This window comes from Selenomonas sp. AB3002 (genome assembly GCF_000702545.1).
GTDB lineage: Bacteria > Bacillota > Negativicutes > Selenomonadales > Selenomonadaceae > Selenomonas_B > Selenomonas_B ruminantium_A.
In genome coordinates this window covers 115,344-173,014 of the sequence record NZ_JNIO01000007.1, presented here as the reverse complement: position 1 = coordinate 173,014, position 57,671 = coordinate 115,344, and the positions used below count along the sequence as shown (strand labels likewise).

The window sequence follows — 57,671 nt, the reverse complement described above, 5'->3', positions numbered from 1 at the left end:
TTCGTAGCGGATGGAGATTTCCACCTGCTGGTACTCCTCTTTTCTGAGTTCCGGCAGCTCTGGCAGCAGGCTGCGCATGTCCTCATAGCTGACCTCAGGCCGCCGCATGTATTCGTGGGCCGTTAGAGTAGCGTTGATTTCCGGCAGGCTGAGTTCGCTGAGCTTGGTGTTGGTCTCCACGCTGGGAGTGAGGATGGCTTTATCCAGGATAGCCATGGCTTCCTCGATATGCTTGTACTTATTCTCATACCGCTGCCAACGCTCATCAGTCACCAGGCCGATGGCCCGCCCCTTGGGAGTGAGCCTGTGGTCGGCGTTGTCCTGGCGGAGCAGGAGGCGGTACTCTGCCCGGCTGGTCATCATGCGGTATGGCTCGGTGGTCCCCTTCGTCACCAAATCGTCAATCAGCACGCCAATATAGGCCTCCGAACGCTTCAGCACCAGGGGCTTTTCTCCCTTTACCTGCAAGGCGGCATTGATGCCTGCCATCAGGCCCTGGGCAGCGGCCTCCTCGTAGCCGGAGGTTCCGTTGGACTGACCGGCGGAGAAAAGTGCCTTCACGGGCTTGGTCTCAAGGGTGGGCTTCAGCTGCAGGGGATCAAGGCAGTCATACTCAATGGCGTAGCCTGCCCGCATGACCTTAGCATGCTCCAGGCCTGGAATGGTTTTGAGGAAGGCCAGCTGCACATCCATGGGCATGGAAGTGCTCATGCCCTGCACGTAGTATTCCTGGGTGTGGCGTCCCTCCGGCTCCAAAAAGAGCTGATGCCTGTCCTTGTCCGGGAAGCGCAGGAGCTTCGTCTCGATGGCAGGGCAGTAGCGGGGGCCCACCCCTTCGATAATGCCGTTGGCCATAGGAGCCCGGTGCATATTGTCACGCAGGATTTTGTGTGTTTCTTCATTAGTATAGGTGAGATAGCAGGGCAGCTGGTCCCGGGTCTCAATGTCGGACATGAAAGAGAAGTTCCGCGCCTCCTCGTCCCCGGGCTGCAGCTGCATCTTCTCAAAATCCAAAGTGCGCCCGTCCACCCGGGCAGGGGTGCCGGTCTTGAAGCGCATGAGGGAAAGGCCTGCTTCTTCCAAAGAGGCAGACAGCTCCATGGCAGCCCGCTGGCCGGAGGGGCCGCCATCGTAAGTATGCTCTCCCACGATGATGCGGCCTTTCAGATAGGTGCCGGAGGCCAGCACGATGGCTTTGGCCTCGTAGACCTCTCCCGTTTCCGAGCGCACCGCCACGGCACGGCGACGCTTACTACCGTCTGCTTTCGTTTCCTCCTCCGTCAGCAGCTCCGTGATGAGCAGCTGTTTGACTTCCAGATTTTCCGTATTCTCACAGGTTTCCTTCATGTGGAACTGGTAATACTTCTTGTCCGCCTGGGCGCGCAGGGCATGGACGGCAGGGCCCTTGCCCGTGTTCAGCATGCGTATCTGAATGGCAGTAATATCGGCATTGAGGCCCATCTCGCCCCCCAGGGCATCCAACTCCCGTACCAGATGTCCCTTGGCAGGGCCGCCTATTGAGGGGTTGCAGGGCATCAGGGCGATATTGTCCATGGACAGGGTGGCCATGAGGGTATGACAGCCCAGACGGGCAGCGGCCAGAGCCGCCTCCACTCCTGCATGTCCCGCTCCGATGACAATCACATCATATTTTCCGGCTACAAACATAAGGTACTCCTTTGTTGCTCTATGGTTGACTTTTTTGAAAAATTTGCTATACTTGTAGACATAAAGGGTGCCACCCGACAACGGTTGGCCCTCGCTTAGTTGGTTATATCATGAAAAATAACCGCCAGTTTCGAGCCTGGGCGGTTATTTTTTTGCTTCAATGCGAATCAGCCAGAGTAATATTAAAACTATGATAAGCTGCTCCATCTCCGCTCACCCCGCTTCCCAGCTGACCAATCGACCACGCACTTTGTGCCGGCCAGATTCAGTATTTCGCCTTTCCGCAAGGACGCCGCCTGTCATCGGATAACACCTAAAAGAGATTATAACGCAAGCGCCTTCCCATAGCAAATGATATTTGCGGGTGGCGCTTTTCTTGTGGAAAATGCCCTCCTGCCCTTTTCCCAAAAGTCCATCCGTGATATATTATTAAGCGTAAATATGTAAACTATGTACCTTGGAAAGGGGAATACATCTATGAGCATACGTATCGGTATCCTGGGCTATGGCAACCTGGGCCGCGGCGTGGAGTGCGCGGTGGAGGCAAACATCGATTTGGAACTGGTGGCTGTCTTTACCCGTCGTGACCCTGAGAGCGTGAAAATCGCCACCGCCGGCGTGCCTGTAGTGAACGTGAAGGACGCCCAGGACTGGCAGGACAAGATTGACGTCCTCATCATCTGCGGCGGCAGCGCCACGGACCTGCCCAAGCAGACCCCGGAGTTCATCAAATACTTCAACGTCATCGACAGCTTCGACACCCATGCCCGCATTCCCGAGCATTTTGAGAACGTGGACAAGGCAGGCAAGGAGAGCGGCCATCTGGGCATCATCTCCGTGGGCTGGGATCCGGGCCTCTTCTCCCTGGCACGTGTCTACGGCAACGCCATCCTGCCTCAGGGCAAGGATTACACCTTCTGGGGACGCGGCGTTTCCCAGGGACACAGCGATGCCATCCGCCGGGTAGAGGGCGTAGCCGATGCCCGCCAGTACACCGTGCCTGTGGAGAGCGCCCTGGAGGCTGTCCGCAGCGGCAAGAACCCCGAGCTCACCACCCGTGAGAAGCACACCCGCGAGTGCTATGTGGTAGTGAAGCCCGAGTTCGATAACGACACGGAGAAGGCAAGGATTGAGAAAGAAATCAAGACCATGCCCAACTACTTCGACGAGTACGACACCACCGTGCACTTCATCAGCCAGGAGGAACTGAGCGCCAACCACAAGGGCCTCCCCCACGGCGGCTTCGTCATCCGCACTGGTGCCACGGGCCATGAGAAGGAGAACAACCACATCATGGAACTGCGCCTGCAGCTGGACTCCAACCCCGAGTTCACCACCTCAGTCCTCATAGCCTACGCCCGCGCCTGCTACCGCCTGGCTCAAAAAGGCGAAACCGGCTGCCGCACAGTGCTTGACATCGCCCCTGCCCTCCTCTGCCAGCAGAGTGGCGAGGAACTGAGAGCGCACCTGCTGTAAATAAAATAAACGCAATTGCCTATGGAAAAATTTAGGCAATTGCGTTATAATGAACATAGAGAAGGTGCCGCCCAGCGGTCGCCCTCACAGGTAATTAATTCTTCATTAATAAACCGCTCGGTCGGCAAACTGGGAGCGGTTTATTTTTTTATCTCTACGATGATGAGCAGGATGAGAATCAAGACTAGGATAAGCTCATTCATAGGCGAGCACCTCGGTTCCGAGGGCAAATATTGACCGCTAAACAGCACCTTCCTTAGTATAGCATAAAGCATATTCCTGTCAACAATTACAAAGAGGAGGTCTTTTATGTTCACTCTGAAAGACAATGTATTCAAGGGCAAGCGCCCTCAGCTTCACGAAGAATGTTTCGTCGCACCCCAGGTCTTCCTCTCCGGTGATGTCCGTGTAGGCAAATACTCCTCCCTCTGGCCCGGGGTGGTGGCCCGGGGAGATGTCTGTTATATAGAAATCGGTGAGTGCAGCAATGTGCAGGACCTCACCTGCCTGCACGTGGCTGATGACAAGCCCTGCATCATCGGGGATTATGTGACGGTGGGCCACGGGGCCAACATTCACGGCTGCGTCATCGAGGACCATGTGCTCATCGGCATGAGCGCCACGGTGCTTACGGGAGCACATATCGGCCGCGGCTCAATTATCGCTGCAGGGGCGGTAGTCAAGGAAAACGACATCATCCCCCCCAACTCCCTGGTGGTGGGCGTGCCGGGCAAGGTAGTCCGCACCCAGGACAGGATCGAAACCATCCACGCCCAGGCCATCAAGTACAAGTGCGAATGGGCCATAGAGTACGGTGTCTACCCGGAAATCGGGGGGGAAAAGTACCACGGGGAAAAGATTATCTGAAAATCACCTGAAAAAATCATTTAGGGTTTTCGACATGTTTTCCACAAATCCTTCCACTTTTCCACAATTTTATCCACATACTCCACAGCTTATACACAGGTTATACACACTATGCACAGGGTTATCCACAGTTTTGTGGATAACCCTGTGTTTTTTTTCAAGATTTTATCCACAGGCAGGATTATCCACCCCGAGGCTAGAAGAATAAGGCAAATAATTCGGTTTTTACTGGCAATTTTTCGCTTGCAAATAAATCCTTGCAGGGAGGGATTCAGATGGGAAGAAACTTGCGGGCTGTCTTTGCCCTGCTGCTGGCCTTTTTTCTCTGCCTTATCCCCAAGGCTGAGGCCACAGAGAACCTGAGGGTAGGCTATGTGCCGGGGACGGGCTTCCTGGAGGAGGACAGCCCCGGCCACCTGATTGGCTCAGGCTTCGAGTACATGGAGTTCCTAGCTGGCTTCGGCAACTGGAATATGGTCTACATTCCTTGTGTGAACTGGTGGGAAGCGGTGGACAAGCTGTCGAAAAACGAAATAGATATTCTCCCGGGCATGCCCGGTGATTACTCCACCGTGCCCTTTGCCAAAAGAACAGACCATGTGGTGGCCCGCTTCCCCATGGAACTTGTGCTCCATGAGAACCTGGCCTCCCGCCATCTGAGAATCGGCGTATTGGACTACGGCTATCCCATCCCCAACCTGCCCGCCGTGGCTCTGGAGAATGCCTTCACTTATGAGCTGGTGACCTTCCATGATTATGCAGACCTGAAGATACATTACACCGCCCGCCAGCTGGACGGTTATGTGGCGCCCATGCTGAGGACCCCCGATGAGGGCCGGGTAGTAGCCCTCTTTGACAGAGTGAGCTACCGCCTGCTGATCCGCACAGACCGTCCTGATCTCTACAACAAAGTGAACGATGCCATGGATCAGCTGCTGATGAACCAGCCCAATATCCGCAACCGGCTCCGTGACAAGTACGACCGCAGCCAGGGCCTGCCCCTGGTGCTGGAGCCAGACGAAAGGGCCTTCCTGCAGCAGAAAAAGCATTTCCGGGCAGCAGTCTATATGCCCCACAAGCCCTTCCTCTACAAGGACGAGGAAAGCGGGGAATGGCAGGGCGTCACAGCCGTCCTGCTGGAGCAGCTGGAAAAAGACCTGGATATCGAGATTGAGATCGTGGAAGGGGACTCCCTGGAAAACCTCAAGCGGCTCGTTGCCAGAGGTACTGTGGATTTCGTAGCCGACGTGCCCTGCGATTTTTCCTGGCTGAAGGAGCTGGGTCTTTCACCCACCCAGTCTTTCCGCACCATTGACTACACCCCCATCATCCGCAAGGGCTTCCCCCTGCCCCAGAATCCCAAGGTGGCAGTCATTGAGGAGATTTTCCCCACCCAGATTTCCGTCAAGGAAAACTACAGTCCCAACCAGATCATCTACTGCCACTCCATGGAAGAATGTTTCCGGGCTGTCAGCAACGGCCGGGCCGATGTGACTTATGCCCCCCGGTCGGTAGTCCCCTATCTTATGGAGGGTTCTTTCACCTACAATCTGGAAGCTCTCACCGAAAGCTTCTATCGTGAAAATATCAGCCTGGGTGTCAGCACTCAGGCTGACCCCCGGCTCTGGCGCATCCTGGACAAGGAAATCACCCACCTGCCCCCCAATTTCACCCAGAATGTGGTCCTGCAGGAGGGCACGGAGATAGCCTACAGCTTCTCTCCCCGCTGGATGATTTACCACTATCCCCTGCTGACCACCGTGGGCCTCTTCGTCATCATGGGCCTCATCATCGGCGTCATGTACTACCGCTACTACATGAGGCGGCGCCATATGATGGCTATCCAGCAGATGGCCTATATGGACAACCGCTACCAGCTGCCCAATATGCTCTGGCTGGAGCAGGAAATCAAGGGCATCTGGGAGGAAGCCACCAGACAGGAGCCGGACAGCCACATTTATGTGGCCGTCTTTGACCTGAGCAGCCGTGACTCCATGCTGGAGCTCTACAGCCGCCATTCCCTGGACAAACGCCTGCGTGAAACCGCCATGCACCTGCAGGAGGAGGACTGGGTGCTGCAGACAGCAGCCGGCATCAACACCCTGCAGCTGGTGGCTGTCTGCCAGGCCGCTACCATGGAAGAAATGGTCAGCAACGCCGCTGAGGCCGTGAACCACTACGGCTACATAGAGCACGATTCTGCCCGGATTTCACTGCACATCAAGGTGGGTCTCTGCGAGATGAAGTCCGATACCATGCTGCTCATGTCCGAGGAAAAGGCCGACATGGCCTGCCGGAAAATCATGGGCACCATGGACATCGTGAAACTCTACGACGAGAAGATGGACAAGTACCTCCATCTGGAACAGCACATCGAAAGCAGCATGGGCCAGGCCCTTGCCGACGGAGAGTTCGCCGTCTGGTATCAGGCCCAGTATGACATCATGACCCGCCGCATTGTGGGCGCCGAAAGCCTTATCCGCTGGCAGAGCAAGGAAATGGGGTTCCTGTCCCCGGAGAAATTCATGCCCTCCCTGGAGATGAACGGCTTCATCATCCCCCTGGACCACTTCGTCCTGAAGCAGGTGATGATGGTGCAGAAACACAGGCTCACCAACGGACAGGAGCTCCTGCCCATCAGCGTGAACCAGTCACGGCTCCACATCACTGAAGATGGCTATCTCAGGCGCATGAAAGACCTGATTGAAAAGTACCAGCTGCCCCCGGGCACCATCCAGCTGGAAATACCCGAGAGCATGTTTGCCAATTTCAACCAGAAATCCTACCGGGACCACGCCGTGTTCCTCATGGATTCTTTGCACAAAGCCGGTTACGGGATAATCCTGGACAACTTCGGAGGAGGCGCAGCCTCCCTCACTCTCCTTGACTATCTTCCCCTGGACGGCATCAAGATTTCCGCCTCCATCCTCTACGCAGCCCAGAACTCTGACGGCATGAAGGAGGTACTGTCCAGCATGATAGTCCTGGGACAAAAGCTGGGCCTCAATGTGATGGTGGGCGGCATAGAAACGGTGGAGCAGGAGCAGATGCTTCTCTCCATGGGCTGCCATACGGGCCAGGGTTTCCTGAATTCCCGTCCGGTACCCAAAGCCAAGTTCATCGAGCTTTTGAAGGAGCGCAACGGCGAATAAGATTTCGCCTTTCATCTTACCAAGGGGGTATTTCACATGGCTTACAAACCAGTCATCCTGATTGTAGATGATGATTTCATGAATCTCACCATGGCCCAGACCATATTGGAAATGAAGATACAGGCAGAATACCTCACCGCGGATTCCGGTCAAGCCTGTCTGAAGATATTGCAGGAGCGTCAGGGGAAAGTCGACCTTATCCTTCTGGACATCGCCATGCCGGGCATGGACGGCATCCAGACCCTCAGCCTGATCCGCCAGCGCCCCAACTGGAAAAACATCAGTGTCATCTTCCTCACGGCGGCGGCTGACAAGAACACCATCGTCCGGGCGGCCCAACTTAAAGTGAAGGACTATGTGAAGAAGCCCTTCACCCCTGAGGAACTGATTTCAAGGGTAGAAAAACACATCGCTCCGGACATTGACGACCCTGAGATACAGGACATCTTCAAAGCACTTGATAATTTGGGACTGTAGGATAAGCAGGCCGGAAAGGAGGCCCCATGGACAAGTCAAAAAAACTACAAAAGGGCATCTTTGCGGCCTATCTCTTTCCCCTGACCCGCCGCCTCCTGGCCATTCCCTATCTCCAGGCCCTGCGGGAAGCCTTCTGCATCATGATGCCCTTCATCATGATCCTGGCCCTCATCAACATGGTGGGCAACCTGGTACTGAATCCCCTGGGGCCGGTCATGGATGAGAACGGGCTGGGACTGGGCACCTTCCTTTCCGGAGGTCTCCGGGACCAGACCTACCGTGATTCTGAATTCTTCCACATCATGCTTACCTGCACGGCTTATCTCAACATCACCAATTTCCTCTACTACATGATCTTCTCCCTGATCTTCACGGACAGGCTGGCCAAGCTCTGGGAAGTGGACAGGATACTAGCCTGTCTCTGCACCATCTCGGGCTATGTCTTCATGCTGGCAGTGTTCAATGAGGGCATGGAGAACATCTCCATGTACTTCCAGGGCAGGGGCTTCCTGCTGTCCCTGATCATCTCCACTGCCACGGTGCAGGCTTTCAAGAAGTTTTCCAAGGTGTCCCTGATGCGCACGCCGCTGGCTATGGGGCTTTCTCCCCAGCTTTCTTACTCCATGCGGCATCTCATTTCCCTGACCTTCACCTTCCTGGTCTCCATTTCCGTAGTGCTGTGCTGGGTGCTGTTCGAGGAGGTCATAGGCACTATGCCCGGCCTCTTCGCCGCCCTCTTTTCCCAGAGTATAGCCCAGCATCCCTTCTCCGCCATGGTCTACGAATTCTTCCGGCGGATATTCTGGTGGCTGGGGCTCAACGGCAACAGCCTGACCTTTGCCTGGACAGAGGCCTTCTATGTGCCTGCCCAGATTTCCAACGAGCTGGAAGGGACGAAGTTCATCTTCACCAGCGAGTTCTTCGATGCGGTGTCCGTGTCCCTTTTGGGGCTGGCCATCTCCATCTGGGTATTTTCCTCCAAGGACAGGCTCCGCAGCATCTCTGCCTACAGTATGCCCAGCCTGGTGCTCTCCATCAATGAGCCCTTCCTCTTCGCCCTGCCCATCGTCCTCAATCCCCTCTTCCTGATACCCTACGTGCTGGCGCCCATGGTCAACGTGCTCATCGGGTATCTGGCCATCAGCTCAGGCATCGTGCCGGTGTTCAAACATTCCATCGGCTCCCTTGCCCCGGTGCTTTTGGACGGCGTCATTGCCACAGGAGATATCATGGGAGCGGTGCTGCAGCTGGTGTGGCTCAGTGTGGATATCGTCATCTACACCCCCTTTGTCATCATCTTCAACCTGATGGAGCATGAGGAAGACATAAATGGTGAAGATACAGAAACCAGAGATCTCACACCCAAGGAGGTGCGGGAGATATGAAAAACAGCAGCCATAATCTTCTTTCCCGCCGCTTCCGCATCCTGAGCATCCTGCAGGCTGTGGCCGTCTGTATCTGTATTTTCCTGTCCGTCCAGTATTTCGGCCACGAAACCAGGGATGACAAGGAGAGTGCCGCGCTTATACTGGCCTCCACCAAGGAAACTCCGGGCTGGCCGGCAGACATTGCCCAGGGCCTTCAGTCCGCCTGCGACAAGCTGGACTACGATGTCTACATCGAGGACAACATCAGTCCTGAAAACCTTTCTCAGGTAGTTGACAAGCTGGTGCACCGGGGAGTGAAGTACATCTTCCTGGCCAACCCCACCTACCAGAACAATCTGGAACCCCTGGCCACCGCTTACCCCAAGGTGACCTTCTATGCCAACTCTGTAGGCGAAGCGGTTTCCTACAATATGATCAGCTACTCAGTACGCTACTATGAAGTGCGCTATATGGCAGGAGTGCTGGCAGGCCTGCATACAAAAAGCGGCATCGTGGGCTATGTGGCCCCCTTCCCGGCTCCCGAGACGCGCCGGGATATCAATGCCTTTGCCCTGGGGGTGCAGAGCGTGCGCCCCGATGCCCGGGTGATGGTGCGCTGGACCCAGCAATGGATGAACCCCCAGCGGGAAAAAGAAGCCGTCTACCAGCTGAAGCTCTCGGGAGCAGATGTCATGACCTACTTCCAGGCCACCCACGTCGCAGGCGATGAAGCCCAGGCCCAGGGCCTTGACTACATCGACTTCCACCCCAATGAAAGCCATCTGACCGAACACTGCCTGGCCGCCGTCGAGACGGACTGGCAGCAGGTCTTCACCCGGCTGCTGCAGGAAAACCTCCAGAAAGAGGGCAGCCATATCTATTGGCAGGGCATGCTGGACGGAGTGGTGAAACTGCGGCTGGCCAGGAATCTCACCCCCAAGGAAGAAGCCATGACCATCAGGACAAGGCAGAGAATCTACGACGGCTATCCGGTTTTCTCAGGCAATATCATAGATCAATACGGCAATGCAAAATGCAGGGAAGGAGAAGCTATCAACAGCTATCTCCTGAGGCAGATGGACTGGCTGGTGAAGGGAGTTGAGATCATTGAATCAAGATAACAACAAGATCATCGAAACTTCGCAGCAGAAGACCGCCTCCTTCGTCCTGCGCATCGTGGCCCAGTTCCTGGCCTTCCTGTTGGTGCTCATCGCAATCTGCACCCTGCTGCACACCAAGATCAACGATTCCCTGAACCACGAAGTAGCCAGGTTCGGCGAGCATCAGGGCCACCTCATTTCCACCGTCTACGACAGCCTTTTCAAGGGCGACATCAAGCAGATGGAAGATGAAGCCCGCCTGATCACACTGGGCCAGATGCCCCCCCAGGACGTAGCCAAAGTACTGGGCGGCAACATGGGCACAGCAGGACTGGTGGATATCAACGGCAACACCATCAGCGGCAATCCCCTGCCCGAAGGCTCCCAGTTCCAGCGAGTGAAGGCCGTGCAGGGCTACGGCTCCCTGGAGTATTACGACCATATCGGCCTCATCACCATGGTCCCCGTCTACGAAGGGGCCAATATCCGCTACGTACTCTACCGGCTTCACACGGAAAAGGAACTGAGCAATCCCTCCTCCTTCTTCCAGTTCTCCGACAAGCAACAGTCCATGGATATCCTGCTGTACGACCTGGACAAGCAGAAGGTGGTAGTGCGCTTCCAGGACTACGGCCCTGGCAACCGCTTCTACGTGGAAAGCACAGGCAGCCCCCTGGGCATAGAGGAACTTCTGAAAAATCTGGACAATACTGACAGCACCGCCATCTACACCCCCACCATAGACGGCGAATATGTGCTCTTTGCCTCCCGGGTACCGGATACCAACTTCATCGCCATCGGCTACATGGAGTGGGAATCCGTAGTGGGCGGCATCAGGAACATCCACCTGATCATCCTCTGGGTCTTCGGACTCATGGTGGTGCTGTTCTGCGTCTTCACCCTTTACTCCTTCGCCAACCAGGCCTATGCCGAGGAAAGCAAGGAGTTGCGCGAAGCCCGTGACGATGCCCTCAGAGCCAATCAGGCCAAGAGCGACTTCCTGGCCAATATGAGCCACGAGATCAGGACGCCCCTCAATGCCATCCTGGGCATGAACGAGATGATCATGCGCGAGGCCAAGGGCACCATGAAGGAGTACGCCTACAACGTGAAGAGTGCAGGCGAAACCCTGCTGGCCATCATCAACGACATCCTTGACTTCTCCAAGATCGAGTCCGGCAAGATGGAAATCATCCCCGTGAGCTACAGCCTGAGCTCAGTCCTCAACGACATCTACAACATGGTGAGCTACAAGGCGGGGCAGAAGGGATTGGAGTTCAACATCAACGTGAGCCCCACCATCCCCGACTCCCTCCACGGAGACGAAGTGCGCCTCCGCCAGATACTGGTGAACATCCTCAACAACGCCGTGAAGTATACGCCGAAAGGCTCCGTCACCTTCACCGTGCAGGTGGGTGACAACGGCATTTCCGACGAATCCCTGGAGCTTGAATTCATCTGCCAGGACACTGGCCTGGGCATCAAGGAAGAGGACAAGAAAAAGCTCTTCTCCAAATTCCAGCGCCTGGACATGAAGAAGAACCGCAATATCGAAGGCACAGGCCTGGGCCTTGCCATCACCACCTCCCTGGTGCAGATGATGAAGGGCACCATTTCCGTAGAGAGCACCTACGGGCAAGGCTCCACCTTCACCGTGCGCCTGCCCCAGCGGGTAGAGCACTACGAGCCCATGGGTGACTTCAAGAAGCGCATCGAGGACTTCCTGGAACAGCAGGAAGCCTATCAGGAGAGCTTCACCGCCCCCGAAGCCAGGATTCTCGTGGTAGACGATACGGAAATGAACCTTATCGTGGTGCAGAGCCTCCTGGAAAAGACCCAGATGCAGATCGACACCTGCTTCAGCGGCATGGAATGTCTGGAAGCCATCAAGGACACCCACTACGACATCGTCTTCCTGGACCACATGATGCCGGAAATGGACGGCATCGAAACTCTGAAGCGGGCCAAAGAGCTCAAGGGCAGCAAGTGCAAGAAGACCCCCTTCGTAGCCCTCACCGCCAACGCCGTCTCCGGCGTCAGGGAAATGTTCCTGGCTAACGGCTTCGATGACTACATCTCCAAGCCCGTAGACGGCAAGACCCTGGAATCTGTGGTGCAGAAATTCCTGCCGGCAGACAAGGTACTGCCCGTCACCAAGGAAGAACTGGACTTCTCCGAGGAAGAAAGCTACGCTGAGTACAGCGACTACTACGAACCCCACGGAGAAAGCCATCTGGCAGATGACACTGCCGCTCCCTCCGTCACGCCCCCGGCAGAAAGCCCCGGCAGTGCGGAAAGCACAGTCAGCAGTGCAGTAAGCAGCACAGTCAGCAGCGCAAATACAGACCACGCTGCTGCCGTCGCCCCTGCCCCTGACAGCACAGCAGCTCCGGCTGAAACCAGTGCCGAAACAGGCCCAGCCCCTGCTGCCGAAGTACCTGCCGAAACACCTGGCGAAAGCCCTGCCGGCTACGACCCGGAAGACGAGCAGATAGACCTGCCCACCGCCATGAAATACTGCGGCGGCATGGAGGCCATGCAACTCAAATTCCTGCAGGTCTACGTGTCCCGCTACCAGCTGGTGCGGGATCAGCTGCAAAAGGACTTCGACGAAGAAAACATCCCCGACTACACCACCCACGTCCACGCCCTGAAATCCACCTCCCTGTCCATCGGCGGCGTCAAACTCTCCGAATCCGCCAAAGCCCTGGAAATGGCCGGCCATGCCATCCAGGACGGCCCGGAGGAGGAAAAGCAGGCCTTCCTGGACTACATCAAAGAAAACCATGGCCCCACCATGGAACTTTACGCCAAACTCATCGAAGAAGCCAAGGCAAGATTCGGCGTGGAACCAGAGTGACTTTCTACAAAAAAATGCAGGCTCAAGGCAGCCTGCATTTTTATGTGCTTAAATATTATCCACCAGCATATCCCCCACGCCACCGTAGACGGCACGGGCTTTTTCCTTGATGGCCTCACGGGCGGTGTCCACGGTGAAGCCGTCGAAGGCTTCCAGCATGGGCAGGTCGTTGGTCTCGTCGCCGATGGCGAAGACCTCTGCCTGCTGCCAGCCCATGAGTTCCAGCAGGGTATCTATGCCCTGGCTCTTGCTGACCCCGGCAGGGGTGATGTCCACGCTGCAGCCATTTGGATAGGCATGGACAAACTCGCCGTATTTGGCATTGATGATGGCAGCGGTTTCGTCTGCCATGCCTGCCTCAGGGTAGCCCAGGCAGAACTGATGGATGCGGGGAAGGTTCAGGATATCCTCCTCGGTAATCTTCTCAATGGGGAAGTCCCATTCCAGCGCCTCCCGCATAATCCATGACCCCTCACCCTCATGGTAGAGGAAAGTCCTGTCCACGGCGGAGAAGGCGTAGTGAAAGGACTTGTCCACGCTGGGCTCCTTGACAATCTGGGCCAGCACGGAAAGAGGAATGCTGCCCTGCCAGAGGGGAGTGCCATCGGCCTTGAAGATGATGCCACCGTTGTTGCAGACAGCATAATCAGACTCGATGCCATAATGCTCCAGCTGAGGCATCAGCATGCCATAATCACGCCCGCTGACCACCCCAAACTTATGCCCCGCCCTCCGCCAGGCCCGGACACCTTCCACATCCTCAGAGGATATGGTCCTCTGACGGAACAAAGTACCGTCATAATCACTTGCGCCTATCTTCATTGTGTATCACCTGTTTCATACAGTAACAAAATTTCTACTCAACCTTCACTCCGTCACCCCGATGTTGCCGCAAGGCAACGAGGCCGCTCCCCCCGAACCCCAGGGCCCATGGATGGGCCCCGCGGACGCGGAAATCATAGGATGTGATTTCAGTCCGCTGTTTCTTTGGTTACTTTCTTTGCGCCAAAGAAAGTAACTGGGCAACTTAACAAGTCTCCCGAATGTAAATCTGAGCCTCAAATGGCCTCAAGAGACCTTTGGAACTTTCCTCCAAAGAAGCCACTTCCAACGAAGCCGTTTCCAATTCCGGCAACTCGTATTTCTGCTCCTCACCAGTGAAATTAACCACCGTATAAACCTCCCGGCACCCAAAGCTGCGCTTGAACGCCATCAAGGAGGAATTATCCTTCAGCAGTTCCTCATAATCCCCCTGAATAAGTACTCCAGCCGCCTCCCCATGCTGCCTCATATCTGCCAGCCTGCGGTAATAGCTCAGCACAGAGTCTTCCTCTTTGGCCTCCGTCTCCACGCACTCAGAAGCAAACTCCTCATGCACAGGCAGCCAGGGCGTGCCCACGGAAAAACCTGCGTTCTTCCCCTTCGTCCACTGCATAGGCGTGCGGGCATTATCCCTGCTGTAGCGGTGCACAATCTCCAGGGCCTCCTCAGGGGTCTTCCCCTCCTCCAAAGCCAGCGCATACTGGCCTTTGGAAGAAATGTCATTGTAATCCTCAATGCTGTCCCAGGCCACATTGGAAAGGCCCAGTTCCTGCCCTTCGTAGATGAAGGGGGTGCCCCGGAGGGTCAGCAGTATGGAAGCCATAGCCTTGGCGGTGAGGTCCTTGGGGGCACTATCGGGGAAATAGTGCCTCGTGCACCTCATCTGGTCGTGGTTTTCAAAGAAAATGGGGTACCAGCCATTTTCCGCCGTGGCTTGCTGGCTTGCCGTCAAAACTTTCTTCAGGCCGGGAATCACCGCCGGGGTGTAGCCCGTGGCCTGTCCCCAAAGCTCCCCCTTGGGGAACTCCAGGTTCATGTGGGAGAACTCAAAGAGCATATCAAAGGCGCCCTTCTCCCCCACCCAATGGGGCAGGTCATTCGGCTCTACGCCGTTGGCCTCTGCCACCGTGAAGATATCGTGGCCCTTGAAGACCTTCTCCTTGAACTCATGGAGAAAATCAAGGATTCCCGGGGTATTTGCAATCATGGAGTGGATGTTCACCAGGCCGTCCTCGCTGTCCGGCTCACCATCCACAAATTCTTTCGGCTTCTTGATGTAGACAATGGCATCAATGCGGAAGCCTCCCACTCCCTTGTCCAGCCAGAAGTTGGCCGCATCATAGAGGGCCTGACGGACTTTCGGATTTTCCCAGTTCAGATCCGGCTGGGCCTCGGCAAAGGTGTGCAGATAATACTGCTGCCTTGCCTCGCACCACTTCCAGGCACTGCCGCCGAAGATGGAGCGCCAGTTGGTGGGAGCGCTGCCATCAGGCCTGGCATCCCGCCAGATATACCAGTCGCTATGCTCGCTGTCACAAGAAGAAGCGGAATCAATAAACCAGGGGTGCTGGTCGGAGGAATGGTTGTAAACAAGATCCATGACGATTTTGATGCCCCGGCGGTCAGCTTCCTCAATCAGTCTTTCCATATCCGCCATGGTGCCGTAGCTGGAATCAATGCCCGTGAAGTCGGCTATGTCATAGCCATTGTCCACCATGGGGGAAGGGTAAACGGGGGTGAGCCAGATAGCCCCCGTACCCAAAGTCTTCAGATAGTCCAGTTTTTCGGTGACGCCATTGAGGTCCCCGGTGCCGCTGCCTGTGGTGTCCAGGAAGCTCTTGGGGTAGACCTGATAGACATTGGTCTTCTGCCACCATTTTATCTTATCCATTGATTTTCTCCGTTTTTAAAAAACAAGTACCGGTGTCTCGCTGACCACTACCTCTGCATCTTCATGCTTCTGCATCTGGGGGTAGTCGGCGCTGTTGGTCACGGCCATGATAACCGTGGTGCCGTAGCCTGCGGCCTTGATGACCTCTTTATCGAACTTGATGAGCGGGGTGCCTTCGGCTACCTTGTCACCAGCCTTGACCAGAGCCTGGAAGCCTTCGCCGTTCAGCTTCACGGTGTCGATGCCGATGTGAATGAGAATCTCGGCGCCGTTCTTCATGCGCAGGCCGATGGCGTGGAGGCTTTCCTCCATGATCATGGTGACCTCGGCGTCAGCGGGAGCCACTACCGTATCCCCAATGGGCTCGATGGCAATGCCGTCACCCATCATCTTCTGGGAGAACATATCGTCAGGAACTTCCGTCATATCCATGAGGCGTCCGGTGACGCAGGCATGGAGCTTCATGGCCAGGCTGCTGTCCATATTTTCTTCGGACTTGGCAGCAACGGGAGCTGCCCCCTCAATCGTTTCACCCTTCAGCAGGGCATCGAAGTAGCTGCGTACCTGGGGCACGGACAGGCCCACGATTACCTGCAGGGCGCGGCCGTTCTTCACCAGGCCGAAAGCGCCAGCCTTGGTGAACTTGCCCACGGGAGCAACCTTGTCAGGATCTGCTACCGTCACACGCAGGCGGGTAGCGCAGTTGGTGACTTCCTTGATGTTCTCTGGGCCGCCCAGGCAGTCCAGGAAGACCTTGGCCTTGATGGCCAGAGCATTGTCAGCCAGACCCATTTCTTCCATTTCCTTCTTGGCCTGATACTCAGCCTTGGAGAAGAGCTTGTCCTCCACATCGTCAGCCGTGCGGCCAGGAGTAGCATAGTCGAATTTCAAAATCAGAGTGCGGAAAACCACGAAGTAGATGGCCGTGAAAGCAAGGCCGATGAGAATCTGAAGAATGTAGGTGCCGGAATGATACTGGAAGAGAGGAATCCAGTTCTGCACGAAAGCATCGATAAGGCCGCCGCCGAAGTTGCCAGCCAGTCCTGCTGCATAAAGGGCAGAAGCAAGGCAGGCAGCCAGTACAGCATGTACGGCATAGAGGAGAGGTGCTACAAACAGGAAGGTGAACTCAAGAGGTTCCGTGATACCGCAGAGCATGGCGGTGAGAGTTGCAGGAATGAGGAGCGCTGCCGTCTTTTTCTTTTTCTCAGGCTTGGCGCACATATAGATAGCCAGTGCCGCACCGGGCAGGCCGAAAATCTTGGAATTGCCGTGGAGGGCAAAACCGCCCTCGGGGAACATTTCAGCCAGACTCTGGCCGCTTACCGCAAAGTCATTGAGGTGCTGCAGCCAGTAAGCCTGAATGCCGCCATCGCAGACAGCAGGACCAAAGATGAAAGGCAGATAGATGAAATGATGGAGACCAGCCGGGAGAAGGATTCTCTCGGAGAAGGTGTAAGCCCAGACGCCTACCAGACCGCTGGTCTTGAGGAAATCCTGGAACTGCATGATAGCGTGCTGGATAGCCGGCCAGACCATGCAGAAGAGGAAAGCCACGGGAATCATCAGGGCAAAGCCCACAGCCACTACGAAAGCAGGGCCCTTGAAAATCCCCATCCAGTCGGGGATATTGGTGTCATAGAAGCGATTGTGGAGCCAGGCCGTGGTGCAGGCGATGAAGATGGCCCCCAGCATGCCCATGTCCAAGGTCTTGATGCCGGCAATCATAGCCAGGCCCGTACCTGCCCCAGCGTCCACACTGTAATCAACGCCGAAATAAGCGCCGTGCAGGGTGAGGAACCCGGAAATGAAGTAGTTGAAGATCATATAGATGACGAAGGACTCCATGGCGCAGCGGGCCTGTTCCTTCTTGGCAAAGCCGATAGGCACGGCGATGGCAAAGAGAATGGGCATCTGGCTGAACACCGTCCAGGCCCCCTGCTCCACCACATACCAGAAGTCATACCACATAGTGCCCTTGGCAGCCAGGCTGCCCAGGAGCCCTTCGTTCTTGCAGACGATGGAGATAGCCACCGCAAGGCCGAAGAAAGCAAACAAGATAACCGGCGTATACATAGCGCCGCCAAACCGCTGCATGCCCTGCATGAGGCGGTCTTTGCTGATGGTCATGAAAATTACCCCCTAAATAAGACCCTAATCCATTTCTTTTGATGGTTCAAGGATACAACAAAAAAGCCCGCGAAGGCAATAGTTTCGCGGGCTTTCGGCATTTCTGCCAACGGTTGTATTTTGTTACATTGGGCGTAACTTGTTACATGCCCTTATTACTCAATTCTCTCCCGGAGCCAATTTACAATATCCTCACAGGTCATTTTGCTCATAGCAACGGCCATGCCCATATTGTATAAATCTTCCTGTTGATAGTTTATCGTCACATCGTTCAACATCAAGTATGCTAACATCGTATGAACAGCCGCCCGTTTATTCCCATCTACAAAAGGATGATTATTGGCAATGCCATAACATAAATGTGCCGCCTTGGTCAGCATATCAGGAAATAAATCTTCTCCCATAAAAGTCTGAAAAGGAGCATTCACGGCAGATGCCAACAGACCATAGTCGCGCAAGCCTCTTTCCGTAGGTATGTCACTATTTTCCATATCTTCATGGAAAGCCAGCACATCATCTATGATAATTTGGGCAATTTCGTGCATCATTGGTTGGCCAGCTTTCTATAGGCAACTTCGTTCTTTTCTATAAGCATCTTGGAGATTTTCTGCAATTTCTCTTTGATTTGCGGATTGTTCTTGCTGGTAGTCACTGTGGTCTTATTTTCCTTATTGCTTTGCTCACTGTTTTTTTCCATGATTATTCACCCTTCCCCTGCAAATACATACGATACTTCACATACCAAACTTCCACCAGCATGAAATAAGGCAGCATGGACTGAAATGCCGTCCTCTCATCATCCTCATCGTAGAGCTGGAACCTGGCCGGTGACACATACAGGTTCACTGTGGACAAACTGGCCAGGGTATTGTCGTGGAGCTTGGTGATGGAGATAAAGGGCACATCAAGGAGCCTTAATCTTCGGGCAAAGTCCACCACCGTAGGCGTCTCCCCGGACAGGGACACGAAAATGAAGAGGTCATCTGCCGTCAGGCTCTGGGAAATGGAGGCGAACTCCTCAGTGCCGCTGATCTCATAAATCAACACATTGTCATAGAAGAACAGCCTTTTCAGCTCCTGGGCCACATTGCTCTGGACATAACCCGAAGCAAAGATAAAGACCCGGTCAGCCTCATGCACCAGCCGGCTGGCACTGTCAAAATTCCTCTTCAGCACCCGCTCCGTAGTCTGGGCATAGAAGGACCGCAAATCCTCCAGCACATCTTCGCTATAATAGGACTTGGCCCCTTCCTCCATCTTCAGCACGGCCTTCAGGTCACCAAACCCATCAAAGCCCAGCTTCTGAGCAAAGCGGACAATAGTGGTAGAAGAAACAGCACAATGCTTCGCCAGCTCATGTATGGAGATATGACGAACATCAGCCCGGTGCTGGACTATGTACTTGTAGATAAGCATATCGGTGTCATTCAGCGCTTCACGATGTTGGTTGATGATTTCTTCCAAACGCATCGGTGTTCCCCCCTTCCGTCAGCCTTCGGCTGCCACCTCCCCCGCAAGCGGTGGAGGCAAGTCCTCTCCCAGCAGTAAACACATCAACAAAAGCCTCAAACCTAAAACTACGCTACATCCCGAACCCCCAGGGCCCATGGATGGGCCCCGCGGACGCGGAAATCACACGATGTGATTTCAGTCCGCGTTTTCTTTTGGTTCGTTTTCTTTGCGCCAAAGAAAATGAACAGCCGAAACTTTACTTAAAGAAAAGCGCGTAATAGCCATTAATAAATATAATCAGCACTAATGCCGGCAGCACATAATTCAGATAAGCCCTGGTCCACGCCGGAAACTTCATCCCGTGGCCCGTATCGGCCTCCTTAATGAAATTATCCCAGCCCCAGCCATACCTGCTGACGCAGAACAGCAGGTAAACCAGCGACCCCAAAGGCAGCACATTGTTGCTGACCAAAAAATCCTCCAAATCCAGCACGCAGGTCCCCGGACCCAGGGGCTGGAAATCCGACAGCACATTGAAGCCAAGAGCGCAGGGCAGGGACAGCAGGAATACCACCAGCATGCCCCAGCGGATGATGATCTTGCGGTCCTTCCGCAAGAGTTCCAGGAAGCAGCAGATGAGATTCTCAAACACCGCAATAACCGTAGACAGAGCCGCAAAGCTCATGAACAGGAAGAACAAAGTCCCCCAGAGCTGCCCCAAAGGCATATTATTGAACACCTGAGGAAGCGTAATGAACAGCAGGTTAGGCCCTGCTGCCGGGCTCACCCCGTAGGCAGCGCAGGCAGGAAAGATGATGAGACCAGCCATGAGAGCCACAGCCGTATCCAGCCCGATAACCCAGGCCGCCTCCCCAGTCAGGCGCTTTTTCTTGCCTATATAGCTGCCGAAGATGGCCAGGGCGCCGATGCCGATAGACAGGGTGAAGAAAGCCTGCCCCATGGCGGCAAAGATCACCTCAGAGAGTCCATGCTCCAGCAGGCGGTTGAAATCAGGATAGAGGTAATAGCGCAGGCCTTCTCCGCCCCCGGGCAGCAGCATGGAATTCACCGCCAGTACCACCATCAGCACCAGCAGGAACATCATCATGGTCTTGGTGATGCGCTCCACGCCAGCCTTGACTCCCAGGTAGCAGACACCGCCCCCCAGAATGACCACCAGCGCCATCCAGGCCGTCATAGTGAGCGGGTCAGAGAGCAGCGCCCCAAAGGCGCCCCCAATGCCATCGGCATCAAGACCAGCCAGGTCCCCGGAACCCATCTTGTAAACGTAGTAGAACATCCACCCCGCCACGGTGGTATAAAACATCATCAGCAGCATATTGCCGGCAATGGCCCCGTATTTATACCAGTGCCACTTGGTCCCCTTGGGCTCCAGAGCGTCAAAGGACAGAGCCGCTGAATGCAGGCTGGACCGCCCCACAGCAAACTCCGCCACCATGATGGGCAGTCCCAAAAGCGCCAGGAACACCAGATATATCAGCACAAAAGAGGCCCCGCCGTACATGCCCGTGATAAACGGGAACCTCCAAACATTACCCAGACCGATGGCACATCCTGCCGAAACCAGGATGAACCCCAGCCGGGTGGAAAATCCTCTATCCAAAAATAAAACTCCCTTCACACTAATGATTAACGTGGATAGTATAGCATAATCGTGTAACTTTGTACATTAAAGAGAAAAAGCGCCAGACCATTCAGTCTGACGCTCACGAGGGGCCTTTCCTTGCCTATGCTGTTATCTCACTCCAGCTCCAAACGGCTGGCATCGTAGATGTAGGCGTCCTTGATGGCGGTGGCGATTTCGCCGGCGGACTCTACAGCTTTCTTGTCAAGCATTGTCTGCATGACATCCGTGACTTCCTTCCTGGTCAGCCCCTCCTTGGGGTCGTTCAGGCTATAGGTGATGTTGCCACCTGCTTCCAGGGTGAATACCATTTTCAGCGTCTTCATGGTGCATTTCTCCTTCCTTCACTGATAAATCTTTGCTGTGATTCTTGCTGTGGATTTACTATGTAGTGTGGTGTGAGTCTGGTATACCGGCTTTTGCTGCTCAGCCTGCGATGAGGCTGGCGCTGTCCGTGCGGGACACAGTTCCCAGGGTATGGGACTGGAGTCCTGCCAGGGCCTCACCGATGGCGTAGGCATCATCGTCGGAAAGGGCCGGGCTGATGTGCTGGAAGGTGCGCTGGGCAAAATTGGTCTGGCCGTTCTTGCCGTAGCCATTCTCCACCTTCAGGATAAGCTTGCTGATTTCTCCGTTCTTTACTGCCATGATTCATTCTCCTCTCTTTCTCTCTGCAAGGCTTTTTTCTTGCCCCTCACCTATATAAATGGAGGCTGGGAGGGAAAAATTGCCAGCACGGAGAAATTTTTTTGCCCTATTTGAAAAAACTCCAAAGTCTACTATACTAATCTCATAGACTTTGGAGGAATGACTTATGTATAAAGAAGATACCATTGCCGCCATTGCCACTGCCCCCGGGGCAGGCGGCATCGGCATTATCCGCCTCAGCGGGAAAAAGGCCCTGGAGATAGCAGACAAGGTCTTTGTGTCGCCCTCAGGCAAAAAGCCCACTGCCATGGCCGCCTATACCGCCGCCTACGGGAAAATCATCGCCCGGGACGGCAGCCTGATTGACGAGGCCATTGCCCTCATCATGCGCGCGCCTAAAAGCTACACCTGCGAAGATGTGGTCGAGCTGCAGTGCCACGGCGGCCCCATGGCTCTGCGCTCTGTGCTAAGAGCTGTATTCGAGGCCGGGGCGCGGCCTGCCGAGCCGGGGGAATTCACCAAGCGTGCTTTCCTCAACGGGCGCCTTGACCTCAGTGAAGCACAGGCAGTCATGGATGTCATCAATGCCAAGACAGACATGGCCCTCAGGCAGGCCACAGGCCACCTCACCGGCAGCTTCTCCAGCGAGCTCCAGGGCTGGCGCAGGGAAATCCTGGGCTTCATCGCCCATCTGGAAGCCCTCATCGACTTCCCGGAGGAGGGAGTGGAGGAAGCAGAGCTGGAAAAAATGCGGGGAAAAATCGAAGGCCTGTCTGCCAAATTCAGCGGTCTTATCTCCACTGCCAGCACAGGGCGCATCCTGCGGGAAGGGCTGATGACCGCCATCATCGGCAAGCCCAACGTGGGCAAGAGCAGCCTCCTGAACGCCCTGCTGCGGGAGGAGCGGGCCATTGTCACGGACATTCCCGGCACTACCCGGGATGCCATCGAGGAATATGCCGACCTTGAGGGAGTGCCCCTGCGCATCATCGACACGGCTGGCATCAGAGAGACTTCCGACACGGTAGAACAGCTGGGAGTGGAAAAATCCAAGGAATATATAGAAAAGGCCCAGCTGGTGCTGGCCCTCTTTGACTCCTCCCGCCCTCTGGATAATGAAGATGAGGAAATCCTCTCCCTGCTGCAGGACCAGCAGGCCATCGCCCTGCTGACCAAGAATGATCTGCCAGAGAAACTGAGCGCTGAAGAACTGCAAAAGCGCCTGCCAGAACTGCCCATTATCTCCATCAGCACCAAAGGAGACAAAGACGGCCTTGCAGACCTTTCCCGGTCCGTCCACGCCTTTGTCTTCAAGCATGGCGCCGACCCCCAGGCTGCCTTCCTGCGGGACGAGGAGGAAGCAGAGATCCTCAAAAAAGCCCGCCACCACCTGCAGGAAGCCATCAGCACCATCGATAGTGATATGGGCCTGGACTTCATCTCCATCGACCTGCGCTCCGCCTGGGAAGCCCTGGGAGAACTCACCGGCGAAGCCCTGGGAGACGATATCGTTGACGAGGTGTTCAAGCGGTTCTGTATCGGCAAATAGGCAACAAAAAAGCAAGGAGCTTTGACGTCTCCTTGCTTTTCTTATGCTCAATATTCGCGTTCAAACTTGCGCTTGCGCCTGCGGGGCACGATGACCACGTAGCGGCGGGGCTCCTCGCCGGCACTGTAGGTGGACACCTTGCGGTTGTCCTGCAGGGCCGTGTGAATGATCTTGCGCTCGTGGCGGTTCATGGGCTCCAGGTGCACTTCCTGACCGATGCGGCAGGCTTTCTCGGCCAGATGGCCGGCCAGGCGCATGAGGGTTTCCTCACGACGGGAGCGGTAGCCCTCAATATCCAGGATAATGCGGGCATGACCGTCAGTGTGGTCCTTGTTGGCAGCCAGATTAGCCAAGTACTGGATGGCATCCAAAGTCTGTCCATGCTTGCCAATGAGAATGCCCAAACGCTCTCCTGCCAGCTCGTAGACGGTACCGTCCTCATCTTCCCGGCGGAGAATCTGCACGTCTATGTGCATGGACTCAAAGAGCTCCTGCAGGAACTTCTCTCCCCGCTGGAGGGTCACTTCCTCACTGGGCTCCTTGCTTATATCCACGCCGGAGGCGTATTCATCATCTTCATGGAACTCCTGTTCCTCTGCCTCCCTCACCACCTCAGCAAAGGGCTTGCCGTAGCCGCCCCCGGTGGAAATAGGCTGGGAAAGCACAGGAGCTGCCTGCTCCTCTACTTTAGGTGCAGGCTCTTCCTTTACCTCCTCAGGAGCGGGAGCAGCGGCGACAGAAGTATTTTCCATCTGGGGTGCTTCCGTCTTTTCCTTGCTGCCAAAGAGACTTTTAATAAAATCAAATGCTCCCATCAGGCTTCCTCCTTCGAGCGCACAGCAGCCTTGGCCTTCTCAGCGGGGCCGCCCTCACGATAGATCCACCACTGCTGAAGGATCTGGCAGAGGTTCATTACTACCCAGTAAAGCACCAGGCCGGAGGGGAAGTTTAGGCTGATGAAACCGATGAAGAGAGGCATCACCAGCATCATGATACGCATCTGGGGGTTGCTGGTATCAGAGGTCTGACGAGTCTGATAGAAAGTAGTCAGCACGTTCAGGATGGGCAGGATATAATACGGGTCAGCCTCGGACAAGGAGGGCAGCCAGAGGAACTGGGCTGCATCTGCAGAAGGATATTCCAGATTGTAAAGTGAGTAGTACATACCCATGAGAATGGGCATCTGCACAAGCAGGGGCAGGCAGCCAGCCAAAGGGTTCACCCCGGCGTCCTTATACAAGGCAGCCACTTTCTGCTGCATGACCTGGGGATTGTCCTTGTACTTCTCCTGCAGCTTCTTCAGCTTCGGAGAAAGCTCCTGCATGGCTTTCATGGACTTCACCTGCTTCACCGTCAGGGGGTAGAGCAGGAATTTCACGATAATGGTCAAAAGGATGATGGCATAGCCGTAGCTCACCAGGCCAAAGAGGCTGTTGACGTTATAGAGCCCTCCCAGCACAAACTGCAGCAGGCTCTCAATGGGACTTAAGAGATTCGAGAAAAATTCCAAACAAAATCACGTCCATTCTCATTCGATAGTTAAGGAACTGTTAGTAAATGCCTCACACGCAAGCGGTGGAGGTCTTATGGCACCGGGTCGTAGCCGCCCTCATGCCAGGGATGGCAGCGGCAGATGCGTTTCACCGCCAGCCAGCCGCCCTTCAATGCACCGTATTTCTCAAGGGCAGTCAGGGCGTACTCCGAGCAGGTAGGTACATACCGGCAGGAAGGAGGAAACATGGGCGAAATGAAATTCCTGTAGAACTTCACCAACAGCAAGAGCACAGTCTTCATACTTTTACTCCGTGAGTTTTGCCTTTTTCAGCAGCTTTACCAGCTCCTGTCTTACCTGGTGGCTCTTGGCCTTGACTGTGGCAGCCCGCCCTACCAGCAGGAGAGTCACTCCCTGGGGTATCTTCTCCTGCTCCAGCCGCACAGCCTCACGCAAAAGCCGCTTCACACGGTTTCTCACCGCGGCGCAGCCCAACTTCTTGCCAGCGGCAAATCCCAGATGGTCCTTCTCCCCATGATAGTTATTGAACACATAGAGAATCAGGTAGCGTCCGGCGTAGCTCTTGCCCTTGTGGTAGACCCGCTGGAACTCACTCCTGCGCTTCAGCATGCGCCCTCTTTTCAGTGTCAGTTTCAAAATCCAGGTCTCCCTTATATATAGAAATGGGGAAAATCCCCCGTTAATCAGAAAAAGAGGCCACGAAGTGGCCTCGACTTTGCGTTGCTTAAGCGGAAAGCTTCTTTCTGCCGCGCTGGCGTCTTCTCTTCAGAACGAGACGGCCGCCCTTGGTCTTCATGCGCTCACGGAAGCCATGAGTCTTCTTGCGCCAATGGTTGTTCGGCTGGAATGTCATCTTCAATGCAAAACACCTCCTTCACGGGATTTTACGTGCATCTATACATAGTGAACGTATGCTAAGTCTATTCAAAATCACAGTTCAATGCACATTATAAATTAGTGAGCTGCCTACTGTCAAGCCTTTCCTGCATTTGTCAAGCATGATTTATAACATATTCCAAGAGAATTATTTTATCTTCCTAAAATATGCTCTGAAGGATAAGAGCACTATATATTGTGGAAAAGTGTAAAACTTTGTGGATAACCGCCTTCTCTTTGTGAATTATCCACAGATTTTAGTGGATTGCCTGTTGATAACTCTATGTCTTTCTGATAAAATAACTGTTGATATTTTGTGGACAGTCCCGTAGGCGATAGCTTGCGGGTCTTTGTGGCTGCTGGGCTTTCCAGCCTGTGCAGAAAGTTATCCACAGCTGTTGATAACCATGTGGATAACATGAATCTTGCTTTTATTATTGAAAGGAAACCATCAGAATGGACAAGACGGAACTCAAGGCCCTCTGGGAGCATATCTTTGCCAAGGCACCGGAGTATTTCTCCATGACCATCTGCAAGCAGTGGCTCTCACCCCTTACGGTGCTCTCCATGGACGAGGAGACGCTGGTCATCGGGGCACGCACGGACTTCACCAGGGACTGGGTAAATGAAAAATACCGCAGCATGCTGGAGGACGTGGTGAAAGATGTCCTGGGTTCCCCCCGCCGCATCAAGATTGAGACCATTCCCAAGGAAGAATGGCTCCGGGAAGCCCAGGAAGAATTGCCGAAAGTAAGAGAGCAGCGGGAGACTCTCCGTCCCAAGGACACCCCGGAGCAGCAGACCCTGGGCTATGCCGAGCCGGTAAGGGTGAAACTCCCCGGCACTGCTGCCCCTTCACCTGTGGAAATGCCTGTCCCTGCTGCAGAAGCAAAGATTGCTTCTGCCTCTGATGCAGATATGCACCTGATTGCCCCGGGAGATTCTTCCTCTTTGAATCCGAAATACACCTTTGATACCTTCGTCACCGGCGGCTCCAACCGCTTTGCCCATGCGGCAGCCCTGGCAGTAGCGGAGAATCCCGGCAAGGTCTACAACCCCTTCTTCATGTACGGCGGCGTTGGTTTGGGCAAGACCCATCTGATGCACGCCATCGGCAATAGCGTGCTGAAAAGCCATCCCAATATGAGGGTGCTTTACGTCTCCTCCGAGCAGTTCACCAACGAGATCATCCAGAGCATCCAGAAGGGCCAGGCTGAGGCTTTCCGCCAGAAGTACCGCAATATTGATGTACTGCTGGTTGACGATATCCAGTTCATCAGTGGCAAGACAAGTACCCAGGAGGAGTTCTTCCATACCTTCAACACCCTCCACGATGCCCAGAAGCAGATCATCCTGAGCTCCGACCGTCCTCCCAAAGAGGTGCAGAAACTGGAAGACAGGCTGCGCAGCCGCTTTGAATGGGGCCTCATCACGGATATCCAGGCACCTGACCTGGAAACCCGCATCGCCATCCTCAAGAACAAAGCCATCATCGACCACTTCGATGTGCCCAATGACGTCATGGTCTACATCGCCAGCCGCATTGACAGCAACATCAGAGAGCTGGAAGGCGCTCTCACCCGGGTGGTGGCTTACGCTTCTCTCAATAAGATTCCCATCACCACTGAGGTGGTGGCCGCCGCCCTCAAGGATGTCTTCCCCCAGGGTGCCTCCAAGGAAATCACCATGGAGATCATCGAGAGCATCGTAGCCAGCTATTTCAAAGTAACTGTGGAAGACCTGCACTCCAAGAAGCGCAGCCGCAATATCGCCTTCCCCCGCCAGATTGCCATGTACCTCTGCCGTGAGCTGACGGAAACCAGCCTCCCCCAGATCGGCAACTTCTTCGGCGGCCGCGACCACACCACTGTTCTCCACGCCTGTGACAAGATCTCCAAGGACAAGGAGACTGAGGTGAAGCTGGCCAACACTATCACTGAGCTTATCGAGGAGATACAGAAGTAGGAGCCAGCACCTGTTGATAACTCCGTTGATTATCTCTGTATATTTCTGTGAGCAAATTGTGGATAACTGCCTTTTCCTCTTTTCCCTGTGAGTATGTGGATAACCTGGAACAAAACTCCCACAGCTTTATCAACAGTGGAAATGTGCATAAGCTATAGGGCTCCTGCCACTTATCCACCTATCCACAGGCCCTACTACTACGACGGCTATTTAAAATATAAATCTATAAGTATTAACTAAACCACGGGGGCCCCTTGCAAGGTCAGGCCCCTTTTCTCATTTCATGAACCATTTTCAAAAGAGAAAGGAACGCCCATGAAAATCACCTGTGCCAAGAACGAACTCTTAAGCTCCCTCCGTTTTGCCTCCAAAGCCATTGCTTCCAAGCCACAGACTCCCCTTTTGTCAGCTCTTTATCTGAAAGCTGAAGGGGACACGGCAGAAGTCCATGGCAACAACAATGAGACAGGCCTTATCTCCAAGTTCCATGCTGAGATAGAAAAACCTGGTGAGATCGCCATCACTGGCAGGTATTTCCAGGAGGTAGTCACGAAACTACCCGGTGAAGAAGTCACCATTGATTATGATACAACCAAGAAAGTAGCTCACATAACCTCTGCTCAGGCCGACTTCCGCCTGCTCTCCATGGATGCCAGATCATATCCTACGGTCAAGCATTTCGAAGGAAATCTCAGCTTTTCCGTCAAGGACAATGTCCTCCGGGAAGCAATCAAGAAGACGGTTTTCGCCTGCGCAACAGACCCGAACCGCCCGCTTTTCACAGGCGTTTCTGTTCAGGTACGTCAGGACAAGGTCATCTGGGCTGCCACCAACAGCCATCGCCTGGCTGTGAACACCATGCATCTTGATGATCCTACTACTTCCATCAATATGATTGTTCCCGGCAGGTTCCTGCAGGATGTTTACCACAATCTGACCAGCGAAGTGCCCATTGATGTGAAGGTCACCTGCTCTTACAACTCCATGAGCTTTGAATTCGAGAACGTGTTCATGACCACCCGCCTGCTGGAAGGTGCTTTCCCTGACTTCAACCGGGTCATTCCCGCTGAATTCGAGACGAAGGTCCATCTGGACACAGCTGACTTCCGGGCTGCTGTGGACAGGGTTTCCCTCATTGCCCGTTCTTCCGAGTACAATATCATTTTGCTGGACTTCGAAAATGACAAGGTGCTGATTTCCTCTGTGAACCAGGAGGTCGGCCAGGCCAATGAGGATGTGGCAGCTCAGATTGACGGGCCCAATATCTCCATTGCCTTCAATTCACAGTACATCGTGGATGCACTTAAGAATATCGACAGCAAGACCATCACCTTCTGCATGAATCAGCCGCTGACGGCTGCACGGATCATTGAAGATGGGGTGGAGGATTTCGTTTATGTTGTCACTCCTGTGAGGACGGCAAGGTAACGAGTTGAAATTACCTCCACCGTGAAACGGGGGAGGGGGACCGCCGTTAGGCGGTGGAAGGGGCGATTTCGAGGGCAAACTTATCGACCTCTAGCCCCCCTTCCGTCAGCCTTCGGCTGCCACCTTCCCCGTAAACGGGGCAGGTATTGTCTACTAATTTCGCTTGTCATACTAAGGGCAGTTATAATCGTTATGGCAATTCTACAAGGAGATAATCTTATGCAAGATATTACTATCGAAACTGAGGAGATTCAGCTGGACCAGTTCTTGAAGTGGGCTGGGGTTCTGTCCTCTGGGGGCGAACTCAAGGGTCTGCTGGCTGAGGGGCTGGTTTATCGGAACGGGGAGAAGGAGTCTGCCCGGAGGCGGAAGCTGAAGGCTGGGGACGTAATCGAAATCAAGGACATGGGTACATGGAGAGTGTGCAGGGGTTAACAGGCATTATCAGTGCCTTGCATATTTATGCAGAAAGGCGGTTTTTATATGCTGGTGGAATCCTTGCAGCTGAGGCAGTTCAGGAATTATGAGTCCCTGGACTTCAAGTTCCCTGAGGGCATTACGGTCTTTATCGGTCAGAATGCCCAGGGGAAGACAAATATCCTGGAGGCGGTTTACTATGCTTCCCTGGCCAAGTCACACCGCACCGGCAGGGATGCGGAGCTCATCCGCTGGGACAGCCAGCAGGGGGCGGTGCGGCTGGGGTTCTCCCGTCTGGGGGTGGGCAATACCATCGAGCTGAGGTTCAGCCGTATGAAGCGCCGCCAGATGATGCTGAACAGCCATGTGGTCACTCCCAAGACTTTGGTGGGGAGCCTTACCACGGTGCTTTTCTCTCCCGAGGACTTATATCTGGTAAAGGGCGCGCCACAGCTCAGGCGTGCCTTTCTTGATACGGAAATAAGCCAGACCAGTCCTGCCTATTACCGGGAGATGAACAAATACGGACGCCTTATCACCCAGCGGAACAACCTCTTGAAGAAAATCCGTGAGGGCCAGGCGGGCAGGGATATGCTGGAGCTCTGGGATGTGCAGCTGGCCGAAAGCGCCGCCAAGATCACCGCCAAGCGCATGGAAGCTGTGAACCGCCTGGCCATGCTCTCCCGTCTCATGCAAAGGCGCATCTCAGGGGCTCTGGAGAGCCTTGAGGTGAGCTACGACCTTCACGCACCATCTGGTGAGGGCGGGCCGTCTCTCACGGCTGGAAAGGTGACAGAGGGGCTTGTTCCGTGGTATAATGAAATGCTGAACAAGCGTCATGAGCTGGATATCATTCGCGGTGTCACCAGCGTGGGACCGCACCGGGATGACTTGAAGCTGGCTGTCAACGGCGTTGACCTGCGCACCTATGGGTCACAGGGGCAGCAGAGGACTGGTGCGCTGGCTTTGAAGCTGTCGGAACTGGAATTCATCCGGGGGGAGACAGGGGCATATCCTGTGCTGCTGCTGGATGATGTGATGAGTGAGCTGGATCCTTCACGCAGGAAGGAACTTTTGCTGTTTTTGCAGCGGGAGAGGATACAGACGATCATTACGGCTACTGATAGGGCTTATTTTCCGGAGAAAAAGATAGGTGCGTTCTTCTCAGTTCGCCAAGGGAATGTTTGCCCTCTGTGAGTAGGTTTTACTTAACTATTTAATGCCGTCTGTTCATTTCTTTGGCGCAAAGAAACGAACCAAAGGTAAACATGCCGGTGGCATGTTTACGCGGACTGAAATCACATCCTATGATTTCCGCGTCCGCGGGGCCCATCCATGGGCCCTATGGTTCGATTGGTTTGATTGGCTTTAGGTTGGTATTGATTTTATTGGGCGATAATGCAATGAGAGGTTTTACCTGCCCCGTGAAACGGGGAAGGGGGACCACCGAAGGTGGTGGAAGGGGCGAAAAGCGCAACTTCTCTTATCTCCCCTTTCCGTCATCCTTCGGTTGCCACCCCCAGGGAGCCCACCGGGCTCCCGCGCTTACGCGCCCCCCGCAAGCGGTGGAGGTAAAGACTGCTTTTCAGTTCGTTTTCTGAATGTAAGGGGGAACGAAAGGTGCAGAAGAAACATGACACGCGTCGTACCCCCTGGCTGGAGAAGGCTGATAAGGTTATTCCCCGCTGGGTTAGGGGCAAAGGACCGGAGTTTGAGATGGAGTACCGCAGGCGGTGGGTTTTGGCTTATTGGCGGGATATTGTGGGGGATACTATTTCCCGCAATGTGGAGCTTATGGGGATTCGGAAGAAAACCTTGCTTTACTACTGCTCAAGCCCTGCCTGGAATAACGAGATGCGGCTGCTGATGCCTCAGATTGTGGACAAGATGAACCGTTTTGCCGGCTGTGAGGTCATCAGGGAGGTGCGGGCCACTCCCCGCTGGGAAAAGCCTGAGGCGGGGGATGTGCTGTCTTTCAGGGCCTGGCTCAGGCAGGAGGAAGAAAAGATTCCGGATTTCCGCAAGGAGCGGGAGAAAACCTTGCTTTCCCGTGAGGAGGAGCAGGGGGCAAAGGACCTTGAGACTTCCTCTGAGGACAGTGAGCTGGGGAATCTCTTGGGGAGAATCTACCGCAAGAACCTGCAGCTGCGCAAAGTGCAGGCAAATCATGGCTGGCTTCCCTGCGCTGACTGCGGCTCTCTGACAGAGCCGCGGAAGGGCGAAGAGACCGTCTGTCCTGCCTGCCGCAGCAGGCGGGCTGAGAAGCGCCGTGAGGCCATCAGGCAGGTACTCAGGGATATGCCCTGGGCCAGGACCAAGGAGGTGGCTGAGTTCGTGCCTGAGGTCACTCCCAAGGAAGTTTCTGAGCAGAGGGCCATGATGGTGCAGCAGCTGGCAGCAGAAGTTGATGTGGAAGACCGCAAGAGCCTCAAGGCCATGCAGCTGGTGATGCTGTTCAAGGTATTGCCACCGGAGCAATTGACCGAGGACAATGTGGAGCGTGCCATGTACGCCCTGCGCTTCAGCCTGAACAGGCCCAAGGATTACGTGATGCCCAAGCGGTATAGCAAGATCAAGCTGGGAAAAGAAGGGAAAAAGGCTCAGAATGCCTTCATCAACAGAAATTGAGGTATCATCATGTTCCTGCACTTAGGCTCAGGCCACTCTGTACGAACCAAAGATATCATCGCAATCTTTGATTACGCCCTTTTGGAAAATGGACTGTCGGGCAGGAAAATCGTTTTCTGCCTGGAAGACGGCGAGGACAGCGCCAAGTCCGCTGTGCTCACGGACAAGGCGGTATATTTATCCGCTATTTCAGCGCTGACTTTGAAAAAAAGATCTTCACTCAATACTTTTATATAGATTTATATAGATTTTTGCATGATAGGAGAATGACATGGCTGAGGAAAAGAACCTTACGGAGTCTGAGCAGATTGCTCTGAACGCCATTGAGGAATTGCAGCAGGAGCCTGCTCCTGACACTGCCGGGATTGAAATCCATACGTCTGAGGATGCGGCAGAGGTGACTGCCGTGGACGCTGACTACGGCGCCGACCAGATTCAGATCCTGGAGGGCCTGGAGGCTGTCAGGAAGCGCCCTGGTATGTATATCGGCTCCACCTCAGAGCGGGGTCTGCACCATCTGGTCTACGAGGTGGTGGACAACTCCATCGACGAGGCTCTGGCTGGTTTCTGCACCCATATCGAGGTTACCATCCATCAGGACAACTCCATCACCGTCACGGACAATGGCCGCGGCATTCCAGTGGATATGCATGAGTCCGGCAAGCCGGCGGTAGAGGTGGTGCTGACGGTGCTGCACGCAGGCGGCAAGTTCGGCGGGGACGGCTACAAGGTCTCCGGCGGCCTTCACGGCGTGGGCGTGTCCGTCGTCAACGCCCTTTCCACTTCCATGGATGTGCAGGTGAAGCGCGACGGCCTGATTCAGGAAATTTCCTTCAAGCGCGGTGCCACCGCCCAGTCTCTCCATCAGGTAGGCACTCTGGCTGAGGGCGAGGAAACTGGTACCCGTGTGCATTTCGTGCCTGACCCGGAAATCTTCACCGTCACCACCTACAACTACGATACACTCAAGCACCGTCTGCGGGAGCTGGCTTTCCTGAACCACGGCATCACTATCAAGCTCACCGATGAGCGCCTGAATGCTGAGGGACAGGGCAGGGAGAACACCTTCCACTTCGAGGGGGGCATTTCTTCCTTCGTGGAGCACCTGAACCGCAAAAAGGAAAAGCTCAATCCCACCCCCATCTACTTCAACGGCATCAAAGACGATACCGTGGTGGAGATTGCACTCCAGTACAACGACACCTATCAGGAGAACATCTTCTCCTTCGTCAACAACATCAACACCGAGGAGGGCGGTACCCATCTGGCAGGCTTCAAGCTGGCCCTGACCCGTGCTGCCAATGACTTTGCCCGCAAGCAGAATATGCTGAAGGAAAAGGACGGCAACCTTTCCGGCGATGACGTACGCGAGGGACTTACCGCCGTTATTTCTCTTAAAATCCGTGAGCCCCAGTTCGAGGGCCAGACCAAGACCAAGCTGGGCAACAGCGAGGTCCGCGGCATCGTGGATTCCATCGTCACCGAGGGCCTGTCCGAGTACTTCGAGGAAAATCCCGCCATCACCAAGAAAATCATGGAAAAGGCCATTGCCGCCAGCCACACCCGTGAGGCTGTACGCAAGGCCAGGGAGCTGGCCCGCCGCAAGAATGCCCTGGATTCCATTTCCAGCCTTCCCGGCAAGCTGGCCGACTGCTCTGTGAAGGACCCTGACCAGGCAGAAATCTATCTGGTAGAGGGTGACTCTGCAGGCGGCTCCGCCAAGCAGGGCCGTGACCGCCGTTTCCAGGCTATCCTGCCTCTGCGCGGCAAGATCCTCAACGTGGAGAAGGCCCGCCTGGACAAGATTTACAAGAACGCGGAAATAGGCACCATGATCACCGCCTTCGGCACCGGCATGAGTGATGACTTCAACCTGGCAAAGCGCCGCTACGGCAAGATCATCATCATGACAGATGCGGACGTGGACGGCGCCCATATCCGCACCCTGCTGCTGACCTTCCTCTACCGCTACATGAAGCCCCTCATCGAACACGGCCATGTCTACATAGCACAGCCGCCACTCTACCAGATCCGCAAGGGCAAGAAGCACTGGTACACCTACAGCGATGAGGAGCTGGCCAAGAAGCTCTCAGAAGTTGGCCGCGAAGGAGCCACCGTCCAGCGCTACAAGGGTCTTGGTGAGATGAACCCCGAGCAGCTCTGGGAAACCACCATGGACCCCGCCACCCGCACCATGCTCAGAGTGGATATGGAGGATGCAGAAGAAGCAGACGAGCTCTTCACCATCCTCATGGGAGACAAGGTAGAGCCAAGAAGGCAGTTCATCGAGGAGAATGCGAAGCTGGTCAAGAATCTGGATATCTGATATGCAGGAAATAGATAAAAGCTCCCCGGCAAAGGCCAGGGAGCTTTATGAGAGCGGCAGAGTGCATGGCTGCGAGGTGGGCACCACCAGAGGGCTGCAGCAGATACACAGGGCCTTGTTCGAGGGACTGTATGACTTTGCCGGAGAGATAAGGCAGCTGAATATTTCCAAGGGAAATTTCCGCTTCGCAAACAGCCTTTATCTGAAAGAGGCTTTGGCTGCTGTGGAAAAGATGCCCGAGGGCACCTATGAGGAAATCATCCACAAGTATGTGGAGATGAATGTGTGCCACACCTTTATGGAAGGCAATGGCCGGGCCACGAGGATTTGGCTGGATATGATGCTGAGAAAAAATCTGGGCCGGGTAGTGGAGTGGGCCAAGGTGGACAAGGTGCTCTACCTGCAGGCCATGGAAAGAAGCCCCGTAAATGCCTTGGAGCTGCGGGAGCTCCTGCGCCCCAGCCTCACGGAGAGGGTGGATGACAGAGAGGCCATTTTCAAGGGAATAGAGCAGTCTTATTTCTATGAGACATGAAAAACGCCCCAGGCAGATGTATGTGCCTTGGGCGTTTTGACGAAGTAAATTGTATATGCCATGTCTTTTCTGAGGGCGTGGATTTGTGCCATGATAGTAGGGAGTTGTGCACAGAGAGGCAGGTAGATGATTGATGGATTATTCTTTTGCCCACGAGTTGGGAGCTTGTGCTTATGTGGGTGATGTTGAAGCCGGAGAGCTGCGCCGGTGGCTTGGGTGGTATAGAAGGCGTGGCGTGGAGGCATTCTACCTTTACTGTGAAGAGAATTCATCCCTCCGTGCGGAGTTGCAGCGAGAAATTCTAGCAGGATGGGTAGTGCTGATGTATATTGCTTCTAGTTATGCAAAAGATAAAAGTCTGATGGCCTATGGGGATTGCGTGAAGCGTGTGCGCTATGCCTGCAGGTATCTGGCACTGCTGCGGGTGGGAGAGTACCTGCAGGGACTGGGTGAGCAAAGCATGCAGCTGATAGTGGAAAAATGTTTTGGAAATTACACTGCTGCTTTGGAGATCGAAGGCTCAGATGGCAGCAATCGCTATGTGGCCAATCCTCTTTGTATAATAGATATAGACGAAAATGGCAATATTTATAGTCCTGAAAATTATAAATTAAGGACTGTGAAGGGGCTGTTTTTTTCGCATGAAAGAAAAAAAAGTATTGCTCTTTTATCTCATGTGATGGCTAGGAATGGTGCGCCCTTGGCCCTTTTGAGTGTGGCAAAGATACTGAAAGAGGCTGGATATGAGGTAGAAGTTTATTCGATACTACCTGGACCGATGGAGAAGGAATTTGAAAAGCTGGGAATTCCTGTCACTATTGATCCTAAGGTTCATGGGATTCCTCTGGAAGATCAGCCCTGGTATAGAGAATATGATTTGATATTTGTCAATACTGCTGTGATGGTAGGGTGCTTTAGAAAAGAATTGACGGGGCCTCATGTTATATGGTGGCTCCATGAGAGCAAAAGCATTCTGGAATGGTGCGGTATTAAAGCGGAAAATATTTCAGATTTAAAACACGAAAGAGTGCATGCTTTGGCTGTCAGCGAGGTGGCAAGGCGTGATTTTGCAGATCTAGCTCCTTACTTTCCCGTGGAGGGCATACTGACTTTAGGGGTGGCAGATTCTTTCACGGGCAGAGCGAGGGAAAAAAAGCCAGGAGATGCTTTTGTCTTTATGATGACTGGCACTGTAGAAAAGAGAAAAGGTCAGGACATCTTTCTGAAAGCAATAGGGTTGATGAAGGAAGAGAACAGGAAGAAATGTCGATTTTATTTGGTGGGAGAAAGTGGGCAAAGCACGGAACCAGGATATGAGGATGAGGTTAGGTCTCTGGCAGCTAGGTATCCTGAGGTAGAGCTCATGCCTTTCCAACCTCATGAGAAAATACTTGAGATGTATGGTAATATTGATGCACTTGTGGTGCCGTCTAGGGAGGAGACTCTTTCGATTGTTGCTGTGGAAGCAATGATGATGGAGGTGCCTTGCATTGTGTCGGATAGTACAGGGGTGGCTTCCTTCATAGAGAATGAAAAATCAGGGCTGATTTTTTCTAAAGAAAACCAGCATGAACTGGCCAATGAAATGCAAATGATTTTAGAGGATAATGATAAGTATTGTTTGATAAAAAAATCAGGACGCTGTCTTTATGAGGAAACATTTAAATTATGCAGATTTGAGAAAAAGTTAAAAGAATTAACTGAAAAGTTGTTTGAAACTTGATGAAGAGGAAATTAGTGGTATGGAAAATGAAAATCAAATGATACACGTGTGCTATGGCATACACGATGAAAATGGGACTTATAGCAAGATATTGGGGACATCTATGTGTTCAATATTTAACAATACTGATAGCTATTTGACCGTACACATTTTATATGATGATTCATTATCGATTGAAAATAGAAATTTAATGATTAAATTAACCAGAAGTTATGGTCAGATGATAATTTTTCATAAGGTTGACTTAAAAAATTCGGTTTCAAGTTATGAATATATGGCAAATAGTGGACATACATCAGCAACATTTTATCGATTAATGTTACCTGAAATATTGACAGATGACATAAAAAAAATCATATATTTAGATGCAGATACTATAGTTAATCTTGATATTGTTGAATTATGGAATCAGTCTATGGAAATATCAGATGAAATTGCAAGTATCTGTGCAGTAAGAGATGCTTGGCTTACAACTACTGGAAGAAAAATACTGGAAGATACAGTGGGGAAATATATAGATGTAGATGATTATTTCAATGCAGGTGTATTAGTGATGAATTTAGAGAAAATACGTCTGCATGGTAATGGATATTTACTGCATATGGCAGATAAAATTCTTCGAGAACATCCTGAGTGGCGTTACTATGATCAAGATATATTGAACTATCTTTTCTCTGGAAAATGTCACATACTGCCTAATTGTTATAATCATCTTACTGAATTGGATTACAAGGGTGCATATAAAGATCCATTAGAAATAAAAATGATATTTCATTATGTTGGGATATGGCTTAATGCTCAACCAGAAAGACCATATAATCATATATTCTGGCATTATTTTTTAAAAACCCCGTGGTGTGATCGTATATTCATGATGAAGGCTTTCCAGTGCGGTTACATGCTGCTTGACAGGCAGACAGAATATCTGAGAAAATATTGGATGACATTTCACAAACGGAAAAGACATATATATATTGCCAATATCGGCAGTGAAAAAGCTGTAAAAACAGTTTGTCCGTTCTATGAAAATGATTATTTTTTTAAAGCCGAAAATCATAAGGAAATAATGTCTGCAATAGATGCTATAAATGACAAAAATGATAGTATGATTGTTATCGTGTCAGCTGATTATGATAGGTGGTATGTGTATCTCAATCAGCGTGGCTTTTATGAAGAAGTAGATTTCTTTGATGGCAGATGTCTTTTTAAACCAAGCGAGGGAGGGGCATACTTGCGAGATACACAAGCAAGAATATACAGATACATAATGGGGATGTAGTGATGGCTCATGCTTGTTGGCGATAAATTGTAGTACATTTTGTGTGGGGAATATGCGTAAATTTCAGTACGCAATCCTAAAATAATCCAAATACCTCTTGAACCTGTCCTGGGCGGTGAGGCAGGTATCACGCAGGAATACTTTCTCTTTTTCCCATTCCCTCAGCCCACGATGATAGAACATCTTCAAGTCCTCTTCGATGATGAAGGGGACTATGTTATTTTTCAGGCATTCCTTGAAAAGGATCAGCCTGCCTATCCTGCCGTTGCCATCCTGGAAGGTATGGATTCTTTCCAAACGGTAATGGAAATCCAGCAGGGCATCCAGATCCTTTTCAGCAGCGGCGTATTCTGCCAGCAGCTTTTTCATCCTGTCTGCCACTTCCTCCGGGGAGGCAGTTTCCCTGCCTCCTACCTCATTGGGGAACTTTTGGTATTCTCCTACGGCGAAGTAATCAAGGCGGGCATCGGCGGTGCCGTTTTTCAGGATGGCGTGGAGTTTTTTGAGGAGAGCTTCGCTCAAGGGGGGGCGGCTTCGTCTATGATGAGGTTGATGCACTGGAAATGATTGGCTGTTTCTACGATGTCATTCACATTCATGGTGCCGCCGGAGAGGCCTATGGTGTTGGTTTCGTAGATGTAGCTGGTTTCCTCTGCGGTGAGGCGACTGCCTTCCATGTGGTTGGAGTTGTATGTGAGCTCTATCTGGATTTTGTGATAGATGCCCCCATGGCGGCAATGTCATTAAGTTAAGCCTTCCCCTCAAGGGGCAGGCATTTGGGGCAATGATGCTTAACTAAATGACATTGCGCCCCAAGGCGGCTTTTCTCCCTGCCCAGCTTGCTGAAGGCTGTCAGGTATGGCTGTTTTTTCTCAGTTTTTACCTGCCGAGAAGCTGGACGAGCAACCATAAAAGCAGGTTTGCCGCAAGGGATGTTTCGATATTGCGAAGGAAGACCATGGCTTGCATAGCGTGCTTCTAAACACGCGAAGGGAGCCAGACACGGGGCGGCTTGTTGTGGCAAGCCGCTTTTTGTGTTTGATAATGGGCATACATTACTTGTATGTTCTTTTTCTGTTGCTTTTCTCCTAAATTTATAGTAATATTGGGATAAAAGTATTATATTAGGAGAAAATATGCGTCGTTTTGATTATGGAAAATTGAAAGAGGCTTCTTGGGATAGCCAAATTGTGTCCTATATAGCTAAGATTCAGGAGTACAAGGGACGGCATGAGCTTTATATACGCCAGAAGCCTGTGGAACTCAAGAGGCTGGTGGAGATTGCCAGGATTCAGAGCACAGAGGCTTCGAACTACCTTGAGGGGATTGTCACTACAGAGGCCAGGCTGAAGCAGCTAGTGGCCGATAAGACTATTCCTCGCAACAGAGATGAGAAGGAAATCCTTGGTTATCGCAATGTGCTGAATGTTATTCATGAGAGTTATGAGCATATACCGCTCACAGCCAATCATATACTTCAGCTCCATCGAGATTTGCTGAAATTGACTGATATATCTTATGGGGGAACTTTCAAGAATACGCCCAATGAGATTGATATGATTCTGCCTGATGGGGAAAAAATAGTGCTTTTCAGACCACTGGAACCATATGAGACTCCGGCGGCTGTGGAAGAGGCCTGCCGTAGTTTCAATGAGGCTTTGGCAAGGGAAGCAGTATCGCCGCTGATACTCATTCCTTGCTTTATACTTGATTTCCTTTGCATACACCCTTTCAATGATGGCAACGGACGCATGAGCCGTCTGCTGACCCTGTTGCTTCTTTATCGCAGTGGCTATATGGTTGGGAAGTATATAAGCATAGAGAAAGCTATTGCTGATACCAAGGAAAGCTATTATGAGGATCTGCGAATTTCTGACCAAGGCTGGCTGGAAGAACAGCATGACCCTGTGCCCTTCATTAAGTATATGCTTGGTGTGATGCTGGCTTGCTATCGCGATTTTGAACGCAGGATAACTATAGCAGAGTTAGCAGGCAGTAAGAGTACCGCTTATGATATAGTAAAAAAATATGCTTCGCAGAAATTAGGAAAGTTCACTAAACAAGATGTATTCATAAGCTGCCCCAGCATAGGCAGAGCTTCTATAGAGGCCTCATTAAAGAGACTTACGGAAGAAGGCTTTATCGTGCGAATGGGGGCGGGGAGAAGCACTTGCTATGCGAAGAGTTGAGGATTGAGGTAAAATAGGCATAAAAAACGGATATGGAAAGCCCTAGGCAGCTGGAGTTTGCCTAGGGCTTTTTCGTGGGGAAATATCTTCGATGTCTTTTCGTGGGGGGCATTTGTGCTATGGTGTTATGAGATTATGCACAGAAAGGTCGGTTGAAGGAAAATGAGCACAGAAAAGAATCCTAAAGTAAGTATTATGATGAATGAGTAGCTTAATATTAAAGATGTTTGGGAGTTAGTTTTTCCTGTGGATAGGCGACTGCTCCCAGGATTTATCTTATGGAGGGGATGGCAAGATGAAAAAAGACTGGGTTGTAAGCAGTAATAATCAAATCCTGCAGGGCACGAACGCAGCAGACAGTCTCTATGGCAATGCAGGCAATGATTACATTATTGGCAGTGATGATAACGGCTCTAGTAGTAATGATTGCGCTGATATCCTTGTGGGATGCGAGGGAAATGATACTATCCTGGCAGGAGCTGGCGATGATCTGATTACGGGAGATGCCTCTGACCTCGATGCAAGCCTGCATGGCAACGATGTACTCTACGGAGATACTGGCAATGATCATCTCTGGGGCAATGCCGGAGATGACAGGGGCATGGTTCTCCACAACGCAGTTGGCAAGCAGATCAAGTGGGCCAACTCCGATGGGCATATAAATATTTACCAGGCTTGATAGAGTATTTTTCTTGCCAGGCAGTGTATTTTGTGCTATATTGTTCTTGTAATCCCACAAGGGGAGTAGCTGAACTGCTTTTATCGTCAATACGAAGATGATTCTTCCGGTAGGGCAGGCTATTATTAGCAAGCAAGACCTTGTTCCGGGGCGTTTTCGCCTTGGAACAAGGTCTTTTCTAGTATTTTGGAGAATATTTAGGAGGAGTGGTTTGATGGAAAGTTTATTTGCTGGGATGTTTTCCCCGGAGTGGTTTGCGGCTTTGTCTGGTATTATCCTGCTGGATTTGATTCTTTCTGGTGACAATGCCATCCTCATTGCTCTGGCTTGCAAGAACTTGCCGGAGCATAATCGTGGCAAGGCTATCCTGGTTGGTGGCATGGGTGCGGTGGGTATCCGCATTGTCTGCACGCTGTTTGCTACGGGGCTTCTGGCACTGCCTTATCTGGAGTTCGTGGGCGGTGCTTTGCTGCTTTACATCGCGGTGAAGCTCTTGGTTGATCACAAGGGGGAGGAGAAGTCTGAGGCTCCTGCTTCTTTCTGGGGGGCTATCAGGACGATTCTCATTGCGGATTTCGTCATGAGCATCGACAATGTGCTGTCACTGGCCGGCGTGGCCAATACGGTGCCGGAGGGCAAGTGGAGCCTGATTATCGTTGGTCTCTTGATTTCCATTCCCATTGTGCTCTTTGGGGCACAGTTCTTCCTGCTGCTGATGAAGAAGATTCCGGCGCTGGTATATGCCGGCGCGGCGCTGCTGGGCTTTACGGCTGCCAAGCTCATGGTGGCTGATAAGGGGCTGGGAGCAGGGCTTGAGCCTTATAGTCTCTTTATGGAAGTTGGGTTTGTGGTGCTGGTGCTGGGATTGGGGTACTGGCTCAATCACAGGAGCAAAGGGGAGGCTGCTAAGGAAAGTTGAGGCAAGTAGTTGACTTTCTTTTTGTCTTTAAGTAAAATTGAGTTAGGTAATTGACTTTTTGACTTTTAATTTCATTCCGTCTGTTCATTTTCTCTGACGCAGAGAAAACGAACCAAAAGAGACAGCGGACTGAAATCACATCCTATGATTTCCGCGTCCGCGGGGCCCATCCATGGGCCCTGGGGTTCGGGGGTTCGGGGTTCGATTGGTTTGAATCGTTGAGTGTTCTTTGGGATGATTTTGATTTAGGAGGGATTGTAATGAATACCATTAAGACGGCGGCTTTGATGGCTCTTTTGATGGCTTTGATGATGGCTATTGGCGGGGCTGTTGGTGGCAAGGGGGGCATGACTATTGCTCTTATCTTGGCCCTGGTGTTCAATTTTGGTACTTACTGGTTCTGCGATACTATGGTTTTGAAATCTTATGGGGCAGAGCCTATTGAGAGGGAGCAGGCTCCTGAGCTTTATGGGCTGGTGGAGAAGCTGGCGGCTAATGCTGAGCTTCCTATGCCCCGGGTGGCTATTATCAATAGCGATGTGCCCAATGCTTTTGCTACGGGGCGCAACCCGGATAACGCAGTGGTGGCGGTTACTACCGGCATCATGCGTACTTTGAATTACGAGGAGCTTTCCGGCGTTATCGGACATGAGCTGGCTCATGTGAAGCACAGGGATATCCTGATTTCCACCATTGCGGCTACCATGGCTTCGGTCATCACTTATGTGGCCAATATGCTCCAGTGGGCGGCTATTTTCGGCAGCAGCAACAGCGATGATGAGGATAATGGGGGCGGCTTCATCGGCATGATTGCCACTATTATCCTGGCTCCCATTGCCGCCAGCCTTATCCAGATGGCTATTTCCCGCTCCCGGGAGTATGATGCGGACAAGACCGGCGCAGAGATTTGCGGCAATCCGAACTATCTGGCCAATGGCCTGGAGAAGATTGAGTACTATGCTACTCATGCCGCAGCTATGCCTCAGGCCACCCAGGCTACGGCCCACATGTTCATCATCAACCCCCTGAAGGGCGCAGGCAAGATGCTCCAGGGCCTCTTCTCCACTCATCCTGATACACAGGAGAGAATCGCAAGGCTCAGGCAGCAGGCTGCACTGATGCGTCTTTAATATGTTTTTCAGCCCCCTGCAGATATTTTGCCGGGGGTTTTAATGCGCCTTTAATAACCAGATGATATAATGCCCTTGCTGCCAGATGGCAATGATTTTCTTTATCTTTATTTTTGTTTTCAGTTTTACCAGATGACACAGCAAAGGAGCAGAATATGATGTACTACAGGATTTATTGGGAAGCAAAGCGGCTGGCATTTGATGAGAGGGGGCGGGTGAGATGAAGTCTCTCATGTGGCTTATGGGCGCCCTGATGATGGTGGCGGCTTTTTTGTTCAATCATGGCAATCTATCCCTGCATGGGAATAATGAGTTGGAGCATGATGATTTTTCCACCCTTTGGTACCCCCTGGAAATCAGCATGGATGGCGGGGAGAAGGAGTTTTACATGGATATTCCCGCCAAGGCAAGTGACCGTTCCCTTAATGCCAGGGATACGGTCTTCCGCCAGGCGGACCTTTACCAGGCCAAGGGGTCCAAGCTGATTGCCTATGTGATACATGGGGAGAAGAATGACCCACGTGGCGAGGAGGATACGGTGGGACATTTCTTCACCCCTGAGGGACTGAATGCTGCCTTTGGGCTTGATGACGCCAATCCTGTGGTGGAGAAGGAGGAGAAATTAGAGCTCCATGAGGTGCCTTTCTACTCGGTACAGGAAAAGGTAGACAGGAAAGACGGCGGCCAGCTGTCGGCCCAGATGCTGGCCCTTAACATAGTGGGGGGCGACGGGGACGTTTTCTTCGTCTGCCTGCTGTGGGATGATGAGGATGAAGAGAGCCGGGATCTGAAGGAAAAATGCCTGGATTCCCTGGGATTTTATACCATAGAGAGAGGTTGACATGAGCAGAAGAGTATATTTATTTTTATATGGAATTATTGCCCTGTTTTTTGCCTTGATGGGCCAGGCGTATTTTGAAAATCTGTCATGTTTTTGGAACTCCACTATCTTTGCCGCCACGGAGGAAAGGGAAATCTGGGTGGACCTGCCGGAGAAGATGGAGTGGCTGGAGGAGCACGACCAGGGCTGGGCTGTCCATCAGCTGAAGTGCGACAGCCTGTTCGTGGATGCCCATACTACCAGTGAAAGGAAGTCCGCGCGGAAGGAAGATATGCTGGAGAACAGGCTGGAAACCACTCTCCAGAGATACCGCATCAAATCCCCTGAGCTCACCAGCAAGGAGGAAATAACGGTCAACGACATTCCCATGGAGAAATACACCATCACCGGCACGAAGGAGGGAGAGCCCTTCGAGATAGAGGCAGTGACCATAGATACCGACCCCAATCTTTACGTTTTCACTTACTTCTACCATGAGGGCAGCAAGCAGGGCAAGGAGATGGCGGAAAAGAGCATCGAGAGCATAAGGTATAAGGAAAAGAAGAGCTGAGAAATAAGAAAACGCCTATCTTGTGATAGGCGTTTTTAGATGTTATACTTAGAGAGCACCGTTAAGCGGAGTTGTCTTCGCCCTGAAGAAAGGGCGTGAGAGCATGAATATGACGCTGTATGAGATCCTGTCACTAATCATAGCAATACTCACACTAATATTCACCATCGTTAAAGACTAACCCCGCCACTAGCCACCAACTCTTGGCGGGTTTTTTATTCTCCACTAAGGGCGAACCGCTAGGCGGTGCTCTTTTGGTAAGTCAATTATAACTTTTTTAGTGAAAAATGTCAATTTTCAAAGGCAGGTAGACAAATGGCAAAGGAAATAGAGCGCAAGTTTCTGGTGGAAGAGGGATGGCAGCCGGAGGGGCAGGGGGATTATATCGCCCAGGGGTATCTTTCGGCTAATGAGACGGCAGCGGTGCGGATTCGGATTCGCAGTGGCCATGGTTATCTAACCGTCAAGAGCAATGTGAACGGCGTCACCCGTATGGAGTATGAGTACGAGGTGCCTCTCTCCGATGCGGAGGCCATGCTGAAGCTCTGCCAGGGACCAATCATAGAGAAGCACAGGTACCTCCTGCCCGCTGGCAACGGCAGACAGTGGGAGATTGATGTGTTCCACGGGGATAATGAAGGCCTGACGGTGGCGGAGATTGAGCTGGGGGCAGAAGAGGAGTCTTTTGAGAAGCCGGAGTGGCTGCGTGAGGAAGTTTCCACGGACGCGCGGTATTTCAACTGCAATCTGGCGAAGAATCCCTACAAGAATTGGTAAAAAAATCGGCTTGAGCGGCAAAAGCTCAAGCCGATTTTTTAATTGGGGCTTATGTCCAGCGGCCTGTAGATGCCGCCTAATAGCGCGTCGTAGGCAATGCGCTTTACCGCTCTGGGATTGCTCTGCCTCATGGACATGGATTCGATAAGGCCTGTGATGAGGCCAAAGAATATGTCGTTCATTTCCGTAGAGGAGAAGTCCCCTTTGAGGATGCCTTCCTCCTTGCCACGGCGGAAGAATCCGGATAGATCTTTGTCGAATTCCTCCCATTCTGCTTCGCTGACCTGGCCGGGGAGGGGTTCCCTGCCCATGCAGCGCACGAAGGGGGCATTGTCAGCCAGGATATCAATGATTGCCTGCAGATCCTCCAGCCAGGGGGATTTTTTTTCGTTGATGATGGCTTTGATATCCCTGAGGATTTCCTGCTCCTTCCCGCCAAACTGTTGGCAGATGTTTTCCTTATTGGTGTAGATGCGGTGCAGGCTGGCCTTGCTGATGCCTACGGTTTCCGCCAGTTCTTTCATGGTGCAGCCGGGGTTGTCAGCCAGGGCGTCAGCCATTTTCGCTAAGAGTTCATCTCTATCGTAAGCCATGTTAATTTCTCCTATGCAATAGACTATACAGACAGGGTATTACAACCAGCGTAAGTATGGTAGAGGTCACCAGCCCTCCCAGTATGGCGTGGGCCATGGGGGCTCTGGCTTCCGCCCCCGGCCCCAGGGCCAGAGCCAGGGGCACCATGCCCATCATCATGGCGATGGTGGTCATGAGAATGGGGCGGAAACGGGCCTTGCCTGCCATGACCAGGGCTTCATTGACAGAGTGTCCTTCAGCCATCCTGACCTTGGCATAGTCCACCAGCAGGATTGCATTTTTGGTAACCAGTCCCATCAAGAGCAGCAGGCCGATGCCGGAAATCATGGAGAAACCGCTGCCGAAAAGCAGCAGTCCCAGGAGAGCCCCGATAAAGGCCAGGGGCAGGGCGGCCATGATGGCCAGCGGCTCCAGGAAGGACTCGAACTGGGCGGAAAGTATCATGAAGATAAAGGCCACCGCCAGCACCAGGGTCTGGATGATGCTGCCCATGGTCTCGTCCATTTCCGTGGCCTCGCCGGCACTGCCGGTGCTGACTCCTGCGGGCAGTTCCAAAGTTTCCAGCTTCTCAGCCCACTGTTCCTCAAATTCTCCCAGGGAAATGCCGCTGACGTTGGCGGAGACGCGGACTTCCATCTGCCTGTCATAGCGCCGCAAGGAGGCGGGGCTGGTCTCATATTTCCAGTCTGCCACGGAGGACAGGGGCACCAGCCGGGAAAGGCCTGCGCTGTCTGTTTTGCCTGTGGGCACCTGTATGAAGGACAACTGGCTGGGCTTTTCCCGGGCGCTTTCCGTAAGGCGCAGACGCACATCCACCTGCTCGTCCGTGTCGCTGAACTTGCCGGTTTTCTTGCCCTCAATCAGGGTGGAAACCGTGTTGCCGATCACTTCGTTAGTCACGCCCAGGTCATGTGCCCTGGCTTCCTTGGTGATTACAGACAGACGGGGAGAACCGGGGCGGTATGAGCTGGTGACATCGATGGCCCCGGGCATTTCCTCCAGAGCCTTCACCACTATATCCGAGGCTTCTCCCAGTTTTGCCATATCTGTGCCCGTGAGGCTTACGGCAATGGGGCGCTCGCCCATATCTGACAGGCCTTCCACATAGATTTTCACCCCCGGCAGGGCGTTCAGTTCCTGCCGGATTTTTTCTATGATTTCCGTCTGGCTTTCGCGTTCGTCCTTGGGGACGAGTTTCACGAACATGGATTCTGCTTCCGTGGTGCTGCTGGTGGCATAGACATGCTCCACTCCTTCGTGCTGCCGGATGATTTCTGCTATCCGCTGGGTGGAGGCTTCCTTCTGGGAAAGGGAAACACCGTCCTGCAGTTCGTATTTCACCGTGAACTGCCCCTTATCGCTGTAGGGCAGCATATCCATGCCAATCAGGTTCAAGAGGCTCAGGCTGGCCAGGAAGAGGAGCAGGGCTATGAGGGCTGTCTGCTTGCGATGTTTGGCGAGTATGGTGCTCAGCAGTTCACCGTAACGCAGGGCCAGTCCGTCAAACCAGCGGCTGAAGGCCTGCTGTCTGGCGGCAATGAAGCCCGTGCCCTGAACTTCCGGCCGCAGGAATTTGGACGCCAGCATGGGGGTCAGGGTGAAGGAGATAAAGAGGGAAATCAGTACTGCAAAGCTGATGGTCAAGCCAAATTCCTTGAAGAAGGAGGCTATAAAGCCGGTCATGAAGCCCATGGGCAGGAATACTGCCAGCACGGAAAAGGAAGTAGCCATGACTGCCAGTACGATTTCCTTGGTGCCCAGAGCAGCTGCTTCCTGGGGATTCTCCCCTTTTTCTCTGTGCCTGATGATGTTCTCCACCACCACGATAGCATCATCAATAAGGAGGCCAATAGCCAGGCTTAATCCCAGCATGGACATGGTGTTGATGGTGAAGCCCGCCACACTCATGGCGAAGAAGGTGGCAATAAGGGAAGTAGGAATAGTCACGGCGCTGATCAGGGTGCTGCGGATATCCCCAAGGAACAGGAACACTACCAGCACGGCGAAGATGCCGCCCAGGATAAGGTCCTCATACACCCCGTGCATGGAGTCCGTGATGCGCTGGGCATCGTCACGAACTAAGTGGACCTGCACCGTGTCCGGCAGTTCCTTCTGCAGCTTAAGGAGTTCTGCCTTGACATCAGCAGCCACCTTCACTGCATTGCCCCCGGACTGCTTGCCCACTTCGATGCCAATGCCACGGATGCCGTCATAGCGGGCCACGGAAGTGCTGTCCTGGATGGTGTCACGGGTCTGTCCAATCTGGCGGAAATACACGGGCTGGCCGCCCCGCTGGGCAATCATGAGATTTTCCAGATCCTGGGGGCGGTCTACCTGTATTTTGGTGGAAAGGGAAAGGCGGCCCATGGAGTTTCTGAGCACGCCGCCGGGAGTTTCCTTCAGTCCCTTTTCCACATTGTCCGCTACTTCGGCAGGGGAGAGGGCAAAGGCTCTGAGGGATTCGGGACGCATAAGCATCTGGATTTCTCTCTTTTCCTGTCCGAAGACTGAGAGCTTGCCCACACCTGCAATCTGCTGGAGGGCGGGTTTGACCTTGTCCTCCACCAGGATGGAAAGCTCCCGCTGTGACATGTTATCCGAGGTGATAGCGATGGCTGCCACCGGGTCGGCGTTCATGTCGTAGCGGGCCACTACCGGCTCATTGATGCCCTTGGGCAGATCGTCCCGGATGGCGCTGACCTTATCCCGCACTTCCTGCGTGGCGGCAGCAGCGTCTATCTCCATGGCAAATTCTATGCCTATATCCGCCGTGCCTTCCGTGGAAGTGGAAGTGATGTGCCGTACGCCTCTTGCTTCTCCCACGGCTTCTTCCACCTTCCGCACTATCTGGCTGTCTATCTGTTCGGGCTTGGCGCCCTCGTAGGTGATCTGTACGGAGACATAGGGATAGGTCATATTGGGATATTCGGCAATGCCAAGGTTCATCAGGCTTACCGCTCCCAGCAGAACCAGGGCTGCCGTCATCACCGTGGCCAGCACAGGCCGCTTGATGCTGAGTTCTGGCAGGCTCATTTTTCCCCTCCATAAGTCGCAACTGCATCGCCGTCCTTGAGCTTGTCAAGGTTGTCGATGATAACCATTTTGCCTGCTTCCAGGCCGCTCTTTATTTCCAGCTCCTCGTCGAAAAGCTGTCCCGGCTCGATGGCAAGCTGCCTGGCTTTGCCCTCCTCCACGATGAAGATGTAGTTCTGTCCTTTCCGGGAGGTGAGGGCGCTGCGGGGCACCGTCAGCACAGAGCGGGCTTCTTCCTCAGAAAGCAGGATTTCCGCAAACATGCCGGGCATCAGGGCAAAGTCCGGATTCTCCACTCTGATCTTCACCGCAAAGAGGCGGCTTTCCCTGCCTGCCACAGGGTTGATGACTGCCACTGTGCCCGCAAATTCCCTGTCAGGATATGTGTCCACCTTCACTTTTGCTGCCTTGCCTATCTGCACCTTGCCAATATCCTGCTGCTCCACCTGCACAGTCACATAGACGGCATCAATCTGCTCCACGGTCATGAGCTGGGTGCCCGCAGATACCATCTGGCCCAGGGTCACGTTCTTGTTGGCTACCACGCCGGTGACAGGACTGAGTATGGTGGCATCTGCCAGCCTCTTTTGGGCGATGGCTAGGCTTACCGCCGCATCGTCCCGTTCGGCATTGCTGACGGCCCATTGTGTCTGGGCTGCTTCCAGATTCTGCTGGGAGGTGGCGCCGATATCCCGGAGGCTCTGCTGCCTGTTCAGGATGGCGGTGTTGTTTTCCAGATTCACCGCTGCTTTCTGCACGCTGTTTTCCGCCAGCCGAACATTGTTCAGCAGTTCCTGGCTGTCTGTGCGCAGCAGCGGCGTTCCCGCCTGCACCTGCTGCCCGTTCTCCACATTCAGCTCCTCCACCTGCCCCGAGTAGCGGGCAGAGATAATGGCAGAGGTCAGGCCCTCCACCGTGCCAGTGAGACGAAGTCCCTGCTGCATTTCCTTCATCTCTGCCCTGGTGACGCTGACGGAAAGGGGAGTCTGAGGCTTTGCTTCTTCCTTTTCCTCACCGTTAAGGAAGAACCCACCACCCAGCAGCAAGGCAAGGCCTGCTATGGCTGGCAGGAGATATTGCTTTTTTATCGTGAAGTTCTCCAACTGAAACACTCCTTTTGAGACTGAATTGACTTATTTGAGATGATGATATCATTTCGAATAAAATAAGTCAATATGGTCTTATAATATCATTCTATTATTAAATAAAATATTGTGATATAATTAGGGACAATGGGAGTAAGAAATTAAGCTCATGCCAAAAAACCGGAAAAAGAGCCCGTAGGATGATAACCTGGGGCTCTTTTTTGTGCTCAAAATTTTTCTGTGGACTGTTTGTGGAAAACTTGCTATTTTTATCCACAGCTTGTTTGTGAAACGAAGCTGAAAAAAGTTATCCACATTATCACCTGGTAATCTGTGGATTGTGTGCACAAAATATGGTGAATTTGAAGGTTTTTAGAGTAAATATAGGCGGATTTTTCCACTTATCCACATAATCCACAGGAGTATCTGTGGATTACTGAGATTTGTACACAATCTGCTTATTACAAATAGGAAGGAAAGTGAAATTATTACTCTGCTGGATAGTGGGGTTATCCACAGTTATCCACAACTGTGGATAGTTATGTGGATAATTTACTAGTTTACACCTTTTCAGCTAGTTTTCATGAAGGAATCAAGGCTGTCCGTGTCGAATAGGGGAAGCGGATAACTATGGGAAGGAGCTGAATGAAATGATCAATGAGGAACTGATAGATACTCTGGTTCGCTCTGCCTCTGATGCCATCAGGAATGCTTATGTGCCCTATTCCGGGGTAGGTATAGGCGCCTGTGTCATGGCCAGCGATGGCACCATCTACACCGGCTGCACTATTGAGAATGCCATCCGCAACCTGTCCATTGGGGCAGGGGAGGTGGCTATGTACAAGGCGGTGGCAGACGGGAAGCGGGAGTTTGATGCCATTGCTTTTATCTGCAACACGGAGCGGCCTTTTGTGCCTAATGGGGCTATTTGCCAGCTGCTGGCTGAGTTCAATGTGCCTTATGTGGTGATGGCGGATATGAATGGGGATGCGCAGGTGCTGCCGCTGACGGATTTGCTGCCTTATGGGAATGAACCCCTTGATAATCACACGTATAAGGATGAAGATTAGAGCCCTCCTCTACTGCCGTCTGTTCATTTTCTTTGGCGCAAAGAAAACGAACCAAAAGAAAACGTGGCCTTGAATTTGTCCTAAATTCAACGGCCACAGGGGCCCCATCCGTGGGGCCCAGGAGTTCGAGAGTTCGGGAGTTTGATTGAAAACTTGCTTCTTCGGGGGCAAGTTTTTTGCTTTTTATGAATGAATTGTAATGAGTATTATTATCATGAAAGGAGAGTTTGCATGGCTGAAGAACTGGATTATGATGCTTTGGAAGAGATACTTCGGCGGCATGATTATGATAAGACAAATATCATCTCCATCCTGCAGGAAACACAGGGGATATACCGCTATCTGCCCAGAGAGGTCTTTCCTCTCTTTGCCCAAAAGCTGGGCATCAGCGAGGCACGTATCTACGGGGTGGCTACTTTTTATGAGAATTTCTCCCTGGAGCCCAAGGGCAGGCATATCATCAAGATCTGTGACGGCACGGCCTGCCATGTGCGGAAGTCCATTCCCGTCATCGAGGAGCTGCGGAAGATTCTTGACCTTTCCCCGGAGCAGGCTACTACCAAGGACATGATGTTCACTTTGGAGACTGTGTCCTGCCTGGGTGCCTGTGGATTGGCCCCGGTGCTGAATCTGGACGGGAAGGTTCATGCGGCCATGACCCCGGAGAAGGCCCGGGAACTTATTGCTAATGTGCGGGAGGAGGACAGCTATGCTTGCAACTAAGCTATCCAGCCGGGAGGCTTTGCAGGAGGTGCGGGGCAAGGCAAAGGAGCTTCTCTCTGCACAGAAAAGAAGGATTTACGTCTGCGCCGGCACGGCCTGCGTAGCGGGTGGGGCTTTGGATATCTACGCTGAGTTCAAGCGGCTCTTGAAGGAAGCTGATATTCCCTGCCTGGTAAAGCTGGAGGAAGATATAGAGGAGAGCGCCAGGTGCGGCGTGGCTTTGAAGAAGAGCGGCTGCCCCGGTTTCTGCCAGAAGGGGCCTCTGGTGAGGATTGACCCTGAGGGGTGGCTTTATACCAAGGTCAGGCCGGAGGATTGTGCCGAGATTGTGGAGCGCAGCATCAAGGGCGGGGAAGTTCTTGAGCGGCTGCTCTATCATGAGGAAGGCAAGGCCTATGACAGGGCGGAGGAGATTCCCTTCTTCCAGAAGCAGACCCGCCTGGTGCTGGAGCACTGCGGCAGGGTCGCTGCCGACAGCATAGAGGAATATCTGGCGGTGGGGGGCTATGAGTCTTTGGAAAAGGCTCTCTTTGATATGACTCCGGAGGAGATTACTAAGGAGATTTCCGATTCCAACCTGCGGGGCCGGGGAGGCGGCGGCTTCCCCACGGGGCGCAAGTGGACCCAGGTCAGGGGCTATGAGAGCGATGTGAAGTACATCGTCTGCAACGGCGACGAGGGGGACCCGGGAGCCTTCATGGACGAGGGCATCATGGAGGGTGACCCCCACCGCATGCTGGAGGGCATGATGATAGCCTCCGTGGCCTGCGGGGCCAGCCAGGGCTATATCTATGTGCGGGCTGAGTACCCCCTGGCGGTGGAACGGCTGAATCTGGCCATCAGGGACGCCCGCAAGTACGGCCTTTTGGGAAAGAATATCTTAGGTTCGGGCCATGATTTCGATATCCGCATCAACCGTGGGGCGGGCGCTTTCGTCTGCGGCGAGGGCAGCGCTCTCACCGCCTCCATCGAGGGCAAGCGGGGCATGCCCAGGGTGAAGCCGCCCCGCACGGTGGAGCATGGCCTTTTTGGCAAGCCTACGGTGCTGAACAATGTTGAGACCTTTGCCAATGTGCCTTTGATCATCGAAAAAGGCGCCCAGTGGTATCGCTCCATTGGTCCGGAAAACAGCCCAGGCACCAAGGCCTTTGCCCTGGCAGGGAATATCTCCAATACGGGCCTCATTGAAGTGCCCATGGGCACCAAGCTTCGGGAGGTCATCTACGATATCGGCGGCGGCATCAGGGAAGGACATAACTTCAAGGCCGTGCAGATTGGCGGCCCCTCGGGAGCCTGCCTTACGGAGAAGGATATGGAGATGCCCCTGGATTTTGACTCCCTGAAGAAAATCGGAGCCATGATGGGCTCCGGCGGCCTGGTGGTCATGGACGACAAGACCTGCATGGTGGAAGTGGCCCGTTTCTTCATGAACTTCACCAAGAACGAGAGCTGCGGCAAGTGCATTCCCTGCCGTGAGGGCACCAAGCGCATGCTGGAGATCCTCACCCGCATGACCAACGGCGAGGGGCGGCCCGAGGATATTGACCTGCTGCTGGAGCTTTCCGATACCATTTCCCACACTGCCCTCTGCGGCCTGGGCAAGAGCGCGCCCAATCCCGTGGTCAGCACCATCAAGAACTTCCGGGAGGAATACGAGGCCCATACCCAGCCCGGTGACAAGCATTGCCCGGCGGGGGCCTGCGCGAAGCTGAAGCACTACCATATCGACCCGGAAAAGTGCCGCGGCTGCTCCAAGTGCGCCCACAACTGCCCGGTGAACGCCATTTCCGGCAAGGTGAAGTCTCCCTTCACCATAGATCAGGAAAAGTGCATCAAGTGCGGCACCTGCTTCAATGTGTGCCCCTTCCATGCCATTGAGGAGGGTTGAATATGGAACAGAAATTTATGACCATCGACCATATCCCCGTGGAAATCGAAGGGGAAAAGAATATCCTGGGTGTCATCCGCAAGCGGGGCATCGACCTGCCCACCTTCTGCTATTATTCGGAGCTTTCCATCCACGGCGCCTGCCGCATGTGCATGGTGGAGGATGAGGAAAGGGGCAGCCTGATGGCGGCCTGCTCCACGCCTCCCAAGGCGGGCATGAAGATTCTCACCAACACGCCCCGCCTGCGGAAGTACAGGAAAAATATCCTGGAGCTCTTGCTGGCCAACCATTGCCGTGACTGCACCACCTGCACCAAGAGCGGCCGCTGCCGCCTGCAGGAGCTGGCTCACCGCTTCGGCGTCAGCGAGGTGCGCTTCCCCACTGACTACAACCAGAGCCCCAAGGACACTTCCTCCTATTCCATCGTCCGTGACCCGTCCAAGTGCATACTCTGCGGGGACTGCGTGCGCATGTGCTCCGAGGTGCAGAATATCGGCGTCATAGACTTCGCCTTCCGTGGCTCCCACATGCACATTTTCACCGCCTTTGACAAGCCCATCGGGGAAACGGAGTGCGTGGGCTGCGGCCAGTGCGCCGCCGTCTGTCCAACGGGGGCCATCACCATCAAGAGCGACCGCGACAGGCTCCGCACCGACCTCAATGACCCCAGGAAGAAAGTGGTGGTGCAGATTGCCCCGGCCGTGCGGGTGGGATTGGGCCACGCCTTTGGCCTCCCTGAGGGGGAGAACGTCATGGGCAAGCTGGTGGCGGCCCTGCACTACATGGGGTTCCAGGAGGTTTACGACACGGTGGTGGGGGCGGATCTCACCGTCATGGAGGAGGCCGCCGAATTCGTGGAGCGGGTGGAAAAGGGGGAGAAGCTGCCCCTCTTCACCAGCTGCTGCCCTGCCTGGGTGAAGCATGCGGAAAACCGCTATCCCCAGCTGCTGCCGCACATCTCCACCACCAAGTCCCCCATGCAGATTTTTGCCCCTGTCATCAAGGAGTATTACAAAGAGGCAGAGCAGGAAACTGTCATGGTTGCATTGATGCCCTGCACGGCGAAAAAGGCAGAGGCGGCGAGAAAGGAATTCCTGGCGCCAAACGGCAAGCCCTATGTAGACTACGTCATCACCACCCAGGGCATCGTCCAGATGATCCGGGAGTTCGGCATTGACTTCGAGAGCCTGGAGCCTGAGAGCATAGACATGCCCTTCGGCACCATCAGCGGCGCCGGCACCATCTTCGGCGTCACCGGCGGCGTCACGGAAGCAGTGCTGCGTCACCTGATGTCGGACAAGAGCCGCTCAGAGCAGAAAGCCCTGGCCTTCACGGGCATCAGGGGCATGCAGGGCATCAAGGAGGCAAATATCGACTACAAAGGCACCCAGGTGAAAATCGCCGTAGTCAGCGGCCTGGGCAATGCAGATAAGCTCATAGACAAGGTGCTGGCCGGTGAGGCAGACTACCACCTCATCGAAGTCATGGCCTGCCCCGGAGGCTGCGTAGGCGGGGGCGGCCAGCCCTTCACCAATGCCGAGGGCAAGGATATCCGTGGCGCCGGCCTATACCGCTCTGACAAGCTCAGCAGCATCAAGCGCTCTGACCAGAATCCCGTCATAGAATATCTTTATAACGGTATTCTGAAGGGCAGGGAGCATGAATTGATGCACGTGGAGTATCAGTCGCAGAATTAAATCAGGGTAATAGAAAACCACCCTTGCAACTTAAATTGCAGGGGTGGCTTTATTATGCTATACTTTTTCAAGCTACAAAACGGTAGGCGGTTAGCCTTCTCATCAAAGCTGGCGTTCAAAGCGCGCGGTCGATCGGCAGATGGGAGGTGACAGGCATGGACAATACGACGCTTCAGCTTTTGCTGATACTTCTCATTATCCTCGCTGTCAACAAAAAGAAATAACCGCCCGTAGTCCCCAAAACTCTGGCGGTTAATCTTTATAGATACCAAAAGAAAGTACAGAGGGCTGACCGTTTACCAGTAGCCCGCCTCCTGTTCCAGCAGGAGGCTTTTCTTATGCTCATTATACCATTTAGGCTGCTGGTTTTCAATCAATTTAGAAGCGGAAATCACGCTTCTCAGAGTTCTTGATGGCTTCGATATGCTCTGCCGCGACTTTGCGGACATTCTCCTTGGAGATTTTCTTCAGCTCATCTTCAATGAGCTTGAAGCCCTTCTCCTGTGTCTCCTGGCCTGCATAATCAACAAGGTATTCGGTTAATGTCATCAGTGCATTGGGATGGCAGCAGTTCAGTATCTGGCCGCTCTTGCAGAGGCTCATGAACCTGTCTCCCGTGCGCCCTTCTCTATAGCAGGCGGTGCAGAAAGAGGGGATATGGCCCATATCCATAAGCCAGGAAATGACTTCTTCCAAGGTACGCTGGTCGGACACATCGAACTGCTCAGTGTCGTGGGGACGCTCCTCTTCGCTGTAGCCTCCTACGGAGGTGCGGCTGGCGCCGCTGATCTGGGAGATGCCCACCTGCAGCATGCGCTTCCGCACTGCTTCTGACTCCCGGGTGGAGATGATCATGCCCGTGTAGGGCACAGCCAGGCGGATGATGGCTGCCAGGCGGGTGAAAAGTTCGTCAGACAGGGAATTGTCAAAGGCACCAGGGTCGATATCGTCAGCGTGTTTAACCCTGGGGACGCTGATGGTGTGGGGGCCCACTCCGTGGACAGCTTCCAGATGCTCTGCGTGCATGAGAAGGCCTGCCAGCTCGTACTTGTAGCTGTCCAGCCCAAAGAGCACGCCAAGTCCCACATCGTCTATGCCGCCCTCCATGGCCCTGTCCATGGCTTCGGTATGGTAGGCGTAGTCATGCTTTGGCCCCGCAGGGTGCAGTTCCTCGTAGTGTTCCTTGTGGTAGGTTTCCTGGAAGAGGATATAGGTGCCGATACCAGCCTCTTTCAGCTTGCGATAATTCTCCACGGTGGTGGCGGCGATATTCACGTTCACCCGCCGGATATCCCCGTTCTTGTGGTGGACGGAGTAGATGGTCTTGATGCTGTCCAGTATGTACTCGATGGGATTATTCACCGGGTCTTCACCAGCCTCGATGGCCAGCCGTTTGTGGCCCATATCCTGCAAGGCGATGACCTCGGCTTTGATTTCCTCCTGGGTCAGCTTCTTCCGGGGGATGTTCTTGTTCTGCCTGTGGTAAGGGCAGTAAGCGCAGCCGTTGATGCAGTAGTTGGAAAGATAAAGAGGGGCAAAGAGCACGATGCGGTTGCCATAGAAAGCCTGCTTGATCTCCTCGGCAATCTCATACATGCGCTGCACCCGCGCCGGGGCATCGCAAGCTAAAAGCACCGAAGCCTCTCGATGAGAAAGTCCCCGGCAATGGCACCCCGTCCCCTCTGGCACAGGACGCGCCTTCTCCAGTATCTCGTCAATCAGGGCATAATTATCCTTATTGGCCTCCGCATACTCCAGTGTTGCAAGTATTTCCTCATGGTTGATGAATTCTTCTGCTTTGAGTGATTTAGGATCATAGCTGCTCATACTTGTATCCCCTTTTGGTGAATTATCGTAGATTTGATTACGGCAAGATGTTTGTTTGTCAGCAAGGCGTTATTTTGGTACAATAGTTCTAAGCTACAGAACGGTAGGCGGTTAGTCCTCTCATCAAAGCTGGCGTTAGAAGCGCGTGGTCGATCGGCAGAGGGGGTGACAGATATGGATAATTTGACGCTTCAGTTGCTTCTTATTCTCCTTATCGTTATTGTCATAAAGAAATAACCGCCCTGCAGTCTTCCAAACCTGGGCGGTTAATCTTGTATATTAACTAGAAAGGTACAGAGGGCTGACCGTTTACCAGTAGCCCGCCTCCTGTTAGCCGCAGGAGGTTTTTTCTGTTTACATTGTAACATAATTGTTCTAATTTTGCCATAGGAAGATAGGAAAGATTGCCTGATCATGCAATGCTTTTACTGTTCTGGCAAGGCAACCTTGCCAAGTATCCCCAGCAGTGCCGCAATCGCCACCCCGTAATTCGTCATAGGCACTCCCTGCCCCTGGGCCTGGCATACGCGGCACATCATGTACTTCCTATTAAACATACACCCTCCGCAGTGAATAATCAAATCATATCCAGAAAGATCTTCGGGGAAATCCTTGCCCCCTACGATATCTATGGTGATTTTCTCCCCCAGCTTCTTCCTGAGCAGCCGGGGCAGCTTCACCCTGCCTATGTCCTCGTGGAGAGGCTGATGGGTGCAGGCTTCGGCAATGAGTATCCTTGCCGTATGGTCAAGAGTAGCCAGTTTCTTGGCTGATGCTACGAAGAAGGGCAAATCTCCCTTGACGCCTGCAAAAAGCACGGAGAAGGAGGTCAATTTGCTTTCTTTGGGACAAAGCTCCTCCACTTGCTTGAAGGC

The 57,671-nt window shown here is 53.2% G+C and carries 50 protein-coding genes (2 of these 50 cut by a window edge); 28 read left to right on the top strand and 22 right to left on the bottom strand.

Annotated features, from left to right (window positions below; translation table 11 throughout):
* Positions 1 to 1,668, bottom strand: partial view of a tRNA uridine-5-carboxymethylaminomethyl(34) synthesis enzyme MnmG gene (mnmG, locus tag P159_RS0106565; RefSeq protein ID WP_029542589.1) — the 5' portion only. The gene continues 219 nt to the left of window position 1, outside the view; only the first 1,668 of its 1,887 coding nucleotides appear in the window; the start codon lies at positions 1,666 to 1,668; its stop codon lies off the left edge, out of view.
* A gap of 477 nt (positions 1,669 to 2,145) precedes the next feature.
* Here mnmG and P159_RS0106560 point away from each other — a divergent pair, with 477 nt between their 5' ends.
* The 7 genes from P159_RS0106560 to P159_RS19280 all read left to right on the top strand — a co-directional run bounded on the left by P159_RS0106560 (position 2,146) and on the right by P159_RS19280 (position 12,967).
* Positions 2,146 to 3,144 (top strand): diaminopimelate dehydrogenase, encoded by a 999-nt coding sequence (locus P159_RS0106560; protein WP_029542586.1) that lies wholly within the window; start codon positions 2,146 to 2,148, stop codon positions 3,142 to 3,144.
* Between the two features lie 309 nt (positions 3,145 to 3,453).
* Positions 3,454 to 4,011: a gamma carbonic anhydrase family protein gene (locus P159_RS0106555; RefSeq protein WP_029542584.1), complete on the top strand. Its 558-nt coding sequence runs from the start codon at positions 3,454 to 3,456 to the stop codon at positions 4,009 to 4,011.
* A 275-nt stretch (positions 4,012 to 4,286) separates the two neighbouring features.
* Complete coding sequence (locus P159_RS0106550) at positions 4,287 to 7,163, top strand: EAL domain-containing protein (RefSeq protein ID WP_029542582.1); 2,877 nt, start codon at positions 4,287 to 4,289, stop codon at positions 7,161 to 7,163.
* Positions 7,164 to 7,199: 36 nt separating this feature from the next.
* Positions 7,200 to 7,640 (top strand): response regulator, encoded by a 441-nt coding sequence (locus P159_RS0106545; protein WP_051650202.1) that lies wholly within the window; start codon positions 7,200 to 7,202, stop codon positions 7,638 to 7,640.
* Positions 7,641 to 7,666: 26 nt separating this feature from the next.
* The gene (locus tag P159_RS0106540; RefSeq protein WP_029542577.1) at positions 7,667 to 9,025 is read left to right on the top strand and encodes a PTS transporter subunit EIIC; all 1,359 of its coding nucleotides are present in this window, start codon (positions 7,667 to 7,669) and stop codon (positions 9,023 to 9,025) included.
* Positions 9,022 to 10,128 (top strand): BMP family ABC transporter substrate-binding protein, encoded by a 1,107-nt coding sequence (locus P159_RS0106535; RefSeq protein WP_029542575.1) that lies wholly within the window; start codon positions 9,022 to 9,024, stop codon positions 10,126 to 10,128. Before P159_RS0106540 ends, P159_RS0106535 begins: the two co-directional genes overlap by 4 nt.
* Positions 10,115 to 12,967: an ATP-binding protein gene (locus tag P159_RS19280; RefSeq protein WP_051650201.1), complete on the top strand. Its 2,853-nt coding sequence runs from the start codon at positions 10,115 to 10,117 to the stop codon at positions 12,965 to 12,967. Before P159_RS0106535 ends, P159_RS19280 begins: the two co-directional genes overlap by 14 nt.
* 48 nt (positions 12,968 to 13,015) lie before the next feature.
* Here the strand turns inward: P159_RS19280 and P159_RS0106525 are convergent, their stop codons facing one another.
* From P159_RS0106525 to P159_RS0106485, 9 genes are all read right to left on the bottom strand, one after another.
* Entirely contained in the window at positions 13,016 to 13,789 is a 774-nt protein-coding gene (locus tag P159_RS0106525; RefSeq protein WP_029542572.1) for an HAD-IIB family hydrolase, read from the bottom strand.
* A gap of 205 nt (positions 13,790 to 13,994) precedes the next feature.
* A complete protein-coding gene (locus tag P159_RS0106520; protein WP_029542570.1) occupies positions 13,995 to 15,680 on the bottom strand; it encodes an alpha-glucosidase in 1,686 nt (561 codons plus the stop codon).
* Positions 15,681 to 15,695: 15 nt separating this feature from the next.
* Positions 15,696 to 17,810: an alpha-glucoside-specific PTS transporter subunit IIBC gene (locus P159_RS0106515; RefSeq protein WP_029542568.1), complete on the bottom strand. Its 2,115-nt coding sequence runs from the start codon at positions 17,808 to 17,810 to the stop codon at positions 15,696 to 15,698.
* A 155-nt stretch (positions 17,811 to 17,965) separates the two neighbouring features.
* On the bottom strand, positions 17,966 to 18,358 hold the full coding sequence (locus P159_RS0106510) for a type II toxin-antitoxin system death-on-curing family toxin (protein ID WP_029542566.1): 393 nt from the start codon (positions 18,356 to 18,358) through the stop codon (positions 17,966 to 17,968).
* Positions 18,355 to 18,507 (bottom strand): hypothetical protein, encoded by a 153-nt coding sequence (locus tag P159_RS20570; protein WP_185753651.1) that lies wholly within the window; start codon positions 18,505 to 18,507, stop codon positions 18,355 to 18,357. The genes P159_RS0106510 and P159_RS20570 overlap by 4 nt, the downstream gene beginning before the upstream one ends.
* 2 nt (positions 18,508 to 18,509) lie before the next feature.
* The gene (locus tag P159_RS0106500) at positions 18,510 to 19,280 is read right to left on the bottom strand and encodes a MurR/RpiR family transcriptional regulator (RefSeq protein WP_029542564.1); all 771 of its coding nucleotides are present in this window, start codon (positions 19,278 to 19,280) and stop codon (positions 18,510 to 18,512) included.
* Between the two features lie 238 nt (positions 19,281 to 19,518).
* On the bottom strand, positions 19,519 to 20,886 hold the full coding sequence (locus tag P159_RS0106495; protein WP_029542562.1) for a sodium-dependent transporter: 1,368 nt from the start codon (positions 20,884 to 20,886) through the stop codon (positions 19,519 to 19,521).
* A 137-nt stretch (positions 20,887 to 21,023) separates the two neighbouring features.
* Positions 21,024 to 21,233: a DUF2922 domain-containing protein gene (locus P159_RS0106490; RefSeq protein WP_029542561.1), complete on the bottom strand. Its 210-nt coding sequence runs from the start codon at positions 21,231 to 21,233 to the stop codon at positions 21,024 to 21,026.
* Positions 21,234 to 21,333: 100 nt separating this feature from the next.
* Positions 21,334 to 21,555 (bottom strand): DUF1659 domain-containing protein, encoded by a 222-nt coding sequence (locus tag P159_RS0106485; protein WP_029542559.1) that lies wholly within the window; start codon positions 21,553 to 21,555, stop codon positions 21,334 to 21,336.
* A 166-nt stretch (positions 21,556 to 21,721) separates the two neighbouring features.
* On the opposite strand from P159_RS0106485, the gene mnmE reads away from it, so the two are divergent.
* Complete coding sequence (gene mnmE / locus P159_RS0106480) at positions 21,722 to 23,104, top strand: tRNA uridine-5-carboxymethylaminomethyl(34) synthesis GTPase MnmE (protein WP_029542556.1); 1,383 nt, start codon at positions 21,722 to 21,724, stop codon at positions 23,102 to 23,104.
* Positions 23,105 to 23,151: 47 nt separating this feature from the next.
* On the opposite strand, the gene jag is transcribed toward mnmE, so the two are convergent.
* The 5 genes from jag to rpmH all read right to left on the bottom strand — a co-directional run bounded on the left by jag (position 23,152) and on the right by rpmH (position 25,476).
* Positions 23,152 to 23,919 (bottom strand): RNA-binding cell elongation regulator Jag/EloR, encoded by a 768-nt coding sequence (gene jag, locus P159_RS20260; RefSeq protein ID WP_080705941.1) that lies wholly within the window; start codon positions 23,917 to 23,919, stop codon positions 23,152 to 23,154.
* A complete protein-coding gene (locus P159_RS0106470; protein WP_029542552.1) occupies positions 23,919 to 24,614 on the bottom strand; it encodes a YidC/Oxa1 family membrane protein insertase in 696 nt (231 codons plus the stop codon). The genes jag and P159_RS0106470 overlap by 1 nt, the downstream gene beginning before the upstream one ends.
* A 74-nt stretch (positions 24,615 to 24,688) precedes the next feature.
* Positions 24,689 to 24,898 (bottom strand): membrane protein insertion efficiency factor YidD, encoded by a 210-nt coding sequence (gene yidD, locus P159_RS0106465; protein ID WP_029542550.1) that lies wholly within the window; start codon positions 24,896 to 24,898, stop codon positions 24,689 to 24,691.
* Positions 24,899 to 24,902: 4 nt separating this feature from the next.
* Positions 24,903 to 25,253, bottom strand: a complete 351-nt coding sequence (rnpA, locus tag P159_RS18505) for a ribonuclease P protein component (RefSeq protein WP_318253524.1) — start codon at positions 25,251 to 25,253, stop codon at positions 24,903 to 24,905.
* 88 nt (positions 25,254 to 25,341) lie between these two features.
* Positions 25,342 to 25,476, bottom strand: coding sequence for a 50S ribosomal protein L34 (gene rpmH / locus P159_RS0106455; RefSeq protein ID WP_014425951.1), 135 nt, complete (start codon positions 25,474 to 25,476; stop codon positions 25,342 to 25,344).
* A gap of 473 nt (positions 25,477 to 25,949) precedes the next feature.
* Between rpmH and dnaA the strand changes: the two genes are divergently transcribed.
* The 9 genes from dnaA (at position 25,950) to P159_RS0106405 (ending at position 37,794) form a co-directional block, all read left to right on the top strand.
* A complete protein-coding gene (dnaA, locus tag P159_RS0106450; RefSeq protein ID WP_029542546.1) occupies positions 25,950 to 27,458 on the top strand; it encodes a chromosomal replication initiator protein DnaA in 1,509 nt (502 codons plus the stop codon).
* Positions 27,459 to 27,773: 315 nt separating this feature from the next.
* Positions 27,774 to 28,886, top strand: coding sequence for a DNA polymerase III subunit beta (gene dnaN, locus P159_RS0106445; protein ID WP_029542545.1), 1,113 nt, complete (start codon positions 27,774 to 27,776; stop codon positions 28,884 to 28,886).
* 219 nt (positions 28,887 to 29,105) lie between these two features.
* Positions 29,106 to 29,321 (top strand): RNA-binding S4 domain-containing protein, encoded by a 216-nt coding sequence (locus tag P159_RS0106440; protein WP_029542543.1) that lies wholly within the window; start codon positions 29,106 to 29,108, stop codon positions 29,319 to 29,321.
* A 48-nt stretch (positions 29,322 to 29,369) separates the two neighbouring features.
* Entirely contained in the window at positions 29,370 to 30,500 is a 1,131-nt protein-coding gene (gene recF / locus P159_RS0106435; protein ID WP_029542541.1) for a DNA replication/repair protein RecF, read from the top strand.
* A gap of 423 nt (positions 30,501 to 30,923) precedes the next feature.
* Positions 30,924 to 31,931, top strand: coding sequence for a DUF721 domain-containing protein (locus P159_RS0106430; protein ID WP_029542539.1), 1,008 nt, complete (start codon positions 30,924 to 30,926; stop codon positions 31,929 to 31,931).
* Positions 31,932 to 32,202: 271 nt separating this feature from the next.
* The gene (gyrB, locus tag P159_RS0106420) at positions 32,203 to 34,257 is read left to right on the top strand and encodes a DNA topoisomerase (ATP-hydrolyzing) subunit B (protein ID WP_029542534.1); all 2,055 of its coding nucleotides are present in this window, start codon (positions 32,203 to 32,205) and stop codon (positions 34,255 to 34,257) included.
* The gene (locus P159_RS0106415) at positions 34,226 to 34,792 is read left to right on the top strand and encodes a protein adenylyltransferase Fic (RefSeq protein WP_221174074.1); all 567 of its coding nucleotides are present in this window, start codon (positions 34,226 to 34,228) and stop codon (positions 34,790 to 34,792) included. Before gyrB ends, P159_RS0106415 begins: the two co-directional genes overlap by 32 nt.
* A 133-nt stretch (positions 34,793 to 34,925) precedes the next feature.
* Entirely contained in the window at positions 34,926 to 36,515 is a 1,590-nt protein-coding gene (locus P159_RS0106410; RefSeq protein ID WP_029542530.1) for a glycosyltransferase family 4 protein, read from the top strand.
* A 19-nt stretch (positions 36,516 to 36,534) separates the two neighbouring features.
* The gene (locus tag P159_RS0106405) at positions 36,535 to 37,794 is read left to right on the top strand and encodes a glycosyltransferase (RefSeq protein WP_029542528.1); all 1,260 of its coding nucleotides are present in this window, start codon (positions 36,535 to 36,537) and stop codon (positions 37,792 to 37,794) included.
* A gap of 63 nt (positions 37,795 to 37,857) precedes the next feature.
* On the opposite strand, the gene P159_RS18500 is transcribed toward P159_RS0106405, so the two are convergent.
* Both P159_RS18500 and P159_RS20985 read right to left on the bottom strand, forming a co-directional pair.
* Positions 37,858 to 38,316 (bottom strand): Fic family protein, encoded by a 459-nt coding sequence (locus tag P159_RS18500; RefSeq protein ID WP_221174073.1) that lies wholly within the window; start codon positions 38,314 to 38,316, stop codon positions 37,858 to 37,860.
* Positions 38,313 to 38,471: a hypothetical protein gene (locus P159_RS20985; RefSeq protein ID WP_221174072.1), complete on the bottom strand. Its 159-nt coding sequence runs from the start codon at positions 38,469 to 38,471 to the stop codon at positions 38,313 to 38,315. Before P159_RS20985 ends, P159_RS18500 begins: the two co-directional genes overlap by 4 nt.
* A gap of 513 nt (positions 38,472 to 38,984) precedes the next feature.
* Here P159_RS20985 and P159_RS0106395 point away from each other — a divergent pair.
* The 7 genes from P159_RS0106395 (at position 38,985) to P159_RS0106365 (ending at position 44,879) form a co-directional block, all read left to right on the top strand.
* The gene (locus P159_RS0106395) at positions 38,985 to 39,983 is read left to right on the top strand and encodes a Fic family protein (protein WP_318253523.1); all 999 of its coding nucleotides are present in this window, start codon (positions 38,985 to 38,987) and stop codon (positions 39,981 to 39,983) included.
* A 295-nt stretch (positions 39,984 to 40,278) separates the two neighbouring features.
* The gene (locus P159_RS0106390) at positions 40,279 to 40,662 is read left to right on the top strand and encodes a calcium-binding protein (RefSeq protein ID WP_051650200.1); all 384 of its coding nucleotides are present in this window, start codon (positions 40,279 to 40,281) and stop codon (positions 40,660 to 40,662) included.
* 214 nt (positions 40,663 to 40,876) lie between these two features.
* Entirely contained in the window at positions 40,877 to 41,581 is a 705-nt protein-coding gene (locus P159_RS0106385; protein ID WP_029542523.1) for a TerC family protein, read from the top strand.
* A 260-nt stretch (positions 41,582 to 41,841) separates the two neighbouring features.
* On the top strand, positions 41,842 to 42,711 hold the full coding sequence (gene htpX / locus P159_RS0106380) for a zinc metalloprotease HtpX (RefSeq protein ID WP_029542521.1): 870 nt from the start codon (positions 41,842 to 41,844) through the stop codon (positions 42,709 to 42,711).
* A 220-nt stretch (positions 42,712 to 42,931) separates the two neighbouring features.
* Positions 42,932 to 43,552 (top strand): hypothetical protein, encoded by a 621-nt coding sequence (locus P159_RS0106375; RefSeq protein ID WP_029542518.1) that lies wholly within the window; start codon positions 42,932 to 42,934, stop codon positions 43,550 to 43,552.
* Between the two features lies 1 nt (position 43,553).
* Complete coding sequence (locus P159_RS0106370; RefSeq protein ID WP_029542517.1) at positions 43,554 to 44,102, top strand: hypothetical protein; 549 nt, start codon at positions 43,554 to 43,556, stop codon at positions 44,100 to 44,102.
* Between the two features lie 315 nt (positions 44,103 to 44,417).
* Positions 44,418 to 44,879 carry a CYTH domain-containing protein gene (locus tag P159_RS0106365; protein WP_029542514.1) on the top strand — a complete coding sequence of 154 codons (462 nt, stop codon included), beginning with the start codon at positions 44,418 to 44,420 and terminating at the stop codon, positions 44,877 to 44,879.
* 38 nt (positions 44,880 to 44,917) lie between these two features.
* On the opposite strand, the gene P159_RS0106360 is transcribed toward P159_RS0106365, so the two are convergent.
* Genes P159_RS0106360 through P159_RS0106350 form a run of 3 tightly spaced genes read right to left on the bottom strand, consistent with a single transcriptional unit; the run spans position 44,918 to position 49,609 of the window.
* On the bottom strand, positions 44,918 to 45,472 hold the full coding sequence (locus P159_RS0106360; protein ID WP_029542512.1) for a TetR/AcrR family transcriptional regulator: 555 nt from the start codon (positions 45,470 to 45,472) through the stop codon (positions 44,918 to 44,920).
* 1 nt (position 45,473) lies between these two features.
* The gene (locus tag P159_RS0106355; protein WP_029542510.1) at positions 45,474 to 48,506 is read right to left on the bottom strand and encodes an efflux RND transporter permease subunit; all 3,033 of its coding nucleotides are present in this window, start codon (positions 48,504 to 48,506) and stop codon (positions 45,474 to 45,476) included.
* Positions 48,503 to 49,609 carry an efflux RND transporter periplasmic adaptor subunit gene (locus P159_RS0106350; RefSeq protein WP_029542507.1) on the bottom strand — a complete coding sequence of 369 codons (1,107 nt, stop codon included), beginning with the start codon at positions 49,607 to 49,609 and terminating at the stop codon, positions 48,503 to 48,505. The genes P159_RS0106355 and P159_RS0106350 overlap by 4 nt, the downstream gene beginning before the upstream one ends.
* 632 nt (positions 49,610 to 50,241) lie before the next feature.
* Between P159_RS0106350 and P159_RS0106345 the strand changes: the two genes are divergently transcribed.
* From P159_RS0106345 to P159_RS0106330, 4 genes are all read left to right on the top strand, one after another.
* Positions 50,242 to 50,661 carry a cytidine deaminase gene (locus P159_RS0106345; protein WP_051650199.1) on the top strand — a complete coding sequence of 140 codons (420 nt, stop codon included), beginning with the start codon at positions 50,242 to 50,244 and terminating at the stop codon, positions 50,659 to 50,661.
* 231 nt (positions 50,662 to 50,892) lie between these two features.
* Positions 50,893 to 51,384 carry an NAD(P)H-dependent oxidoreductase subunit E gene (locus tag P159_RS0106340; protein WP_029542504.1) on the top strand — a complete coding sequence of 164 codons (492 nt, stop codon included), beginning with the start codon at positions 50,893 to 50,895 and terminating at the stop codon, positions 51,382 to 51,384.
* A complete protein-coding gene (gene nuoF, locus P159_RS0106335) occupies positions 51,371 to 53,272 on the top strand; it encodes an NADH-quinone oxidoreductase subunit NuoF (RefSeq protein ID WP_029542502.1) in 1,902 nt (633 codons plus the stop codon). The genes P159_RS0106340 and nuoF overlap by 14 nt, the downstream gene beginning before the upstream one ends.
* A 2-nt stretch (positions 53,273 to 53,274) precedes the next feature.
* Entirely contained in the window at positions 53,275 to 54,969 is a 1,695-nt protein-coding gene (locus P159_RS0106330; RefSeq protein WP_029542500.1) for a [FeFe] hydrogenase, group A, read from the top strand.
* 378 nt (positions 54,970 to 55,347) lie between these two features.
* Here P159_RS0106330 and hydG read toward each other — a convergent pair whose 3' ends face one another.
* Together hydG and hydF are read right to left on the bottom strand one after the other, a co-directional pair.
* Positions 55,348 to 56,796: a [FeFe] hydrogenase H-cluster radical SAM maturase HydG gene (gene hydG, locus P159_RS0106320; protein ID WP_029542496.1), complete on the bottom strand. Its 1,449-nt coding sequence runs from the start codon at positions 56,794 to 56,796 to the stop codon at positions 55,348 to 55,350.
* 425 nt (positions 56,797 to 57,221) lie between these two features.
* Positions 57,222 to 57,671: the end of a [FeFe] hydrogenase H-cluster maturation GTPase HydF gene (hydF, locus tag P159_RS0106315; RefSeq protein WP_029542494.1), read on the bottom strand. Its footprint extends 756 nt past the window's final position; 450 of the gene's 1,206 nt are visible here — the last part of the coding sequence; its start codon lies beyond the right edge, outside the window; it ends in the stop codon at positions 57,222 to 57,224.

What these genes read in the sequence shown, in the direction of transcription:
- gyrB (WP_029542534.1), top strand. Translation starts at nt 32,203, where the DNA reads ATGGCTGAGGAAAAGAACCTTACGGAGTCTGAGCAGATTGCTCTGAAC.
- P159_RS0106485 (WP_029542559.1), bottom strand. Translation starts at nt 21,555, where the DNA reads ATGGCAGTAAAGAACGGAGAAATCAGCAAGCTTATCCTGAAGGTGGAG.
- P159_RS0106560 (WP_029542586.1), top strand. Translation starts at nt 2,146, where the DNA reads ATGAGCATACGTATCGGTATCCTGGGCTATGGCAACCTGGGCCGCGGC.
- P159_RS0106375 (WP_029542518.1), top strand. Translation starts at nt 42,932, where the DNA reads ATGAAGTCTCTCATGTGGCTTATGGGCGCCCTGATGATGGTGGCGGCT.
- jag (WP_080705941.1), bottom strand. Translation starts at nt 23,919, where the DNA reads ATGGGAGCATTTGATTTTATTAAAAGTCTCTTTGGCAGCAAGGAAAAG.
- P159_RS0106405 (WP_029542528.1), top strand. Translation starts at nt 36,535, where the DNA reads ATGGAAAATGAAAATCAAATGATACACGTGTGCTATGGCATACACGAT.
- P159_RS0106365 (WP_029542514.1), top strand. Translation starts at nt 44,418, where the DNA reads ATGGCAAAGGAAATAGAGCGCAAGTTTCTGGTGGAAGAGGGATGGCAG.
- P159_RS0106500 (WP_029542564.1), bottom strand. Translation starts at nt 19,280, where the DNA reads ATGCGTTTGGAAGAAATCATCAACCAACATCGTGAAGCGCTGAATGAC.
- P159_RS0106345 (WP_051650199.1), top strand. Translation starts at nt 50,242, where the DNA reads ATGATCAATGAGGAACTGATAGATACTCTGGTTCGCTCTGCCTCTGAT.
- P159_RS0106525 (WP_029542572.1), bottom strand. Translation starts at nt 13,789, where the DNA reads ATGAAGATAGGCGCAAGTGATTATGACGGTACTTTGTTCCGTCAGAGG.
- nuoF (WP_029542502.1), top strand. Translation starts at nt 51,371, where the DNA reads ATGCTTGCAACTAAGCTATCCAGCCGGGAGGCTTTGCAGGAGGTGCGG.
- P159_RS0106370 (WP_029542517.1), top strand. Translation starts at nt 43,554, where the DNA reads ATGAGCAGAAGAGTATATTTATTTTTATATGGAATTATTGCCCTGTTT.
- P159_RS0106520 (WP_029542570.1), bottom strand. Translation starts at nt 15,680, where the DNA reads ATGGATAAGATAAAATGGTGGCAGAAGACCAATGTCTATCAGGTCTAC.
- P159_RS0106535 (WP_029542575.1), top strand. Translation starts at nt 9,022, where the DNA reads ATGAAAAACAGCAGCCATAATCTTCTTTCCCGCCGCTTCCGCATCCTG.
- P159_RS20985 (WP_221174072.1), bottom strand. Translation starts at nt 38,471, where the DNA reads ATGGAAGGCAGTCGCCTCACCGCAGAGGAAACCAGCTACATCTACGAA.
- dnaN (WP_029542545.1), top strand. Translation starts at nt 27,774, where the DNA reads ATGAAAATCACCTGTGCCAAGAACGAACTCTTAAGCTCCCTCCGTTTT.
- P159_RS0106545 (WP_051650202.1), top strand. Translation starts at nt 7,200, where the DNA reads ATGGCTTACAAACCAGTCATCCTGATTGTAGATGATGATTTCATGAAT.
- P159_RS20570 (WP_185753651.1), bottom strand. Translation starts at nt 18,507, where the DNA reads ATGGAAAAAAACAGTGAGCAAAGCAATAAGGAAAATAAGACCACAGTG.
- recF (WP_029542541.1), top strand. Translation starts at nt 29,370, where the DNA reads ATGCTGGTGGAATCCTTGCAGCTGAGGCAGTTCAGGAATTATGAGTCC.
- P159_RS0106515 (WP_029542568.1), bottom strand. Translation starts at nt 17,810, where the DNA reads ATGACCATCAGCAAAGACCGCCTCATGCAGGGCATGCAGCGGTTTGGC.
- mnmE (WP_029542556.1), top strand. Translation starts at nt 21,722, where the DNA reads ATGTATAAAGAAGATACCATTGCCGCCATTGCCACTGCCCCCGGGGCA.
- yidD (WP_029542550.1), bottom strand. Translation starts at nt 24,898, where the DNA reads ATGAAGACTGTGCTCTTGCTGTTGGTGAAGTTCTACAGGAATTTCATT.
- P159_RS0106340 (WP_029542504.1), top strand. Translation starts at nt 50,893, where the DNA reads ATGGCTGAAGAACTGGATTATGATGCTTTGGAAGAGATACTTCGGCGG.
- P159_RS0106355 (WP_029542510.1), bottom strand. Translation starts at nt 48,506, where the DNA reads ATGAGCCTGCCAGAACTCAGCATCAAGCGGCCTGTGCTGGCCACGGTG.
- P159_RS0106390 (WP_051650200.1), top strand. Translation starts at nt 40,279, where the DNA reads ATGAAAAAAGACTGGGTTGTAAGCAGTAATAATCAAATCCTGCAGGGC.
- P159_RS0106540 (WP_029542577.1), top strand. Translation starts at nt 7,667, where the DNA reads ATGGACAAGTCAAAAAAACTACAAAAGGGCATCTTTGCGGCCTATCTC.
- P159_RS0106360 (WP_029542512.1), bottom strand. Translation starts at nt 45,472, where the DNA reads ATGGCTTACGATAGAGATGAACTCTTAGCGAAAATGGCTGACGCCCTG.
- htpX (WP_029542521.1), top strand. Translation starts at nt 41,842, where the DNA reads ATGAATACCATTAAGACGGCGGCTTTGATGGCTCTTTTGATGGCTTTG.
- hydG (WP_029542496.1), bottom strand. Translation starts at nt 56,796, where the DNA reads ATGAGCAGCTATGATCCTAAATCACTCAAAGCAGAAGAATTCATCAAC.
- P159_RS0106440 (WP_029542543.1), top strand. Translation starts at nt 29,106, where the DNA reads ATGCAAGATATTACTATCGAAACTGAGGAGATTCAGCTGGACCAGTTC.
- P159_RS0106510 (WP_029542566.1), bottom strand. Translation starts at nt 18,358, where the DNA reads ATGATGCACGAAATTGCCCAAATTATCATAGATGATGTGCTGGCTTTC.
- P159_RS0106410 (WP_029542530.1), top strand. Translation starts at nt 34,926, where the DNA reads ATGGATTATTCTTTTGCCCACGAGTTGGGAGCTTGTGCTTATGTGGGT.
- P159_RS0106330 (WP_029542500.1), top strand. Translation starts at nt 53,275, where the DNA reads ATGGAACAGAAATTTATGACCATCGACCATATCCCCGTGGAAATCGAA.
- P159_RS0106385 (WP_029542523.1), top strand. Translation starts at nt 40,877, where the DNA reads ATGGAAAGTTTATTTGCTGGGATGTTTTCCCCGGAGTGGTTTGCGGCT.
- P159_RS0106415 (WP_221174074.1), top strand. Translation starts at nt 34,226, where the DNA reads ATGCGAAGCTGGTCAAGAATCTGGATATCTGATATGCAGGAAATAGAT.
- dnaA (WP_029542546.1), top strand. Translation starts at nt 25,950, where the DNA reads ATGGACAAGACGGAACTCAAGGCCCTCTGGGAGCATATCTTTGCCAAG.
- P159_RS0106550 (WP_029542582.1), top strand. Translation starts at nt 4,287, where the DNA reads ATGGGAAGAAACTTGCGGGCTGTCTTTGCCCTGCTGCTGGCCTTTTTT.
- P159_RS0106490 (WP_029542561.1), bottom strand. Translation starts at nt 21,233, where the DNA reads ATGAAGACGCTGAAAATGGTATTCACCCTGGAAGCAGGTGGCAACATC.
- P159_RS0106555 (WP_029542584.1), top strand. Translation starts at nt 3,454, where the DNA reads ATGTTCACTCTGAAAGACAATGTATTCAAGGGCAAGCGCCCTCAGCTT.